General features: G+C 44.7%; 55 protein-coding genes (2 of these 55 cut by a window edge). 24 read left to right on the forward strand and 31 right to left on the reverse strand.

Going from position 1 to position 57,671, the window contains the following annotated elements:
* From AB4484_RS03130 to AB4484_RS03140, 3 genes are all read left to right on the forward strand, one after another.
* On the forward strand, positions 1-73 hold the 3' end of the coding sequence (locus AB4484_RS03130) for a Gfo/Idh/MocA family protein (RefSeq protein WP_372076382.1). Its footprint begins 902 nt before the window's first position; 73 of the gene's 975 nt are visible here — the last part of the coding sequence; its start codon lies beyond the left edge, outside the window; the stop codon is at positions 71-73.
* A 198-nt stretch (positions 74-271) separates the two neighbouring features.
* Positions 272-610, forward strand: coding sequence for a hypothetical protein (locus tag AB4484_RS03135; RefSeq protein ID WP_048610494.1), 339 nt, complete (start codon positions 272-274; stop codon positions 608-610).
* A gap of 442 nt (positions 611-1,052) precedes the next feature.
* Positions 1,053-3,284 carry a hypothetical protein gene (locus AB4484_RS03140; RefSeq protein WP_372076384.1) on the forward strand — a complete coding sequence of 744 codons (2,232 nt, stop codon included), beginning with the start codon at positions 1,053-1,055 and terminating at the stop codon, positions 3,282-3,284.
* A gap of 43 nt (positions 3,285-3,327) precedes the next feature.
* On the opposite strand, the gene AB4484_RS03145 is transcribed toward AB4484_RS03140, so the two are convergent.
* From AB4484_RS03145 to ulaR, 4 genes are all read right to left on the reverse strand, one after another.
* The gene (locus AB4484_RS03145; protein WP_333912156.1) at positions 3,328-3,789 is read right to left on the reverse strand and encodes a hypothetical protein; all 462 of its coding nucleotides are present in this window, start codon (positions 3,787-3,789) and stop codon (positions 3,328-3,330) included.
* Positions 3,790-3,984: 195 nt separating this feature from the next.
* Positions 3,985-4,227: a hypothetical protein gene (locus tag AB4484_RS03150; protein ID WP_050647726.1), complete on the reverse strand. Its 243-nt coding sequence runs from the start codon at positions 4,225-4,227 to the stop codon at positions 3,985-3,987.
* 68 nt (positions 4,228-4,295) lie between these two features.
* On the reverse strand, positions 4,296-5,363 hold the full coding sequence (ulaG, locus tag AB4484_RS03155; RefSeq protein ID WP_048609867.1) for an L-ascorbate 6-phosphate lactonase: 1,068 nt from the start codon (positions 5,361-5,363) through the stop codon (positions 4,296-4,298).
* Positions 5,364-5,482: 119 nt separating this feature from the next.
* Complete coding sequence (gene ulaR / locus AB4484_RS03160) at positions 5,483-6,238, reverse strand: HTH-type transcriptional regulator UlaR (protein WP_017064005.1); 756 nt, start codon at positions 6,236-6,238, stop codon at positions 5,483-5,485.
* A gap of 339 nt (positions 6,239-6,577) precedes the next feature.
* Between ulaR and AB4484_RS03165 the strand changes: the two genes are divergently transcribed.
* The 6 genes from AB4484_RS03165 (at position 6,578) to AB4484_RS03190 (ending at position 12,110) form a co-directional block, all read left to right on the forward strand.
* Complete coding sequence (locus tag AB4484_RS03165) at positions 6,578-8,416, forward strand: PTS ascorbate-specific subunit IIBC (protein ID WP_372076387.1); 1,839 nt, start codon at positions 6,578-6,580, stop codon at positions 8,414-8,416.
* 66 nt (positions 8,417-8,482) lie between these two features.
* Positions 8,483-8,950: a PTS sugar transporter subunit IIA gene (locus AB4484_RS03170; protein WP_017069724.1), complete on the forward strand. Its 468-nt coding sequence runs from the start codon at positions 8,483-8,485 to the stop codon at positions 8,948-8,950.
* 9 nt (positions 8,951-8,959) lie between these two features.
* Positions 8,960-9,658, forward strand: coding sequence for an L-ribulose-5-phosphate 4-epimerase (locus AB4484_RS03175; RefSeq protein WP_048609864.1), 699 nt, complete (start codon positions 8,960-8,962; stop codon positions 9,656-9,658).
* 88 nt (positions 9,659-9,746) lie between these two features.
* Complete coding sequence (locus tag AB4484_RS03180; protein WP_372076390.1) at positions 9,747-10,568, forward strand: pyridoxal phosphatase; 822 nt, start codon at positions 9,747-9,749, stop codon at positions 10,566-10,568.
* Between the two features lie 4 nt (positions 10,569-10,572).
* The gene (locus tag AB4484_RS03185; RefSeq protein WP_009845897.1) at positions 10,573-11,220 is read left to right on the forward strand and encodes a 3-keto-L-gulonate-6-phosphate decarboxylase UlaD; all 648 of its coding nucleotides are present in this window, start codon (positions 10,573-10,575) and stop codon (positions 11,218-11,220) included.
* 8 nt (positions 11,221-11,228) lie between these two features.
* Positions 11,229-12,110 (forward strand): L-ribulose-5-phosphate 3-epimerase, encoded by an 882-nt coding sequence (locus tag AB4484_RS03190; protein WP_372076392.1) that lies wholly within the window; start codon positions 11,229-11,231, stop codon positions 12,108-12,110.
* Positions 12,111-12,272: 162 nt separating this feature from the next.
* Here AB4484_RS03190 and AB4484_RS03195 read toward each other — a convergent pair whose 3' ends face one another.
* Positions 12,273-12,482, reverse strand: a complete 210-nt coding sequence (locus tag AB4484_RS03195) for a hypothetical protein (protein ID WP_009845895.1) — start codon at positions 12,480-12,482, stop codon at positions 12,273-12,275.
* A 246-nt stretch (positions 12,483-12,728) separates the two neighbouring features.
* Between AB4484_RS03195 and AB4484_RS03200 the strand changes: the two genes are divergently transcribed.
* From AB4484_RS03200 to AB4484_RS03210, 3 genes are all read left to right on the forward strand, one after another.
* Positions 12,729-13,328 (forward strand): HAD family hydrolase, encoded by a 600-nt coding sequence (locus AB4484_RS03200; RefSeq protein WP_372076394.1) that lies wholly within the window; start codon positions 12,729-12,731, stop codon positions 13,326-13,328.
* 36 nt (positions 13,329-13,364) lie between these two features.
* A complete protein-coding gene (gene rpe / locus AB4484_RS03205) occupies positions 13,365-14,036 on the forward strand; it encodes a ribulose-phosphate 3-epimerase (protein WP_372076395.1) in 672 nt (223 codons plus the stop codon).
* A gap of 238 nt (positions 14,037-14,274) precedes the next feature.
* Positions 14,275-14,412 (forward strand): hypothetical protein, encoded by a 138-nt coding sequence (locus tag AB4484_RS03210; RefSeq protein WP_248402117.1) that lies wholly within the window; start codon positions 14,275-14,277, stop codon positions 14,410-14,412.
* Positions 14,413-14,611: 199 nt separating this feature from the next.
* Here the strand turns inward: AB4484_RS03210 and AB4484_RS03215 are convergent, their stop codons facing one another.
* The 13 genes from AB4484_RS03215 to yiaK form a co-directional block, all read right to left on the reverse strand.
* Positions 14,612-15,811, reverse strand: coding sequence for an MFS transporter (locus tag AB4484_RS03215; RefSeq protein ID WP_372076397.1), 1,200 nt, complete (start codon positions 15,809-15,811; stop codon positions 14,612-14,614).
* An 89-nt stretch (positions 15,812-15,900) separates the two neighbouring features.
* Positions 15,901-16,224 carry a hypothetical protein gene (locus AB4484_RS03220; RefSeq protein WP_009845890.1) on the reverse strand — a complete coding sequence of 108 codons (324 nt, stop codon included), beginning with the start codon at positions 16,222-16,224 and terminating at the stop codon, positions 15,901-15,903.
* Between the two features lie 10 nt (positions 16,225-16,234).
* Complete coding sequence (locus tag AB4484_RS03225) at positions 16,235-17,104, reverse strand: L-ribulose-5-phosphate 3-epimerase (RefSeq protein WP_372076399.1); 870 nt, start codon at positions 17,102-17,104, stop codon at positions 16,235-16,237.
* Between the two features lie 9 nt (positions 17,105-17,113).
* Complete coding sequence (locus AB4484_RS03230) at positions 17,114-17,872, reverse strand: IclR family transcriptional regulator (protein ID WP_048614519.1); 759 nt, start codon at positions 17,870-17,872, stop codon at positions 17,114-17,116.
* A gap of 7 nt (positions 17,873-17,879) precedes the next feature.
* On the reverse strand, positions 17,880-18,524 hold the full coding sequence (locus tag AB4484_RS03235; protein ID WP_372076401.1) for a 3-keto-L-gulonate-6-phosphate decarboxylase UlaD: 645 nt from the start codon (positions 18,522-18,524) through the stop codon (positions 17,880-17,882).
* Positions 18,517-20,010, reverse strand: a complete 1,494-nt coding sequence (locus tag AB4484_RS03240) for an FGGY-family carbohydrate kinase (protein WP_372076403.1) — start codon at positions 20,008-20,010, stop codon at positions 18,517-18,519. The genes AB4484_RS03235 and AB4484_RS03240 overlap by 8 nt, the downstream gene beginning before the upstream one ends.
* Positions 20,010-20,498, reverse strand: coding sequence for a YhcH/YjgK/YiaL family protein (locus tag AB4484_RS03245; protein ID WP_372076405.1), 489 nt, complete (start codon positions 20,496-20,498; stop codon positions 20,010-20,012). Before AB4484_RS03245 ends, AB4484_RS03240 begins: the two co-directional genes overlap by 1 nt.
* A gap of 47 nt (positions 20,499-20,545) precedes the next feature.
* Positions 20,546-21,394 (reverse strand): Cof-type HAD-IIB family hydrolase, encoded by an 849-nt coding sequence (locus tag AB4484_RS03250; protein ID WP_372076407.1) that lies wholly within the window; start codon positions 21,392-21,394, stop codon positions 20,546-20,548.
* Between the two features lie 9 nt (positions 21,395-21,403).
* Complete coding sequence (locus AB4484_RS03255; protein ID WP_372076409.1) at positions 21,404-22,114, reverse strand: L-ribulose-5-phosphate 4-epimerase; 711 nt, start codon at positions 22,112-22,114, stop codon at positions 21,404-21,406.
* A gap of 96 nt (positions 22,115-22,210) precedes the next feature.
* Positions 22,211-23,185: a DctP family TRAP transporter solute-binding subunit gene (locus tag AB4484_RS03260; RefSeq protein ID WP_048614530.1), complete on the reverse strand. Its 975-nt coding sequence runs from the start codon at positions 23,183-23,185 to the stop codon at positions 22,211-22,213.
* Between the two features lie 20 nt (positions 23,186-23,205).
* Complete coding sequence (locus AB4484_RS03265) at positions 23,206-24,486, reverse strand: TRAP transporter large permease subunit (RefSeq protein ID WP_017058865.1); 1,281 nt, start codon at positions 24,484-24,486, stop codon at positions 23,206-23,208.
* Entirely contained in the window at positions 24,486-24,974 is a 489-nt protein-coding gene (locus AB4484_RS03270; RefSeq protein WP_017058864.1) for a TRAP transporter small permease, read from the reverse strand. Before AB4484_RS03270 ends, AB4484_RS03265 begins: the two co-directional genes overlap by 1 nt.
* Before the next feature lie 24 nt (positions 24,975-24,998).
* Positions 24,999-26,000 (reverse strand): 3-dehydro-L-gulonate 2-dehydrogenase, encoded by a 1,002-nt coding sequence (gene yiaK / locus AB4484_RS03275; protein ID WP_017058863.1) that lies wholly within the window; start codon positions 25,998-26,000, stop codon positions 24,999-25,001.
* Between the two features lie 427 nt (positions 26,001-26,427).
* On the opposite strand from yiaK, the gene AB4484_RS03280 reads away from it, so the two are divergent.
* From AB4484_RS03280 to AB4484_RS03290, 3 genes are all read left to right on the forward strand, one after another.
* Positions 26,428-27,600 carry a glycerate kinase gene (locus AB4484_RS03280; protein WP_372076411.1) on the forward strand — a complete coding sequence of 391 codons (1,173 nt, stop codon included), beginning with the start codon at positions 26,428-26,430 and terminating at the stop codon, positions 27,598-27,600.
* Between the two features lie 287 nt (positions 27,601-27,887).
* Positions 27,888-29,339, forward strand: a complete 1,452-nt coding sequence (locus tag AB4484_RS03285) for a catalase (protein ID WP_048609850.1) — start codon at positions 27,888-27,890, stop codon at positions 29,337-29,339.
* A gap of 217 nt (positions 29,340-29,556) precedes the next feature.
* Positions 29,557-30,429: a patatin family protein gene (locus tag AB4484_RS03290; protein WP_050647742.1), complete on the forward strand. Its 873-nt coding sequence runs from the start codon at positions 29,557-29,559 to the stop codon at positions 30,427-30,429.
* 104 nt (positions 30,430-30,533) lie between these two features.
* Here AB4484_RS03290 and AB4484_RS03295 read toward each other — a convergent pair whose 3' ends face one another.
* From AB4484_RS03295 to AB4484_RS03305, 3 genes are all read right to left on the reverse strand, one after another.
* Positions 30,534-31,526, reverse strand: a complete 993-nt coding sequence (locus AB4484_RS03295; RefSeq protein ID WP_372076414.1) for a 2-hydroxyacid dehydrogenase — start codon at positions 31,524-31,526, stop codon at positions 30,534-30,536.
* Positions 31,527-31,748: 222 nt separating this feature from the next.
* A complete protein-coding gene (locus AB4484_RS03300; RefSeq protein ID WP_048660978.1) occupies positions 31,749-32,081 on the reverse strand; it encodes a DUF1971 domain-containing protein in 333 nt (110 codons plus the stop codon).
* Positions 32,082-32,146: 65 nt separating this feature from the next.
* On the reverse strand, positions 32,147-32,950 hold the full coding sequence (locus AB4484_RS03305) for a ferredoxin--NADP reductase (RefSeq protein ID WP_052879195.1): 804 nt from the start codon (positions 32,948-32,950) through the stop codon (positions 32,147-32,149).
* A gap of 341 nt (positions 32,951-33,291) precedes the next feature.
* Here AB4484_RS03305 and AB4484_RS03310 point away from each other — a divergent pair, with 341 nt between their 5' ends.
* Positions 33,292-34,236 carry an acyltransferase gene (locus tag AB4484_RS03310; RefSeq protein WP_372076417.1) on the forward strand — a complete coding sequence of 315 codons (945 nt, stop codon included), beginning with the start codon at positions 33,292-33,294 and terminating at the stop codon, positions 34,234-34,236.
* A 110-nt stretch (positions 34,237-34,346) separates the two neighbouring features.
* Here the strand turns inward: AB4484_RS03310 and AB4484_RS03315 are convergent, their stop codons facing one another.
* From AB4484_RS03315 to glgX, 3 genes are all read right to left on the reverse strand, one after another.
* Positions 34,347-35,069, reverse strand: a complete 723-nt coding sequence (locus AB4484_RS03315; RefSeq protein ID WP_372076419.1) for a tRNA (adenine(22)-N(1))-methyltransferase TrmK — start codon at positions 35,067-35,069, stop codon at positions 34,347-34,349.
* A gap of 138 nt (positions 35,070-35,207) precedes the next feature.
* Positions 35,208-36,950, reverse strand: a complete 1,743-nt coding sequence (locus AB4484_RS03320; protein ID WP_372076421.1) for a diguanylate cyclase — start codon at positions 36,948-36,950, stop codon at positions 35,208-35,210.
* Positions 36,951-37,181: 231 nt separating this feature from the next.
* The gene (glgX, locus tag AB4484_RS03325) at positions 37,182-39,176 is read right to left on the reverse strand and encodes a glycogen debranching protein GlgX (RefSeq protein WP_372076423.1); all 1,995 of its coding nucleotides are present in this window, start codon (positions 39,174-39,176) and stop codon (positions 37,182-37,184) included.
* Between the two features lie 434 nt (positions 39,177-39,610).
* On the opposite strand from glgX, the gene lamB reads away from it, so the two are divergent.
* The gene (gene lamB, locus AB4484_RS03330) at positions 39,611-40,975 is read left to right on the forward strand and encodes a maltoporin LamB (RefSeq protein WP_372076425.1); all 1,365 of its coding nucleotides are present in this window, start codon (positions 39,611-39,613) and stop codon (positions 40,973-40,975) included.
* 165 nt (positions 40,976-41,140) lie between these two features.
* Positions 41,141-41,968, forward strand: coding sequence for a MalM family protein (locus tag AB4484_RS03335; protein WP_372076427.1), 828 nt, complete (start codon positions 41,141-41,143; stop codon positions 41,966-41,968).
* A gap of 73 nt (positions 41,969-42,041) precedes the next feature.
* Here the strand turns inward: AB4484_RS03335 and AB4484_RS03340 are convergent, their stop codons facing one another.
* The gene (locus AB4484_RS03340) at positions 42,042-43,808 is read right to left on the reverse strand and encodes an alpha-amylase family protein (RefSeq protein WP_372076429.1); all 1,767 of its coding nucleotides are present in this window, start codon (positions 43,806-43,808) and stop codon (positions 42,042-42,044) included.
* 154 nt (positions 43,809-43,962) lie between these two features.
* Here AB4484_RS03340 and AB4484_RS03345 point away from each other — a divergent pair, with 154 nt between their 5' ends.
* Positions 43,963-44,352: a DUF1294 domain-containing protein gene (locus AB4484_RS03345; RefSeq protein WP_372076431.1), complete on the forward strand. Its 390-nt coding sequence runs from the start codon at positions 43,963-43,965 to the stop codon at positions 44,350-44,352.
* A gap of 52 nt (positions 44,353-44,404) precedes the next feature.
* On the opposite strand, the gene AB4484_RS03350 is transcribed toward AB4484_RS03345, so the two are convergent.
* The gene (locus AB4484_RS03350) at positions 44,405-44,989 is read right to left on the reverse strand and encodes a LysE family translocator (RefSeq protein WP_017058847.1); all 585 of its coding nucleotides are present in this window, start codon (positions 44,987-44,989) and stop codon (positions 44,405-44,407) included.
* Between the two features lie 141 nt (positions 44,990-45,130).
* On the opposite strand from AB4484_RS03350, the gene AB4484_RS03355 reads away from it, so the two are divergent.
* Both AB4484_RS03355 and AB4484_RS03360 read left to right on the forward strand, forming a co-directional pair.
* The gene (locus AB4484_RS03355) at positions 45,131-45,571 is read left to right on the forward strand and encodes an Lrp/AsnC family transcriptional regulator (protein ID WP_372076433.1); all 441 of its coding nucleotides are present in this window, start codon (positions 45,131-45,133) and stop codon (positions 45,569-45,571) included.
* Between the two features lie 26 nt (positions 45,572-45,597).
* Positions 45,598-46,527 carry a LysR family transcriptional regulator gene (locus AB4484_RS03360; RefSeq protein WP_059017577.1) on the forward strand — a complete coding sequence of 310 codons (930 nt, stop codon included), beginning with the start codon at positions 45,598-45,600 and terminating at the stop codon, positions 46,525-46,527.
* Between the two features lie 142 nt (positions 46,528-46,669).
* On the opposite strand, the gene AB4484_RS03365 is transcribed toward AB4484_RS03360, so the two are convergent.
* The 5 genes from AB4484_RS03365 to dsrO form a co-directional block, all read right to left on the reverse strand.
* Positions 46,670-47,731, reverse strand: a complete 1,062-nt coding sequence (locus AB4484_RS03365) for a c-type cytochrome (RefSeq protein ID WP_372076435.1) — start codon at positions 47,729-47,731, stop codon at positions 46,670-46,672.
* Between the two features lie 9 nt (positions 47,732-47,740).
* The gene (locus tag AB4484_RS03370) at positions 47,741-48,382 is read right to left on the reverse strand and encodes a cytochrome c (protein ID WP_372076437.1); all 642 of its coding nucleotides are present in this window, start codon (positions 48,380-48,382) and stop codon (positions 47,741-47,743) included.
* A 410-nt stretch (positions 48,383-48,792) separates the two neighbouring features.
* Positions 48,793-51,885 (reverse strand): tetrathionate reductase subunit A, encoded by a 3,093-nt coding sequence (locus AB4484_RS03375; RefSeq protein ID WP_372076439.1) that lies wholly within the window; start codon positions 51,883-51,885, stop codon positions 48,793-48,795.
* A 14-nt stretch (positions 51,886-51,899) separates the two neighbouring features.
* Positions 51,900-53,030: an NrfD/PsrC family molybdoenzyme membrane anchor subunit gene (nrfD, locus tag AB4484_RS03380; protein WP_372076441.1), complete on the reverse strand. Its 1,131-nt coding sequence runs from the start codon at positions 53,028-53,030 to the stop codon at positions 51,900-51,902.
* Complete coding sequence (dsrO, locus tag AB4484_RS03385) at positions 53,027-53,863, reverse strand: sulfate reduction electron transfer complex DsrMKJOP subunit DsrO (RefSeq protein WP_372076443.1); 837 nt, start codon at positions 53,861-53,863, stop codon at positions 53,027-53,029. The genes nrfD and dsrO overlap by 4 nt, the downstream gene beginning before the upstream one ends.
* Positions 53,864-54,084: 221 nt before the next feature.
* Here dsrO and AB4484_RS03390 point away from each other — a divergent pair, with 221 nt between their 5' ends.
* From AB4484_RS03390 to AB4484_RS03400, 3 genes are all read left to right on the forward strand, one after another.
* The gene (locus tag AB4484_RS03390) at positions 54,085-55,956 is read left to right on the forward strand and encodes a PhnD/SsuA/transferrin family substrate-binding protein (protein ID WP_372076445.1); all 1,872 of its coding nucleotides are present in this window, start codon (positions 54,085-54,087) and stop codon (positions 55,954-55,956) included.
* A gap of 11 nt (positions 55,957-55,967) precedes the next feature.
* Complete coding sequence (locus tag AB4484_RS03395; protein ID WP_372076447.1) at positions 55,968-56,570, forward strand: response regulator transcription factor; 603 nt, start codon at positions 55,968-55,970, stop codon at positions 56,568-56,570.
* A 297-nt stretch (positions 56,571-56,867) separates the two neighbouring features.
* A protein-coding gene (locus AB4484_RS03400) for a tetratricopeptide repeat protein (protein ID WP_372076449.1) crosses the window boundary here: on the forward strand, positions 56,868-57,671 show its 5' portion. 405 nt of this gene lie beyond the right edge of the window; 804 of the gene's 1,209 nt are visible here — the first part of the coding sequence; its start codon is at positions 56,868-56,870; its stop codon lies off the right edge, out of view.

Raw genomic sequence — 57,671 nt, forward strand, 5'->3', positions numbered from 1 at the left:
GCCAATGGCAACCCACCAAGACTCTCGCACAATCATGAAGTTACTGACTGATTGGGAACAAGCGGCGAGCTAGTGTATTAGTAAATTCTATATTCGCCTCATGTTTGATCGCCTCGTAATCTATCAAACATGAGGTGTTTTCCTATATCTTCCAGTCGACTCTCCCCAATAAATACTTTGCATTTGAAACCGCCACAGTGTCCAATATCAGGTAGTACTAAACTGACCGAAAAACCTTATTTTTTAAGGTGTTAAATAGGAACTTTGCCGCATGCGTAAATCAGATAAGAAAATCGAGAATCAAATCAGAGACGTGTTAACTGACGTTTGTGAAGACACGCTGAAAGGCTTCGATGGTTTTTTATGGGTGACTCACTCGGTCAACTTCTCCTCTTTTCCGCAAAGTTTGAAAATTGTCTGTGTATTCGATACCAATCAGGATAGAACGAACTTCTTAAGTGGCGAAGGCAAGCAAAGTGTTTCAGGGGCTATTCAACAAGCGTTCAATCAAGTTGGAATTCAACTGAAGAATATCGATAAGCATGTGAGCTACGATACGCAAGAAAACTGCGACCGTGACCATCAAGGGAAGTGGAACAAGAGGCTTTAAGGCGCGTTATCATCGTTCTTGTTTAGATTAACAAACCCTATTCTATCCAAATTGAGTTTCAACATTGTGGCGCTCAAACTGAGATTCGATACAGCAAATCCAAGTCATGCTCTGAGCTCTAGGCTCTGATAACCTTCCGTCTTCTAAACTGCGTTATTCTCATTTTGAGAAAATCTGAGCTGATTTCTCGTTAGCCGGAGATACTTGGTTTCCAAATAAAATTAAAATCATAAAAATTTATCTTTTCCTTAATGCATTGATTTTGAATCGGCATTTGCTCGTCTTCCTTGTCATGGATGAAACAATACAGACGAGCACTTGAACAATAGAGCCATGTAGTCGATACTTTTTTCGTATTTTGATTCCTAAATTGACACGTAAGTTGGCTGACTTTTCGTCTTGTGATTTAAGGCATGACAGTATCGATTAGGAAATTTGAATCATGAAAACCTACATTTCTGGGCTGCTCGCACTCATACCGTCATGTTTAATCACTGGCTACGCTTTTGCTGTTGGTACAGCAGTTGTGCTGCCAGGGCAACATGAAGCGGGTGTTGATCTTTCGGGCTCCCCACTATCTGCGGATGCCGTCATTGATTGGGAAATGTCCAACAGTGATATTGTGTTCGGAGCTTATGCCGACAAAGCCGACAATGAGCGGGCCACGACAATTGGTTATATGTACAACCAAGTCATGGCGATGAACTTGGGTTGGTTGGAGAACGATCTCCGTAACCAAGCTGAGTTAGAAGGCCTCAATTTCGAAGACTATTTCCTGCACTTTTCTGAAGATACTGTCATTGCCGAAGTTAATAAAACTCACGGCGAAAAGACCCTTTTAAACCGAAAACCTATGATCTTGGGTTATACAGCCAGTGAAGACCATGCTGGCTTTTGGCTATATCAAGAGCCTCCGTGGGATGCCGATGTGTTTGAGAATTTCGAACAGGGTGGGGCTTTGTATGTCTATCATGCTGAGCAGTTCGAACGGTTGACCTTTAAGTTCTCACAGTTTGCTGGCAGCGGCGAATTTTGGATTGAATACCCAACGGCTATTGATTCTCAGGGAAGGATTTCACAGTGGGAAAGGCTCGACGTAAAGAAAGACAAAACGCTCAGCATGACCAAAAACCAATCGGTGAGCTGGAACCTTCCTAATGATTGGGTAAGAGCCACAACTCATGATGGCAGTGGTGCGAGCTATGGTGGCGGCCAGTATTTTGGCTCCACGTTTTTGAGAGATGGTGGGCGCTTATACGTTGTGAGAGTTCGTTGGCAAAGTGAGAACGCCGACGACAGGCCGCGTTTAAAAGAAGTCAAACTCAAAAACAGTTTTCCAACCGTCAAGTTAACCGACGCTCCGACTACAACACCGGACGGCAATGCTATCAGCCAATGGCGAAAAATCCGCGGCTTTGATGTGTCTGCAGACCTAGATGGCGATAACTACTTGTCGCCAAACGAGTATCGAAATCGAACCAATAAGAACGCAACAGCGCGTTTTCGTTGGGAATCAAGAGTGGTGCCATTTGGTCGAATGTGGAGCGCTAGCTCATCTTGGTCGCTAACGAACGTCGCAAACGCGGATTATCTATCTGCTATTCATCGCTACTACAAGCAAAGCTGGGCAAGCCAAGGTTTGAATGGTGCGTACAACGACGACACAAATAAACTCATTGGTTCGAACCAGTTCTATGTTCATTCTGGTGGGCATGTTCAAGAGTTAGGAGCCGTTGCGGGTTCGAATCAAGCGGATGATCTCTATAAACAACAATTTTCAGCGTTTCTGAAAAATCTATCTGCTTTAGAAAGTGATGCGTCGATTGGGTTGAACATCGGAACCGCGAACTTGCTGGGTCGAAATGGACAGGCTCATCTTAGCGAGGCGGGATCTCTGTATTTACGCGAGCACTACATTTTTCCGTCTACTGGGTTTAGTGGTTACTCGGGGATCTCTAAATTCTGGGATAATTCTGCGCTCGCCTACAATGGACAAAGTGTTATTTTTCAAGCGACAACGCGTTATGGGCGAGTTCAGTATCTTGGAAATAGTGAAGAGAATTGGAAGCAAGACCAATACTCGACCCTAGCGATCTACCACCTCAATCGACACGCTCAACATAGCTACTTTAATCAGTGGAACAATGGTTACGTCTATGGAAGTGGCAACACGACGGCTGACACTTTCTGGCAAAGTGGTGTCCCTAAAAACATCGCCTACCAACCAAGTTCGTTATTGGCCGTTGATTTGGGAGAGCCGAGTCATCAGATCCCACAAGGCTTTGAACCGATTCCTTTGATGCTATCAACAACGACACCTCAACCCGCGGACTACACCATCGTTGGCGATTCCTCGATGAACGAAATGGTGCATGCTGATCTGCCCAATGGTATGACTCACGTTCTACCGACGTTCACGTACTTTATGTATCAATCTGAAAATCAGGTGGTTGCTGGTGGTTCTGAGGACATGGTATTAGCGAGAGAGTTCAGCAATGGTCGTGTGTTGTATCGCACGGATTTCCACGGTAAGAATCCGAGCTTTTATGAAACGTCAAAACTCACCATCGCGCTGGATGTTCCAATGAAACCTGTTGATGCTAACGGTAACGTTGGTGACTATGTGAGTGAAATAGAAATTGGCGGTTATGAAGGGCTGTTCTTACTTTATTAGAACCAATGCGAGCGAGTACTCTCGAACCAGAGCAGATTAGAGCTTAGGTGCGGGATATCAGCTTATTCTTTTTACACTGCTTAAACTCTTTGGCGATCCACGATTGTTCGTTTAACCCATTGTCGATTAGAGCAAAAAGGTAGCCATCGACTTTGCTTGAAGCCGCAAGGTACTCCTGAAACGCGTGCTTAGGGTAGCCGGGGTAATCTGTCTCGTATTGAGCGTCTAACTGCTTACCGAGTTGACGCCATTTTACGAATAACTCAGAAGAAGATGTCTCAACCTTATATTGGCCCAAAATGCGTTGGTGATGAGTTAACGCCACTTTAGCGCAGTGGTTGGTCTGTACGACTTTTTGTATCAACTCAACTTGTTCTTCACTCATGGTTTTCGCCAGTACATTCTCTTGTTCGATACGCGCCATTCGCTCACCAAACGTTTCAGCATGGATGGGAAACACAAAAGTAAGCGGTAAAGCCAATACCAAAAGACGCTTGTAGAACATAACCAAACTCGTTAAAAGGATTCGCGGCTATTATGCCGCCCGCCGCCAATATTATTAATGAATATAAACGCTTAATTGTAAGAATTATTTTTTTCGAGTAGATAAACAGATGGCTTTGCAGTTGTGTCATTCAGGCTCTGAATGTTGGGTTGTTTTACGAAGCGACACCGATAACCCAATATCTGACCGTTGTGATCATAAATGTTGGATATCAATCGAGTGGTAGGAAAAACCGATCGCTTTAGCGGCGTTCAACAAAGCGTGTTGAGTCTTGAATACTCTAGGTTGCATTTTTCTGTCGGATTCAAGAAAGCTGTTTACTCCCCACTTATGACTTTTCACCATTAAGTAATAACCATTGGCGCCGGGCGATACAACACCAATTGCTGCTTTCAGATCGCCACGACTGAAATGCTTTTTGAACTCACGTAATACCATATCAACATCCTTATTCGATGATAAAAAAAGGGAGCGCATTGCTCCCTAGTTAGTGCTTTTCTTAATCTTTATAAGAATGCGCGGTATGGCAGTTCTGGGTCATTTGTGAAGATGTCTGCAAAGCCACGGAAGTGCTGGTAGTGCATGCGGCCTTTATCTGTTGGGTATGTGTATTTACCACCAACTTGCCAGAAGAAAGGTGCGAAGCCGTATTGAAGACGTTCTTTCTTCATGTTCCACAGCATTTCGATTTCACGCGGGTCATTTTGGAAGTTAGCCCAAATGTCGTGGTGGAACGGAACAACCACTTCACAGTTCAAAGACTCAGCAGCACGAAGAATGTCTGAAGATGTCATTTTGTCTGTTACGCCACGTGGGTTCTCACCGTAAGAAAGCAGTGCAACGTCGATCTTGTGGTCATTACCGTGTTTAGCGTAGTAGTTTGAGTAGTGAGAATCACCCGAGTGGTAAACTGAACCGCCTGTTGTTTCTACTAGGTAGTTCACTGCACGGTCGTCCATTCCGTCTAGAATTTCTTTGTCTAGGGAAGATGTACCTTCAGGAAGTGTGACTAGAGCTGTACGGTCGAATGCGTCAAGAACCTTGATGTTGACGTCTTTGATCTTAATTTCGTCGCCAACTTTCGCGATAACACAACGATCTTCTGGTACACCCCATTTCATCCATAGATCAACACATGCTTTAGGACCGATGAATTTAACGTGCTCACCACAGTTTTGAAGAACCGCTGCTGCAACGTTGATGTCAATATGGTCGCCGTGATCGTGAGATGCCATCACTGCATCGATCTCTTTGATAGCGAAAGGGTCCAATGGGAAGATTGCAGTACGTAGGTTTGGTTGAAGTGCTTCTACACCACCCATACGCATCATTTGGTGCTGGTTTTTCATTTTTTGAACAGCTTGTGTTTTTTTACCAGTACCACACCAGAAGTCCATTGATAGGTTTGCACCCTCTTCTGATTTTAGCCAAATACCTGTACAGCCAAGCCACCACATAGAAAATGTACCTGGTTGAACAACAGTTTGCTCTATCTCTTCATTTAACCATGTGCCCCACTCAGGGAATGTATTTAGGATCCAAGACTCGCGAGTGATTTCGTTTACATTGCTCATGATAATACCTTTATTTCAACAATTTGATTAATTTTGGATGTAGGGAGCCGAGCGCCTTAATTTGGATTAAGGCACTGAGCTAAATTTATTATTATTGGTGGGCTAGTTAGCCCTGCGATTTAAACTAGGATGACTTGCGTCCCTTGAGCTTCAATCAGTTTTACGACTTCGGGATTGGCGTCTTTACCGGTGATGACTATGTCTATCTGCTTGGTGCTGCAAAAGAGCATTCCGGTACGTTGTCCAACTTTTGAACTATCGACCACGACGACAAGCTTATCGACCTGTTCGAGCATTTGTTGTTCGGCTACGGCCGTTAACATGTCGGCTTTGTACAGCCCGGCATCCGTTAAGCCTTTACCTGAAGTGAACATCCAATTTCCCGCATAACCGCCTAATGAATTAGGGGCAGGGTTTAGAAAGATGTTCTGCGCTTTGTTGTATTGACCACCAATGATGATGACATCGTCATGATCTTCGTTGATCAAGTAGCTTGCGAGTGGAAAGTAGTTCGTTACGATTTGAACGTCATCGCCACATAATTGCTGACCGAGTAGGAAAGCCGTCGAACCACAGTTGATCACGACTGTATCGCCAGCCTGACAAAGTCCTGCAGCTGCTTGAGCAATCTCTGATTTCTCTTCATAGAACTCAGTGCTGTTGATATTCAGTGGTGACCACTTTCTCTTCTGAGTTTCTACTCGTTCCGCACCATTTCGAATTTTTCGAAGTCGGCCAACTTCATCTAACTTAGCGATATCGCGCCTAGCAGTAGCAGGAGAAACGCTAAATTTATCAATAATATGAGAGACGTTGATTGTCTGCATATCTTCTAACAGCGACAAGATGCCGTTATGTCTTTGTACTTCATTCATATTTATCACTCTTTTTGTCGTTGTGACAATTTAATGATTACTTTTGATTTGTTTTGATTCTAATAATCACCATCATGATTGTCAAACCACATCACTATAAAAACCAGACTTTAATCACAATGATTTATAAGCTGTTGATTTTATTGTGTTTGTTGTTTTTGCGTGTGATCTGAAGCTCAATTAGACACATTCTGAGTGTGGTTAATTGATATAAATCAAAGTAATCACAAGTGAGCATTGAATGATTACTTTTGATTGGTAAAGTCTAGTTCGTGAGCAAAACTAGAATCATCACATCCTATAAATCAATGAAATTAAAAATCAATCAGGGGTAAAGATATGGAATTCTTATACGATATTTTCTATATTTTTTACAGTCAGGTAATGACCAAAGCACCGTTGCTACTCGGTCTTGTTACTTGTCTCGGCTACATCCTTCTAAAACGTGACGCAACAACTGTTATCTCCGGCTCTATTAAAACCATCGTTGGTTTCATGATAGTGCAGGTAGGTGCAGGAACATTGGTAGCGGGTTTTAAACCGGTTATTGAAAAAATGAGTGAAATACATGGATTAACGGGTTCGGTAATTGACCCGTACACCTCCATGATGTCCACCATGGAAACCATGGGCGACAATTACTCTTGGGTTGGGTATGCAGTATTACTGGCTCTTGGGCTAAACATTCTACTTGTTGCCTTCCGACGTATTACGGGTATCAGAACCATCATGCTGACTGGGCATATCATGTTCCAGCAAGCTGGCCTCATTGCTGTTTTCTACTTCGTGCTTGGTGCAGGTATGTGGGAAACCATTATTTATTCAGCAATATTGATGGCGTTGTACTGGGGTATCTCCTCAAACATCATGTTCAAGCCGACTCAAGAAGTGACTGGCGGTGCGGGTTTCTCAATTGGTCACCAGCAACAGTTTGCGTCATGGGTTGCGACCAAAGTTGCACCGAAACTTGGCGACAAGAATGACAGTGTTGACCACATCAAACTGCCTAAATGGCTACACATTTTCCACGACAGCATTGCAGCGACCACACTTGTAATGACTGCGTTCTTCGGCATCATCCTTCTTTCATTTGGTCTTGATAACCTTCAAGACATGGCAGGTAAAACGCACTGGTTCATCTACATTTTTGAAACTGGTTTGAAATTCGCTGTTGCCATTCAAGTCATCGTTACTGGTGTTCGTATGTTCGTTGCGGAACTGTCCGAGGCATTTAACGGTATTTCTCAACGCCTTATTCCTAACGCTGTTTTAGCAATCGATTGTGCGGCTATTTACGCCTACTCTCCGAACGCAATGGTATTTGGTTTCATGTGGGGCGCAGTGGGTCAATTCACCGCTGTTCTTGCAATGCTAGCGTTTGACGCTCCAATCATGATTATTCCTGGCTTTATCCCAATGTTCTTCTCGAACGCAACTATCGGTGTGTTTGCTAACCACTTTGGTGGTTGGAAAGCGGTGATGAAGATCTGTTTCGTGATGGGCATCATCGAAGTGGTTGGTTCGGCTTGGGCAATTCATATCTTTGCTCAATCTGGTACTGAGTTTAACGGCTGGATGGGTATGGCTGACTGGGCGCTTGTGTTCCCGCCAATCATGCAAGGTATCTCTAGCTCTAGCATGTTCTTCTTTGTGATTTTGGCTCTGGCTGGCGTTTACATGTTCTTCGCTTCTAAGCAACTACGAGCTGAAGAAGACGCAGAAGCTGCTGCTGAAACAATGACCGCAGTAACACCTGAAGGCATTGAGGTTGAAGTCGCGGTTCCACAACAATCGACAGCAAACGCTGAAGCACCATCTGCTTCAACAACGACAGCTTCTACAACATCAGAAACTCGAATCTCACCAGCCGCTGACCAAAAACCGGTTCGTGTCTTAGTGTGCTGTGGCTCAGGACAAGGTTCTTCAATGATGTGCTCTAAGAAAATCAAAGAGTACTTAGACAAGAAAGGCATCCCAAGCTCGACCTTTAACAGCGCCATCACCGATTACAAATCACACCTTGGTTCATTCGACATCATCGTTACTTCGGTTGCTCTTGCAGCGAAGATCACGGGCCTGCCGGAAGGTAAGCAACAGTTAGCGGTTAAGAACATGATTATGGTGAAAACTTTCGGCGACGAACTTGTTTCCATCATCGAGACCAACTTCCATAAATAATTAAAAACGGCTCAGTGGTGTCGCACTGCTGAGCCAATAAAAACAATTATATAAGTGAGCAATAACATGAACTTAAAAGAATCTCTTATCAAGAATAACTCTATCCTACTGAATGCAAAAGCAGCTGACTGGAAAGCGGCGATCAAGCTAGGTACTGACGCATTGGTGAAAGCGGGCGTGGCTGAAGAGCGTTACTACGACGCGATTACTAAAGCGATTGGTGAAGAAGGCCCATATATCTGTATCCACGATGCGTTCGCTCTGCCTCATTGCCGCCCTGAAGATGGTGTTATTCGCACCGGATTTGCATTAACTGTGCTTGAAACGCCAATCACTTTTGAAGGTGTTGATGAGCCTGTTGATGTGTTGATCACACTAGCGGGTAAGGATTCAGAAGAGCACATCGAGGGGACGATGCAAGTCGCGAACTTGATTGAATTTGACGAAGACTTCTCAAAACTTCGTGCATGTAAAAGCCCAGAAGAAGTCGCGCGTTTAATTGATGCTGCTTTGTTGCAAGCGGAAGCGGCTTAAGGAGTCGATATGTCTAAATATAGCCAATTGAAACAACGTGTCTTAGAAGCGAATTTGCAGCTTCCTAAATACGGTTTGGTGACATTCACTTGGGGTAATGTCTCTGAGTTTGACCGTGTTAACGGAGTGATAGCGATTAAACCATCAGGTGTCGAATACAGTGATATGACGGCTGAAGACATGGTGGTCGTCGATCTAGAAGGCAACATTGTTGAAGGGAAACTCAATCCTTCAAGTGATACTGCTACACACTTAGAGCTTTATAAAGCATTCCCTGAAGTGAGTGGCATTGTTCATACGCATTCACGCAGTGCCACAATTTGGGCACAAGCCGGTATCGACATCCCAGCCTTAGGCACCACTCACGCTGATTATTTCTACGGTGACATCCCATGTACACGTCGATTGTCTCACTCTGAGATTTCTGAAGAGTACGAGAAAAACACTGGCTTGGTGATCATTGAAGAGTTCAAGCAACGTCGAATCGATCCAATGGCCGTTCCAAGTGTGATTGTTGCAGGACATGCGCCGTTCTCTTGGGGCAAAGATGCCAACGACGCCGTTCATAACGCGGTGGTATTAGAAGAAGTTTCGGCGATGGCGTTAGCAACGCGCACATTGAATAGCGGCATCAAAATTCAACCAGAACTATCCGACAAACACTACTTACGTAAGCATGGTGAAAATGCTTATTACGGCCAACAGTAGATCGGCTTTCGTTTAAGTAAGTCGTTTCTATTCGAAGTAGCTTCAATATTGATTAGGCCCGACTTCAGGGAATAAGTGAGAGGACTCTATGTATAAAGTGCTGGCGTTAGATCTCGATGGAACCGTGTTAAAGGATGATCACACGATTCATCCAGAAGTAAAAAAGGCGATTCAAGAAGCCAAACAAAGTTGTCACGTCGTGATTGTTACTGGCCGACACCACACAGCAGCACGACCTTACTATTACGAATTGGGGCTAGATACTCCAATCATCTGCTGTAACGGTACTTATGTTTATGACTATCAAACTGAAACGGTATTGACTCAAAACGCCATAGAGAAAGATAAGGCACTTACTTTCATTGATATGGCTGACGAGTTTCAGCTCAAGATGGTGATGTATATAACTCATGCCATGACGTACTCACAGTACAACCCATTTGCCTACATGTTGGCATTGGAAAGCTGGGCTGAAACGGCACCAGAGCAACATCGCCCTCAAATCTACCAAGTGGAATCATTCATAGAAACAGCTCAACAAGCTGAACACGTTTGGAAGTTTGTGGTGGAGGGGAGTCAAGATTCCGTCGACCGTTTAATGCAGCACCCATGGATTGAAGAGAACTTCAACGGTGAGCGTTCTTGGTCAAACCGAATCGACTTTGCAGCGCAAGGCAACAGCAAGGGCCTACGCCTTGCTGAATATGTATCAGAACTTGGTTACCAACCGACGGACGTGATTGCCGTCGGCGATAACCATAACGATATTTCCATGCTTAAGTACGCCGGATTCGGTGTAGCGATGCTCAATGCTGATGACATCGTCAAGTCACACATTCAATGCGTGTGCTCAACAGATAACAACCATGATGGCTTAGCCCGTCTAATACGTGAACAAATTAAAGGATAACAACATGACTAAACCAATGATTCAGATCGCCCTAGACCAAACAAACCTTCCTGCTGCAATTGAAGTGGCAAACAACGTTGAAAGCTTTGTTGATGTGATTGAAGTGGGCACTATTTTGGCTTTTGCAGAAGGTATGACGGCGGTTTCTACGCTGCGTAAGAACCACCCAGACCATATCCTTGTGTGCGATATGAAAACCACCGATGGCGGCGCAATTTTGGCTCGAATGGCATTTGAAGCGGGTGCTGATTGGATTACCGTTTCTGCAGCCGCACACATTGCGACTATTGGAGCATGTAAGAAAGTTGCTGATGAATTTAATGGTGAAATCCAAATCGAAATCTACGGTAACTGGACCATGGACGATGCTCAATCTTGGGTCGACTTAGGCATTTCACAAGCGATTTACCACCGTTCTCGTGACGCTGAATTAGCTGGTGTGGGTTGGACGGAAGAAGATCTAGTGAAAATGCGTGCATTGTCTGAAATGGGCATCGAGCTTTCTATCACAGGTGGCATCGTGCCGGAAGACCTTTACCTATTTGAAGGCATTAAAGCGAAAACCTTTATCGCGGGCCGAGCACTTGCGGGTGACAAAGGTAAAGAGACAGCAGAAGCGCTAAAAGCGCAGATCGACCGTTACTGGAACTAGGAGGCGCTATGTATCAAAATTTGTTACGCCACCGTGTAGGGCTTTATGAGAAGGCTCTACCTAACGAACTCAGTTGGGAAGATAAACTTAAGCAAACCAAAGAACTCGGCTTTGATTTTCTTGAGATATCGGTAGACGAATCAGATGAGCGTCGTAGCCGACTGGATTGGAATGACGAGGAAGTGTATGCCTTGCGCCGCCTTTGTGAAAAGTATGGTATCCCGCTGCAGTCCATGTGTTTGAGCGCGCATCGCAAGTTCCCATTTGGATCTGCTGATCCGGCGATTCGTGAACAAGCTGTCATCCATATGGAGAAAGCGATATCACTCGCTTATAAATTGGGTATTCGTACCATCCAACTCGCTGGATATGACGTCTACTATGAGCCAGCCGATAAAGTGACTCACCAGAGGTTCATTGAAGGCATGAAGCTTTCGGCGCAGTTGGCGGAAAGGTCGGGCGTTATGCTTGCTGTCGAGATCATGGATACCGATTACTTGAACTCTTTGAGCAAGTTTGAAGTACTGAGTCGTGAAGTCAATTCACCGTATTTTACGGCGTATCCAGATGTAGGCAATATCTCTGGCTGGAATTACGACATAGTGACGGAACTGAAGTTGAGCAAGCCTCATATCACTCAGATCCACCTCAAAGACACTTATAAAGTGACTGACAAATACAAAGGTCAATTCCGAGACCTAGTAATTGGTGATGGTGAAGTTGACTTCAACGCTATTTTTGAAACGTTGAAAGAGACTGAGTGCGTCGTACCTCTCGTGATCGAGATGTGGGCTCAAGATGAACGTTGGAAAGAGAACATTCTCACGGCACAAAAACGACTGAATGATGTTTGTGTGCAAACGGGTGTTCCGAGATTGTTTGACCACTAACTCTACCTAGAATGATTAATCCGTTTCTCTTTGCGTTCTCGATGCTCCTAACGAAAAGAGAAAATGCAGCATATTGCCCCCAATATGCTGCATTTTTATATCAACATGTCGCTCTAAACTTTTGAAGCTGAGGTTATGTCAATTTCGAAGTTGTGGCTGTTCTTAAACAGCGATCGTCACATGATCACGACCCACTTCAGCCATTTGAATCAGGTAGTCCGTGTGGTACTTCTTCTTGATGACGATTTGGCTACCGATTTCAGCAACAATCTTTACCACTTCTAACGCATCAGAAGGATGTAATGAAGAGTCTTTTGAAATTTCGATATTAACGCCTAAATTTGCCAATTTGATGATGTCGCTAGAATGCATGATGATGTCCAAGATGTTTGATTTTCGTGGACTATACCATCTTCAATTTATGCAACTCTACTTGGTTTGAGCAAAAATGGGTGAGATGTACACAAAATTTGATTGCAATAGTAAAACAACGGCTTTTATTGCATCACTTAGTTTAATTGTCGGATTGTTGAATAAGATCATATTAAGGCGATCATGAATAGGTTTTATATATGGTGATTAGTAGTATGAGTCTCAAAACAATATGAGAGATTGACGATGCCAAAGTTAGATAAATATAAAGGAATTATTTTTGATCTCGATGGGACTCTGGTCAATTCTATGGTGGCACATGCTCATGCATGGCAGCAAACTTGTGAGAAGTTCGGCATTCCCTTCGACAAAGAATGGTTAGATCAACTTGGTGGGATGCCATCGCGAAAAGTGACTCAAGAAATCCTTAAGCGTTACGGCTTAACTCTTGATGCTCAACAAATTACTTCGGACAAAATCGCCAACTTTGAAGCCATTGAGCACAAAGGTGATGTTATCCCAGAGACATACGCACTTTTACAGCAACAGTATCAGTTGAAAAAGATAGGCATAGGGACTGGGGCTCAGGCCAAGCATGCAAGAGCGATTCTAAAGACGACCGATATCCTATCAATGATACGTACCCTTGTGACTTCCGATGACGTAGAAAATCACAAACCTAACCCAGATACTTTTCTGAAAGTCGCTAACCAGTTAGAGCTTGCTCCGACGGATTGTGTGGTCTTTGAAGATACGATTATTGGGCAATACGCTGCAACGGCTGCAGGAATGGATTGTTACATGGTCGAGGATGGGCGCATAACCAAGTTTGTTCCAGCGAGCTAAACAGAATTTAACGATACAAGAATAACTAGGAAACAAATGACAAAATATCTTATCGCACCTTCGATTCTTTCTGCTGATTTGGCGCGTCTTGGTGAGGACGTAGAATGTGTTCTTGCTGCAGGGGCTGATGTTATTCATTTCGATGTTATGGATAACCACTATGTGCCTAACCTGACTTTTGGTGCGCCAGTATTAAAAGCACTACGAGATTATGGAATCACAGCGCCGATCGATGTGCATTTAATGGCGAAGCCTGTTGATCAGCTAGTCCCTCAATTTGCTGAGGCGGGTGCGACAATGATTACGTTTCATGTAGAAGCCTCTGAGCATATTGACCGTACTTTACAGTTAATCAAAGAGCACGGTTGCCAAGCCGGAGTAGTATTAAACCCTGCAACGCCATTGAGTCATCTTGATTACATTATGGATAAGGTCGATCTGATATTAGTGATGTCGGTGAACCCTGGTTTTGGTGGGCAATCTTTCATCCCAGTTACGCTTGATAAGCTACGTTCAATCAAGGCTCGCATTAATGAATCTGGGCGTGATATTCGCTTAGAAGTCGATGGTGGTGTGAAAGTTAACAACATAAAAGAGATTGCTGAAGCAGGTGCCGATATGTTTGTTGCGGGCTCTGCTATTTTTGATAGTGAAGATTACCAGCAAGCTATAGATTCAATGCGAGCTGAATTGGCTCAATTGAATTAGGTTATGTATCGACTGCTGTATAAAGGCTCGAATTATTCTGTAGATCAGGCTTCGAGCTTTTTTGCATCTAATGACAAGGGATTAAATGGAAATATCTATAGAAGGAAAGTAGGGCTTTATCGTGATCTTTCGTTGGTCTGCACTTGAATTGTTGTGTAATAAAACTACAGTTATTATTGACTCTGGTCACATAATGGCGCAAAATTGACCTCAGATCACATAACGATGAGAACACAGTATGAACGCTACAGTAATCACAAATGAAAACAATGTATCACTAGCAAAACCTTCATTAATGAATGAAGTTCTATTTTTTGCTAAGTCTACCGTTATCATGGGTGCAATTATCCTACTTGTTGCTTCTGCTTGGGTTTAATTTTTTAATAACCCGTGTTAAGTGTGATCAGTGGTGGTGATTAGCCACTCACTGATTCAAACTAACGCCAGAAGCATCAAATTAATTTCCTTATCATTATTTCTCCCACTCATCTTTACTCTACCTTCTAGGTCAGTCACGCCAAATTTTTAGTCATTGAATTACTTACTTAATAAAGTGACTTATCTAAACCAACGGTTTAAACACGATGTTTTAGACTAGACCAGTACAAAAATATCATTAATACATACGCTAATCCGGGCGCAATATAACTCGTGCTCAGCGAAAGCTCATCAATCAAACTCGCTTGTACGAATGGTAAAACAACACCTCCAATTGAACACATAATTAGAATTGCTGCTCCTTGTGAGTTTTGCTTACCTGATGCATGTAGCGCTTGTGCGTAAATGATGGGGTAGAGCGTAGAATTACATAGCCCCACGACAAGCATAAAATAACCGACCCAGACATGATTTTGATAGATCGCTATGGCACTAATCAAAGCGGCAACCACGCAAGACAGTGAGAAGAGAGCGTGTTTGTTAATTGTATTTCCGAATTTGGCGAACAGCAGCCTTCCCACAAACATGAATACCCAATAAAGCGCGATAATTTGTGTTGCGGATACTAACCCAAGGTCGCCATATTGCTGGTCAGCAAGGTAAGTAATAGTAAACGTGCCAAAACTGACTTCCACACCGATATACAGCAGCAGTACCAACGCTAACTTCATGAACTGCCGATTTTTAACAAGAAGAGTTAGTCCTCGCCAAAATCCAGTCATTTGTTTCGGTTTGATATCTGGGAGAGATATTTTGCTAAAAAATACCAGCAATCCGAAAAAGAACAGGGCGATGAGCAAGAACAGAAACGAAACTTGATCAGCGGTTTTGTCGACGTTAAAGCTTGCTGCCACAAGAATGACAGCGGTAAGCACCAGCGGGCCAAGCACAGTGCCGACAGAGTTCGATGCTGTCGCCACACTTTGACGTATAACGCTCTTATCAGGTGTCGAGAGTAGTGATACGTAAGGTGAACTCACAACTTGAATGGCCGATACTCCTGAAGCCATCAACAAGATACCAAGCAGGGTTGCAACCAGTTGTTCTCCTCGGACCAAATATGCCATGGCTAGGCAGCCGAAAAGGCACCACATCAAGCAGAATTTCAATGTACTTCTATAACCCACTTTCGCCATCACAAATGACGTTGGAAGCGACACTGTTATTCGCGTTATAAAAAAGGCCATGGGGAAGAGCATCGCCATTTTATAATCGAGAGAGAAAGCTTCTTTGTAATAGGGAATTAGGGAATTACTTGAAACGGTAATGAGGCCCCAAATAAAAAATATCAGAGACAGTAAGACCAGTGGGGCATCTTTTAACGGGAATACTCTCATAGTGATTCCTTATCAATAGCGATAAAAAAAGCAGAAGATGATCTTCTGCTTTTCGATTGAGACTTTACGGTGTATTGCCTATTGAGCCGTTAATCACGTACAAAATTGATGTGATGAACATGAATGTTGTATTTTTCAATAATCACTTTGGTCGCATGCATACTTTTGATTCGTTGCTCAGAATCCAAAGCGGCAGCCATTGCTGACTCGTTCTCGTAACTGTGTTGCATCATAAGCAGCAGATTCTTATGGCTTTCAGCTTCAATCGCTTCTGGCTTATTTAGCGTTAACCCTTGGTTATTCGGAAATGTGCGAATAATAGGCGCGACTTCGTTTTCCATGTATTGGTAGAAGTCTTGTTTTTGTTCTTCAGTTAAATCAGCTTCAAAAAAAGCGGTGCGAAAAATAGTCATGGTCGTTTCCTTATAGTTCAAAGCCAGATTGGTTTGCGATAGATTTCAATGTTGCTTTCGCTTGTTTGATATCTTCCAACCAGTCGTCATTTTGAGCCCACATTTCAATCACTAATGGTGCGCTGTAGTCAATTTCAGCGAGTGTTTTGAAAATAGCAGGGAAGTCGACTTGGCCTTCACCAATAACCAGATCTCGGAACTGACCTTTACAGGTTTCTGAAACTCGTAGTGTGTCTTTAAGATGGACTTGCACTAGGTGGTCACGGCTCAGTTTTAACTCGGTACACACATCGTAGTTCCAACCTGAGATGTTACCCACATCTGGGTAAGCCATGAAGTAAGGCGATGGGATCTCACGCTTTAACACTTCAAACTTGCTCAGTGAGTTCAGGTAAGGTGTATCCATAATCTCAACACCTAGCATGATGCCTGCGCGCTCTGCCATTTTGGTAGCTTGCTGCATACCTTCAATGAAGCGAGCGTGAGTTTCAGCTGATTGTGGCTCGTAGTAAACGTCATAGCCTGCCATTTGAATACAGCGAATGCCAAGCTTGTACGCTAACGAAATCGCTTTTTCCATGATGATCAGAGATTCAGTGCGAATAGCGTCATCCACTGAGCCAAACGGAAACTTACGGTGTGCACTCAAACACATCGATTGGAAAGGCATTTGATGCTTTTCACACAGACGGCGAAGTTCATAAATCTCTTCGTCTGACCAATCTAAACGAGCGCGTCGCTCGTCGGTCTCATCGACTGAAATTTCTACAAAGTCAAAGCCCGCTTCTTTCGCGTGAATCAAGCGCTCTTCCCATGTTAGGGAGGTTGGCATCGCTTTTTCGTAAATACCTAATCTGAATTTGTTTTTAGAATCAAACATTCTTTTTCCTTAAAAGAGTTGTTGTTCTATACGCGTTGTTATGTCTTGAATTCTGCTAGCGATCTCTTCGTAGCCAAGTGCTTTCATTTTTGGCGTAAGCGAAGAAACGCTAACCGCGTATACAGGAGATTTGTTCTTGTCAAAAATAGGGACAGCAACACAAGAAATACCCGCCTCGTTCTCTTCATCATCCAGCGCATAGCCACGCGCTTTGATTTTATCGAGAACATCAAAAAACTGAGACTTATCGAGAATCGTGTTTTCAGTTAACGGTTTCATGGTGCTGACATTGCGTTGCCAGTAGGTCTCTCGAACGCTCTCTGAGCTGAATGCGAGGTAGCATTTGCCTGCCGCAGAGCAATACATTGGAGAATGTAACCCTACGTAAGTTCGAGTTCTAAAGGCTGAATTAGCGGGTTCAAACTTATCTTTAAAAATGATGTTGTCAGCATCAAAAGAGAGAAAGTTAACTGTTTCATTCACATCGTCGAGCAGTTCAGATAGATATGGCTTAACTGTGCCTGTGACATCAGAGTTGATAGCAGCATGTCCTAGCTGAACCAACTTCATTGTTAAGCGATATTCTTTACCTGAACACATTTGAGCAACATAACCAGAGGCTTCAAACGTTGCTAAAATGCGGTGGACAGAAGACTTATTGAAGCCTGTCCCTTCAGACACTTTTTGTAGCGAAACGCCATTCGGGTAATTCCCAAGGAATTCCAATACGGTCAGTGCTTTAGACAACGATTTAATTTGCTCACTCATATATGTGCTACCAGTGTTTACCTATTTCAGTATGGAAGTTTTCTGCGATGTCACGGCCATTGCTACCGGCTAATGCACGACCAGCAATAAATGACTTTGCAGACAGATTCTTAAACAAATGCAGATCGTCTGGCACAATACCACCAGTTATGGATAGTTCAATTCCAATATCCGATAATTTCTGCATTTTTATCAAATCTTCTTCGGTCCAGCTCACACCTGCGAGTTCAGCGTCACGAGAACGGTGATAAATTGCTTGCTTTATACCCATATCGACCCATGCTCTTGCGTCGTCTAGAGTCCAGTGTCCATAGAGCTCGATTTGTACTTCGCCACTAAATTCGTCAGTCACTTTTTTGGCCGAACGTATTGTTTCGATATGAGCCGCTGCACTGACGGTTACCCAGTTAGCACCAGCTTCCATTGCTAGACGCGTTAAAATAGCGCTGGCATCAGTGATTTTCATATCACACACAATGATGTGGCTTGGGTATTTTTCTCGTAGGATTCTTACGCTATCTACGCCGTGGGCGAAGGCTAAAATCGTCCCGATTTCAATCACATCTAACTTATCTGCAACATGCTCTATCGAGGCTAATGCAGTGTCGATATCAGTGGCATCAAGTGCCATTTGTAATAAGGGCTTAGGCATCCATCTCATCCTCAAATTGTTTAAACAACTGCACCAGTCTTTGATAGTGCTTATATTTTGTTTGGTATAGGTCGTAGTATTCAGGGTTTGGTTCGACACGTGATGCAGAATTGGTAATGGCTTGCGTGCATTCTGCTAGTGATGCGAATTCGCCTGCGCCCACCATTGCCATCATGGCTGCGCCTAATGAGCCAGTTTCATCAACGTCTGATATCTCAACCGTCATACCGGTTAGGTCAGCCAGCATTTGCATCCATACAGGGCTAGACGCAGGGCCTCCTGTCACTTTCAATACGTTAGCTTTCGGAAAACGCTGACGCATACGTTCTAGGTGAATGTTGTGACAGAATAAAATGCCTTCCCAAATTGCTTGAATCAGGTGACCTTTTGTATGGTGCGATTGCAGCCCATAGAAGCCTGATTTCAAACCGAGACCTTGGTTAGAACCGTAAAGAAATGGCACGAAATAGAGACTGCTTGATGCCGTGGCTAATGCTTCAACTAATGCTTGGTTTTGCTGGTGGTCGAGTTGACCATTATCACCAAGGTAGTCAGCAAACCATTCGTAATTGCCCGCAGAAGTAGGGCTCGCTTCATGAATGATGTATTCACCATCGACAGCGTAATGGCCATAGACAAAGTTGTGCGCTTCTTGAGTCACTTGCTTTGAGATACCAGAGGTGACCGCCCAAGTACCCATTACGTAGTTCAGAGTGTCTTCAGAAGAGTTGATTCCAGAACAGATTGCGGTTGATACCACATCAAACAACCCACCAAATACAGGTGTTCCAAGTGCAAGGCCTGTCTCTGTTGCGACTGCCTCGGTGATTTTCCCTGCTTGTTGCTGAGGTTTAACAACTGGAGGGAGCGCATCCCATATCTCTTCAATATCAAATGTTTTTAGAAGTGCTTTGTCATACTCACCAGTGATCGAGTTGAAAAAGTTACTCTCTGAAATATTGGTCAGTTCTGCTGCTACTTCGCCCGTTAAGCGATAGCGAAGGTAGTCGTGAGACATCATCACTGCACCAATATTGTTGTATCGGTCGGCATCGTTTTCTTTGATCCAACGAATAATCGATACAGGATGGCCTGTCCAAAGCGTTTGCAGTGTGGTTGGGTAAATCTTTTGTGCTTTACTCTGTTCTAGCCATTCTTTAACAATGGGTAATGAACGCGAGTCTGAAGACATAATGCCGTGACCAAGGTTTTGTCCTTTTTTATCTAGAAGGTAAACGCCTTTGCCTTGGGCTGAAATGCTTAAGCCTTTAATGTCTAATGGGTCGACTTTTGTGGCATTTAGAAGCTGTTTAACAACATCGACCGCGTTGCCCCATAAAGCATCAAGATCGCGTTCTACCCAACCTTGCTTCTCATTGATGACACTCGCCGATACACGAGCAAGGCCTTGTTGTTCACCTTTTGCGTTAAACAACGCGGCTTTCATAAAAGTGCCGCCAGAATCAATTCCAATGTAGTAATTCATTATTTGGCTTCCAAAAGGTCATTGTGAATTTTCACCACCAGTTTTCGTACTGGTTGGCTGTCATCATTTTCAATGTTGGTTATGTGCACTGTGTTTGGCGTGAACAAATAAAACTGATTGCGTTTTGCATGGATGAAATTGAGTTCTACTCCCGCGTATTCATAGAATTGAAGGTCACGCTCTTGGTTATAAGGTCCCGCGTCCGTATGAGTGCCAGTATCTAAAGACCAAGCCATTACTTCAGAACCTTCTAAGACGATCTGAAGATCTGAATGGTACTTATGTACCTCTGGTTTAAAGTTGCCCAGTGGTTCTTTGTTGTATTCCAATACAACAAACCATGCTTGTTTTGAATCAAAACCAGGAAGTTCGTGACGACCTAATGTGAGTTTTTCTTGGTCGATGCTGTTTAAGTACTCAAGCACGTTTTGAATAACGACAGGGTACGACTTGCTGGTCTGCGTAGGTTGAGTATTTCCGACTAACATAAAATTCTCGTCAAATATGAATGACTTAATAAAGCCAATGCTATAAGTTAATGGGCACTAAATAGGTCTTGTAAAAGCGTCGCTAACCCTGTCTTATCATCATTGTTTTTAGGCGTGATCAGGTTGGCTGAGCTTTTTACAGTGTCATCTGCGTTTTGCATTGCGATGCCAAGCCCTGCTGCTTTAAGCATCGAAATGTCATTGTGGTTATCACCAATCGCGACACACTGCTCTAGGCTGATACCGAGCGGCTCAATGTAGCAAGTCAATGCATTACCTTTGCTATTACCTGTTGCTGCGAAATCGACACGATCAATCCAAGATCGCTCGCCGTTGAAGCTCTCTTTAACGAAAGGAAGTTCGGCAAATGTGTCGACTTCACCTTCAACGACAAACTTCCACACATACTCTGAAATTTGTGCTTCATGTTGGAAGTCGTCGACCTTTTGAATGTTTGGTCGCTGGCTTTCTGGAAAGGTTTGAGACCATGTCAGTAACGCTTCCATGTATTCAATTGGACGAGCTCTTGAATAGAGCATTGCATCACGCACATACATCACCATCTTCAGATCATGAGCTTGAGATAGGGTGATAAACTCAGCAGCAATTTCTTTGTCGATGGCGTTTTCTTGAATGACCGTATCGTTCTGGTAATCAAAGATGTAAGTGCCGTTGCAACAAATTATTGGAGTCGATAAACCAAGCTGATCGTAATAAGGTTTTGCCGCGACATGATGACGCCCCGTAACGATAACGACATGAGTGTGCTGAGCGATCTGTTTGATCGTCTCGATTAACTCTTGGCTAATCGTGTGCTGTGAGTTGAGAACGGTACCATCGAGATCTAATGCCAATAACTTGTGCTTAGACGACTTATTCGTGAACAGCTTGTGCATACTGAAACCTTACTTCTGTCCGTAGTATGAGTTCTTACCGTGCTTACGGTTGTAGTGCTTGTCTAGTAGCTCTGGCTGAATGGCTACTTCTGGACTAATAGCACGAGTAGCGGTTGCCATGGCTGCAATCTCTTCCATTACGACAGCATTGTGCACTGCGTCAGAACCATCTTTGCCCCATGTGAATGGCGCATGGCCCGCTATGATCACGCCTGGCATTGCCTGTGGATCGATATCGCGTTGGTTGAACTCTTCGATAATCACTAAACCTGTGTTCTTCTCGTAATCTGACTCGATCTCAGCTTTTGTTAGTAGGCGAGTACAAGGTACATCACCGTAGAAGTAATCGGCGTGTGTCGTGCCGAGCGCCGGAATATCGCGGCCTGCTTGCGCCCAAATAGTGGCGTTACGAGAGTGTGTATGAACGATACCGCCAATGTTTGGGAAGGCTTTGTAAAGCTCAACGTGTGTGGCGGTGTCGCTTGAAGGGTTCAATTTACCTTCAATACGGTTGCCTTCTAAATCGAGAACAACGATGTCATCAGCCGTCATTACGTCGTATTCCACGCCTGATGGTTTGATTGCAATCACACCGCGCTCGCGATCGATTTCAGAAACATTGCCCCAAGTGAAAGTCACTAAGCCATATTTAGGAAGTTGTAAGTTTGCAGCGAACACGCGTTCTTTTAATTCTTGGTATGTATGTCGTTCTTGAGACATGGTATTTGCCCTTTTGATATTGAGGGAAATTACGAGTGGATTGCCTAGCTAAATTTCCTAGCCAAAAAGAGGACTAGGCAATCGCACTCAATCGCGTTACTTAGCGGCTAGCTTGATCTTGTTGATCATGACATCGCCATTTTTCTCGATGTAAGCGCTCCATACCGGCTGAATCGCTTGTTGGAAAGCTGCACCATCAACATCACGGTTTACTTGCATACCGTTCGCTTCTAGCTGAGCGATCATCTTGTCTTCTTTCTGGATGCTTAGCTCACGCTGCATTGCCACTGCTTCAGCTGAAACCTCTTCGATGATTTTTTGCTCTTCCTCAGTTAGCTTGTCGAACTTACGTAGGTTCATTGTTAGAACTAATGGTGAGTAGGCATGCTGAGTAAGGCTCAGGTACTTTTGTACTTCATCAAACTTGAAAGACAGCGTTACAGAAATTGGGTGGTCTTGAGAGTCAACAACGCCTGTTTCAAGTGCAGTATAAAGTTCAGATACTGGAAGTTGCTGCGGGTTAGCCCCTAGCTCATTGAACATATCATTCAGTGCTTTCGATCCATTAACACGCATTTGTAGGCCTTTGACATCTGAAGGTAGACGAATCGGCTTCTCGTTATTGGTCATGTTGCGGTAACCATTTTCTGGGAACCCAAGACCTTTAAGGCCGAACTTCTCGAAGTTCGCTAACACTTCTTTACCCGGTTCGCCGTCTAGAACTTTGTATGCAGTTTGACGATCTGGAAACATGAATGGCAGAGTGAATGCTGCTGATTCAGGCATTAAACCGTTGTAGTTGTTTAGGCCAACCATCGCTAAGTCAACGATGCCAGCGCGTGAGCCATCGATCATCTGCTTATCACTGCCCAATTGACCTTGTGGGTAGACATTTACTTTGATTTCGCCGTTTGAACGAGCTTCTACTTCTTTTTTAAAGAACAAAGATAGGTCTTGTTGCAGATCCGACTCTGGTGCGGCGTGAGCCAGTTTTAGAGTTGTAGCAGCAAGAACGTTAGAGCTCATTGCGATAGTTGAAGCGAGTAGAGTAAGTTTTAGTAGGGTTTTCATTATTATTTCTCCGTCGAGGATTAACCAATGACAAACGACATTGGCACAGTGATAATGCTTGGGAAGATGACAAACAGTGTGAGCAGAGCCATGTACGCTGCGATGAAGGGTAATACACCTTTCACAGCGGTCGACATTGGGACTCTAGCTACACCACACACTACGTTCAGTACGGTGCCTACAGGAGGCGTAATCAGACCAATTGAACAGTTAATAACGAACAACAGTCCGAAGTACGTTGGGTCAATCCCAGCCATCTTGATGACAGGCATTAATAGAGGTACAAGAATCAGAATTGTTGGGCTTAAGTCCATAACCATGCCAACACACAGCACAAGCAACATAATTACTGCCATGAGTAGACGGGGGCTATCCACTAGTGGACCTAACATTTCTGCGAGTTGTTGAGGAAGTTGAGCAACAGTAATTAGCCAAGCTGCAACCATTGCACAGCCTACTAAGAACATTACCATTGCGGTCGAACGACCTGCGTTCAGTACGATGTGATAGAACTTCTTAATGGTGAGTTCTTTGTACACAAACGTAGAGATAAAGATTGCGTATGCCGCCGCAACGACTGCCGCTTCTGTTGGCGTGAAAATACCAAAGCGAATACCAACAATGATGATGACTGGTAGCATCAAAGCCCAAACACCATCTTTCAGTGCTGCGCGCTTTTCTGCTTTTGTCGCTTTTTCTGATGTCGCTAGATTTTCTTTACGAACCGTCCAACGCCAAACAAACATCAATGTCATACCCATCAGCAGGCCAGGAACAATGCCGCCTAGGAATAGGTTTTTAATTGAGATACCGCCAGCAACACCAACCAAAATCAGAGGGATTGAAGGTGGAATGACAGGTGCGATGATACCGCCGGATGCCAATAGACCCATTGAAGGTGCTTCTGGGTATTTCGCTGCTTTCATCATTGGGTAAAGAATACTTACCAAGGCTGCGGCATCTGCTACAGCGGAACCTGAAAGGCCAGCAAGTAATACCGAAGTCATGATTGCGACGTAACCTAAACCACCTTGACGATGCCCAACGTAAGTGGTCGCTAAGCGGACAATACGCTGTGACAAACCACCCGATGCCATTACTTCTCCTGCAATAAGGAAGAATGGGATGGCAAGCAAAGTAAAGCTGTCGACACCATTAATTAAAGACTGCGCAAGAATGTCTGCACTAAAGAAGTCCATATGAAGCATCAACGCCATTGAAGACAACAACAGTGCAAATGCGACAGGAAGACCAAGTAGGATTGAGACAATCAATACCGATAAGAAAATGGCTAACGTCATTATTCTTTCTCCTCTTCTAAGCTATCTAGCTGCCAGTCTGGTTTGAAGATTCGTACAAAGGCAATCACACCCATTAACGCGCCTGACACCACGCCAGCTAAGTAAAATAATGCTGAAGGAAGCCCTGTTAGTTGAGAAATATCTGACCAGTTGGACATCATTTGACGGTATGAACCGACGTAAAGCATGCCAACTGATATCAATACAATTACCCAACAAATTCGTCTTAGTACGGGTACTGCTTTAGGGAATAGTCGTTCAGAGAATTCCGAAACCGCGAGGTGCTCACCTCGGCGCAGCACAACGGCTGCACCGAGCATGACAATCCATACAAGACCAAGGCGAGATAGTTCTACAGAGGGACGAAGACCAGAAGAAAAGCCGTAGCGTAAAACTACGTTTGTAAATACGAGAATAATCATACAAGTCAGAATGACCGCCATGATGACATCGATACTTTTCCAAATACTCTTAAATACACTTTGCATAAAGCTTTCCCTACCTTTGGCAAATTACAGAGATGTAATCTGTTCCCAAATTCCATCATTGATTTCAATGCCGCCAGCTGCTTCGTGTTTCTTGATGAAGTTTTCAATTTCAGAACCAGCAATCATCACTGAGCCAGTTTCTGCAGGCTCTGATTCAAGTACGTAGTCACGAATGCGCTTCATCTCTTGTGCGTAAGTGCTTTGGTCCATTGTCTTGCTTAGGTCGATAGCGATAAGGAATTGAGATACACCAAACTCACCACCCATATCTTCAGTTAGTGCGGGTACTGAGTGGCCGCCAGTGATGGCAGTTAGCATCATGTCTAGCACGATTGCCATTGATGAACCTTTCCAAAAGCCCATTGGAAGTAGACGTTTATTTTCCCAAAGTACATGTGGGTCTTTGGTTAGTTCGCCGTTATCATCGAAGCCGCCGACGACAGGCAGTTCTTTGTCAGCAAGGACGAAATTTTGAAGTTGGCCGTAAGAGAATTGAGTCATTGAGCAATCAACAACAACGGGTGGATCGCCAGCTACTGCCATGATTAGAGGGTTTGAACCGACACGGTGATCTTTACCACCCCATGCTGGCATTACTGCGATTGAGTTTGTCGATGCAATCCCTGCGAAACCTTCACGAGCCATTTTTAATACATAAGCTCCGCCGCGCATCCAGTGGTTCGAATTACGCATACCGACCATGCCGATACCGTAGTCACGCGCTAATTCCATTGCACGTTCTGCACAGATAAGACCATTAAGAACGCCAGGTCCGTAGTTACAATCCCATTGCTCTAGTGCTCCCATGCTGTTAACACATTCTGGCTCGGCATTTAATTTGATTTGACCTTTATCTACTTGGTCAATGAACACCGGAAAACGGTTGATGCCATGTGAGTAAGTGCCTTCGTTTGCCATTTCAACAAAACCTGCTGCAAGCTTGCTTGCCATCTCTGGTTTCATGTCTCTAGCCAAAAGGATTCGTTCATATTCTTGTTGTAGTTTCTCTGTAGATACTAAAGGCATCAGTGCTCTCCGATAAGTTAAATTCCATAATGCGGAATCAATTATTGTTGTTATTCCGAAAATATTCTGTGAGCAAAGTTGCGAAATATTTCCTTATTAAGTTTTTCTCTAATAACTGTTAACTGGTTAAAAAGTGAAACAAAAAGATTCCATGATTCCGTAATGCGAAACAAAAAGCGTGTTCAGGATCTGGTTTCTAAGACTAAATCGAATGAAATTCGATAATTTCGGCGGAATAAACTTGTCAAATTATGGAATTCGAGCAAACAGTAACTTTACTGAATATAAAATAGTGGCGTTGAAATCTGAGCGAGGGGTCAAATTTGGAGAGGGAAATCCTTACAGTTGAGCAGTTTTCTATATAGTGGTTTTGTTGTTTTGGAATTATTTCTTGGTCGATATTCGTTAAGCATTGGAGCTTACTTCTATGAAAATTGTTATTGCACCAGACTCGTTTAAAGAATCTTTATCGGCTGTATCGGTGGCGGCGTGCATTGAAAAGGGCTTTCGTGAAATCTTCCCTGATGCTGAATACGTGACCTTGCCTTTAGCCGATGGCGGCGAAGGGACTGTGGATGTGTTACTGCAAGGATTAGCGGGGCAAAAGCGAACACATCAAGTCGAAGGGCCGTTGGGCGCATTAGTTAATGCTGAATGGGCGATGCTTGAGTCATCCGATAGCAACCCGAACAAAACTGCACTTGTTGAAATAGCTGCGGCATCAGGTTTGGATTTGTTAGCGCCAGAGCAGCGTGATCCATTGGTTGCTTCTTCATTCGGTACTGGGCAACTGATTTTGGAAGCGATAGAGCAGGGCGCTCAAACGATTATTCTTGGATTGGGTGGCAGTGCGACTAATGATGGTGGTGCGGGTATTGTTCAAGCGTTAGGCGGGACATTGTTAGATAATGCAGGGCAAGAGCTTAACCGAGGAGGCGCTGCACTAGCGGATTTAGCATCTATTGATCTTACTGGTTTAGATTCCCGCCGTGCTGATATCGAGTTAATTGTGGCGTGCGATGTCGATAATCCGCTGTGTGGTGATAACGGTGCCAGCCATATATTCGGCCCACAAAAAGGGGCGACACCGGAACAAGTCTTGATGCTTGATAAGGCGCTTGAGAACTTTGCTCTAGTTGCTGAATCTCAAGGTTGTGTTGGTGGTGATGACCCCGTTCGCAATCGCACTGGTTATGGCGCGGCTGGTGGTGCTCCAATGGGACTTGGTTTGTTGTTTAACATGCAGATTAAACCGGGTATCGAGATGGTGCTTGATGTTTTACAAGCCGATGAAGTATTGAAAGGCGCAGACCTTGTGATTACCGGCGAAGGTCAAATGGACAATCAAACTCTGCAAGGAAAAACGCCTTATGGGATTGCTAAACGTGCGAGCTTACAGGGCATTCCAACCATAGGGATTGCCGGATCTTTAGGCACCGAAGTAGAAGCACTTTACGGCGAAATGAGCAGCTTGTTCGGGACGGTAAGATCACCTCAAACCTTAGAAAAAGTACTACAAGAGGCTGATATCAACTTGACGAGAACGGCAAGAAATATTGCAGCGACTTTACGGTTAGGTCACAAAATATCGCAAAAATAGTGGGCATCTACAAGATGGGGTAAACCGATGTTTGGTTTGCTGTGTTTCGTAAGTTCATGATTATTATATTGTAAATATTCTTATCAATATGAAATGATTATGATTTAGATCATTAACTTGATAGGTTTTGTCCATGATAACGATAATTACAAACGATTATATTTTACTTTGATTCAAGCTTATTCTATATCCTTAGTTACTGCGTGGTTTTGTGTGATGAATAACTACCATACAGAAGTGGCGGTGCAACAAAGATGCTGCACCTAAAAGGTAATAAGGAATTGATGATGAGTAAAAAACTAACTACAGCTGCGGGTTGTCCTGTTGCTCATAACCAGAATGTTCAAACTGCGGGCAAACGTGGTCCTCAACTTCTTCAAGACGTTTGGTTCTTGGAGAAATTGGCCCATTTTGATCGTGAAGTGATTCCAGAGCGTCGTATGCACGCGAAAGGCTCAGGTGCTTACGGCACATTTACCGTTACACACGACATCACAAAATACACCAAGGCAAAACTGTTCTCTGAAGTCGGTAAAAAAACCGACTTGTTTGCCCGTTTCACAACAGTAGCCGGTGAGCGCGGTGCTGCCGATGCTGAGCGTGATATCCGTGGCTTTGCATTGAAGTTTTACACTGAAGAAGGCAACTGGGATATGGTGGGCAACAACACGCCAGTATTCTTCCTTCGTGATCCTCTTAAGTTCCCTGACTTAAACCATGCGGTGAAACGTGACCCACGCACCAACATGCGTAGCGCGAAAAACAACTGGGATTTCTGGACTTCTCTTCCGGAAGCTCTACACCAAATTACTATCGTAATGAGTGACCGTGGCATCCCTGCGACTTACCGTCACATGCACGGCTTTGGTAGCCACACGTTCAGCTTCATCAATGCTGATAACGAACGTTTCTGGGTTAAATTCCACTTCAAATCTCAGCAAGGTATTAAGAACCTTTCTGATGCAGAAGCGGCACAAGTGATCGGTGATGATCGCGAAAGCCATCAACGTGATTTGCTAGACAGCATCGATAACCAAGACTTCCCGAAATGGACGTTGAAAGTACAAGTGATGCCAGAAGCGGATGCAGCGAAGGTTCCATACAACCCGTTCGATTTGACTAAGATCTGGCCTCATGCAGATTACCCGTTGATCGAAGTGGGTGAATTCGAGCTAAACCGTAACCCACAAAACTTCTTCGCAGAAGTAGAGCAGTCAGCATTCAATCCGGCGAACGTGGTTCCAGGTATCAGCTTCTCGCCAGACAAGATGCTTCAAGGCCGTCTGTTTGCTTACGGTGATGCGCAACGTTACCGATTGGGTGTTAACCATCAGCACATCCCAGTGAACGCACCTCGTTGCCCAGTACACAGCTACCACCGTGATGGTGCGATGCGTGTTGATGGTAACTTCGGTGGCACACTAGGCTATGAGCCAAACAACGAAGGTCAGTGGGCAGAGCAGCCAGACTTCGCTGAACCAGCACTGAACCTAGATGGCGCAGCAGCACACTGGGATCACCGCGAAGATGAAGATTACTTCTCGCAACCGGGTGACTTGTTCCGCCTAATGACACCAGAGAAGCAGGCGATTCTGTTTGATAACACTGCTCGTAACCTAGGCGGCGTACCAAAAGAGATTCAATTGCGTCACCTAAGACACTGTTACAAAGCCGACCCTGCATACGGTGAAGGCATTGGTAAACTGCTTGAAATCGATGTGAGTGAATTTAAGTCGTAATCAATCATCTTGATTCGTTAATTGAAAGGCCGTTGAGTGAATCACTCGATGGCCTTTTTTGATCTCGCCGTTTATTAAGCAACCCTAAATTATTGAAAAATTTAATAATCCTCATTGATAGTTTTTACCTATCGAATTGATAAATCTATCCCATTATCTTTGTAAGAGTGATGGGATTATTCTACGACTATCAGTTTATAAAGTAGAAGAGTTTGAGATGAATAAGAGCGCATTAATCGTTGAAGGTGGAGCAATGAGAGGTATTTTTGCTGCTGGAGTTTTAGACGCCTTTATGCAAGACGATTTCCGTCCTTATGACTTTGCCATCGGCGTATCTGCAGGTGTGTCGAATCTGGTTGGCTACTTATCTCATGCACCAAAACGTAGTTATGATGTGATCACCACGATGGCGACGGATAAGACCTTCTTTAACCCTGCTCGCTTTGCTAAAGGCGGTAACTTAGTGGACGTGAAATGGTTATGGAACGAATCCAATCAACGTTATCCTCTAGATTGTGGTGAGCTGTTTTCAAGTATCCCACTCATTGCTGCTGTCACAAATGTCGATACGGGCAGTGCAGACTACTACCATATTAAGCCAGAAAACCTCTCTAACGTGGTGGAAGCAACCACCGCTTTACCTATTGCTTACCGAGAAACACCGTGCTTCTCTGGTGGCTGTTATACCGATGGTGGTGTCGCGGATTCGATTCCGGTGCGTGAAGCATACCGTCGTGGTGCACGAGACATTACGGTGATTCTTTCTCATCCTTTGAGTTACCGAATGAAACCTCAAAAGCACCAATGGATGCTGAAAAAGCTACTAAAGAAATTCCCAAATATTGCTGAGTCGATGGCGGTGCGTGCCGACAACTACAATCAGTCTCTGGAGTTCATTCGTAACCCACCCAAAGATGCGACAATTAAAGTGATAGCGCCGCCAGAAGCGTTCGCAGTAAAGCGTTTGACTATGGATCAAAGCACTCTTAATGCAGGTTATGAGATGGGCATTAAAGCGGGTGAAGAGCACCTTGCCATTCGAAAAGGCGTGTATGGTTTAGACACCGAAGATTGTCATTTCTGCGTCTAGGAACGGTTTTAGAATACTGAATAAACGAAAAAGCCACGCTGTTCACTTCAGAATAGCGTGGCTTTGTATTTGTAGAGCTAGTTTGTTTTTAACTCAGTCTGCTATTAAACGAGTTCGTTGCCGTTGGTGTTTCCAGTAAAGAAGGCATCAACACTGGTGAGCGTTGTATTGGCGATGTTGAACAAAGCATCTTTAGTCAAGAAGGCTTGGTGACCAGTGAACAATACGTTGTGACAAGCGGATAGGCGACGGAATACGTCATCGACAATCACGTCGTTAGATTTGTCTTGGAAGAACAACTCTTTCTCATTGTCGTAAACATCAAGACCAAGCGCGCCGATTTTGCTTTGTTTGAGTGCTTCAATTGCAGCAGTCGAATCCAGCAGTTCACCACGACTGGTGTTGACGATCATCACGCCATCTTTCATTTTGCCAAATGCCGTTGCATCCAACAGGTGGTAGTTCTCTTTACTCATTGGGCAATGCAGAGAAATCACGTCAGATTCTTGGTAAAGCTCGTCGAGCTCTACGTATTTAGCACCCAGTTCTTTTGCCAATGAGTTCGGGTACGGATCGTAGCACAAGATGTTCATGCCTAAACCTTTCAGAATACGCATCGTCGCTAAGCCAATCTTTCCTGAACCAATTACACCAACGGTTTTACCGTGGAAGTTGAAGCCAACTAGTCCCTCAAGAGAGAAGTTCGCATCACGAGTGCGTTGGTATGCCTTGTGTAGTTTACGGTTCAAACACATCATCATGCCGACCGTGTGTTCTGCTACCGATTCTGGTGAATAAGCAGGAACGCGAACCACTTGCAGACCAAACTCTTTGGCTGCGTCTAAGTCGACTTTATCAAAGCCCGCGCAGCGCATCGCAATCAGCTTAGTGCCGCCTTTTGCTAGAATCTCTAGCACATCTCGCGATAGGTCATCGTTTACAAACGCACAAACGACTTCGTTGTCGTGCGCCATTTTTGCTGTTGTTGTAGTGAGTCGAAAATCGTGAAAATGGAACTCGGCGTTGAGTTCGCCTTTTGCAAGTTCAAATGATTTTTCGTCGTATGATTTTGAGCTAAAAAAAGCAATGTTGAGCATGGCTTCCTCTCTTACCTAAAATATAAATAACCCACTAATTCATTCTCTGAAACGGGATTAAAACTAATAACTCTGTTCAGTGTGCTAGAGTTTTTTTCTCTTGTCTATCACCATTAGTCATTGTAATTACTATGGTTATTTGGTCTTTTTCTTCAGTTCTTGAACATTAAAAATCACAGTACGAGGCAGCTTGCTTATAAGTTCATCAATATTGAATGGATCTTATTTTCGGGTGTTGAACATCTTCTTGGTCTCTTTCTCAGACCAGAAGTTAATGTTGAATTGTGCGTCGTCGCTAAGCTCTACTCTATGCCAATATTGAGGCGGGCTTGTGGCAAATTGCCCAGCTTCGATTGTGATAACATTTTCTGGTTCTGTCGCTTCTGCATCGGCAAAACCGTAGAAGGTGACCGTGCCTTCCATTACGCAGATCTGGCCGAATACGCCCTCAGCGGTATTGTGATGATTGAGAAGCGCTGCCGGTATGTTGTCCTTGGTGAAAAATGGAGTGGAACGTTGAATTTTCCAGTGTGACGGAATACGTAAATGACTCATATAAAACCTCTTCTCTAACTGTTCTTTGAAAGTTGTGCTTCTGTCTAACGGGTGGCGGTTGTTATTTACCAGTAGTTCTCACTACTGAATTGACCGGGTTTTCTGCGTAAGTGCTTTTCGAAACCTAAGCTGGTTAGTGCTTCACTTGTGTCGCGAACCATTTGCGGATTGCCACAAAGGTAGAAAAAACTGCGGGTTTGATTGAAAGCGACAGACGCGGTTTGCTCAAGGTCGCCTCCAAGTAACAAGCTTGGGATTCGTCCGCGCAAAGTTCCGGTGACTGATTCTCTAGAAATAATTGGCACATATTGTAGTTTCCCTTGGAAGTGATGAACGAGTTGAGCGATACGGTCTCGATAAGTCAGGTCTTGTTCTGTTCTTACGGCATGAACCAGTACAAGGTTTTTGAACGAGGCGACTTTTTCAGATTCGGAGCCGTTTTGCTGTTGTATCTGCATGCTTTCGAGCATTGAGATAAAAGGCCCAACCGCGGTTCCGGTCGAAAGCATCCATAGATCGTCGGCGATCTCTGGGATCTCATCTAAGGTCATAAAGCCACTTGGGTCTTTGCCGACAAAGATGTCATCGCCCACCTTCAACTCATGAAGTTGAGGTGAAAGCTGGCCGTTCTGATCCTTAATAATCAAGAATTCCAGATGTTGATGACCTTGTTCGTGCTCTGGCGCGTTCACCATCGAATAGGCGCGCCTTACGAACTCATCCTCACTGTTAAGCAAGCCAAGTTTCGTGAACTGACCCGCCTGATAGGGAGAGACCGGAGCACTGACTTGAAGTGAGAACAGTTGATCTGTCCATTCCGTCTTGTTTAAGACTTTACCGGTTACCAAACCATGAGGAATATCTGTCATATCATCACCTTTACGTAGAGAAGTTATCTCATTAAGGATACTCAACTATTTACATTTTGGAGTTGCATGTACCATGCCAATAATGAGAATGCTTATCAATACTAGGTTTGTGGCAAAAATAATTTGGAATTGTGTTAAATAGACTCATTTAAATTCGGGTCTAAATGACTCTAATATTGTTTTTAATACTGATATTGTTGATTCAGAACGATGAATTGGTCTTTTGATACAAGCAAAATTAGTACAGTGGTTTGACCCCTAGGGTATTCAACCAATTACTGAAGAGAATATTTTGCAGATGAGTATAATGGCGGCTTTCGATCTCAATATAGCCGTGTTTTATGCTTGATAATCTTCGTATGGCCTTGAACGTATTGTTCGTGACCATCAATACCGCAATGACTGCGTTTACCGTGAGCTTCTTTGGCCTCATCAAACTGATTCTGCCAATCTCTGTTGTGCAGAAGTCGTGTACTCGTTTAGCTAACTTCACATTTTGGTGCTGGGCTTCGCTCAACCTTTGGATGTTGAACGTGAACAACGACATAGAGTGGCAAGTCGAAGGCGGGGAAGATATCTCGACTAAACAGTGGTACTTGATGATGTCGAATCATCTGAGCTGGGCGGATATCGTTATTCTGTCTTCTATCTTGAAAGATAAGATGCCGATGACTAAGTTCTTCCTTAAGCATGAATTACTGTATGTCCCTTTTGTTGGGTTGGCATGTTGGGGGCTAGATATGCCCTTCATGAGACGTCACTCTCGTGAGTTCTTGCTGCGTAACCCAGAGCGTCGTAATGATGACTTCGATGCAATCAACAAAGCGTGTACTAAGTTCAAGCTAGCGCCGACAACCTTGGTTAACTTCGTTGAAGGGACGCGTGCCAATCACGAGAAACTGGCGACCGCGAAAACACCTTACCGACACCTATTGAAGCCTAAAACCGGCGGTGTAGCATTTGCACTATCGGCAATGGGCCCAATCTTAGATGGTATTGTTGATGTCACTCTGGCTTATCCAGAAAACCAGACTTCTCCGTTTGAAGATATGCTAAAAGGCAAAATGACCAAGGTCGTGGTGCGTATTAAACTGCATCCGATGGATGAGAACGTGAACGGTAATTACTTTGAAGACAAAGCGTTTAAGCGCCGTTTCCACAGTTGGTTGAATAACACTTGGAAAGAGAAAGACGACTATCTTGATACAGTTTATGGGGTTGATACGCTCTGTGAGGCTGAAACGATTGATGGGCTTGGTACGATTAATAAGAAGCAAGAGCAGTAAGATCAAACCAAACAGATAGCATAAAAAAAGCCGATAGTTCATTGAACTGTCGGCTTTTTTATTGAATTGGCGGTATTAAAGGTAAGCGATAAAGTTAGTGCTTACTACCGTTAAATAGCTTGGTATGCTTCAATGATATGCTTGACTTGGCTCGGTTTGCCTTGTTTCTCTTGTCCTTGATGGATACGTAAGTAGTGCTGTAATGTTTTGGCTTTGTATTGCTGTGATACCTTCACTTGTTCATCACAACTTGGTGTCCAGATCTTGTCTCCGACGTTTGATATCTCGCTAATGGTTTGGTTCTTTTTAGCATCACCTTGGTTATTACTCACCAATAAAATCTCGTAATAACGACGGTTCTCTTCAATCAACACTTCATCAATAAGACCAAAATTGAGCGCCTTTAAATGACTTCTTAGCTCGAATTGCTGATGCACCGGACAAAGCAAGAAATCGAGCGCTTTTTCTGGGTGTTGACGATGAATATCATCGACGAGTTTCTGAGTGAGATCGCCGCCGACGCCCGCAATAATCACCAGGTGTTTGCCAGTATGTTTCTCAATCGGGATAGCGGCGACATCCATGCAGTAGACTTGCCATTGGCTGGTAACCATTTGTTCGGCTTTATTATCTTGTGGAAAGTAGCGCGCTAGCTTGCCTTCAAGCTCACTCATCAGAGACGGGACAATGTCGACAAAGTGAATCTGAGGCGCTTTATTATCCGATAACAGTTGAACACCCAAAAAGCCATGATCACAGCAACAGTCCCAAATATGTTGGTAGTCATTGCTGACAAGGGAGTGGAGAGTTTGCAGTCGGTTACTTAGCTTCATAAGGTTCGCGTCGTTAGAAAAGGGATGTTGTCTTATCGAAGGCGCATTGTAATGACTTTCTAGAAAAACAAAAGCACCTAGGGTGTGAATCCTAGGTGCTTGTGGTGTGTGATGGCCTACAAGCTTGTTGGAATGCGTTTACGATGCTTTGGCAACGGCTCTGATATGGCCTTCCACTCGGTTCTTACCAAGCTGTTGTGCGATAAGTTTCGCTTGTTCCGCCAGCGCTAAAGCTGAGTCTGTTTCGCCTTCTATTTGCGAGTATCCCACGCTAACCCCTAGTGATAAGGTGATATCTGGAGTGACGATGGTTTTCTCTGCGATTCCGACTCTGCACTGGTCTAGCTGGAATTTGGCATCTTTCACATCATTGGCTTTGAACAATACTGCGAACTCCTTTCCTCCAACACGCGCCAAGCAAAGTCCTTTCGGCTTCGGGAAGTAATAACGTATCGATTCTGCAGTCAGCTTGATCATCTTGTCACCGACTGCTTCACCGTAGGCACGGTTTACGTGGTCGAAGTTATCGATATCAAGCAGTGCGACATAGGTGTCGGGCTCGCTCACGTAGTTTTCGATGGCGATGCTGAAACTGCTTTTATTGTCTAACTGTGTCATCAGGTCTTTGCTACTCAATTGATGTTGAAGCAGTAAGTTAGACAAAGAGACCTCAGTGTAATCACGGATCATTCGCAGAATACTCTGGCTGATCGGTAAGTTTGCGTTCACATAGAGCACTGCGATCAACTGCTTGCGAGAGTGCAAAGGAATACAATAATGACGTTGGTGTATTTTGAGTTTACACGCCAGTGGGTCGGCGTACTTACCACTTCGGTAAGCCATGGTGTCCGGTGTGAATCGCTCTGCAAGGGCTTTGTCACAATGTACCGTTGATTTGTTTCCGTGATAGTCGATGGTACTGAATGAGTGGTTCTCAGGCTGATAGAGACAGAATTGAATGCCTTTTTGGTAGGTGAAGCTATCCAGTATGGATTTTAACTCTCGCTTAAAGCTTACAAGGTCATCGACTTTATTCAGTTGCGACAAGGACACGTTCAAACGATAAGCCAAATAGTTTGCGCCAATCCACAATAGAAGCAGTGAACCAAGCACCAAGCCAGTTAAAGTAAACTGGTGTGAGCTGGTTAAGATATCATGGCGATCAGTGCCTGCAATGAATACCCAATTCAAGCTGTTGTCAGCGTCAAACACCGATATTTTGAAGTTATCTTGATAGTAGTATTCGTGCTTACCGACGGTTTCACCTTGTGAGAGTTGATGGCTGATACCTGCGTGATAGCTGACTGATTTAGTTCCGATACGTTTTGGATCTGGGTGGAAGACCAGTCGTTCTGTTGCTCGGTCAACCACAAACACATAGCCATGGTTAAGTGTTTTTAAGTCTCTTAATCCTTGTGTGGTGTGTAGAAGGTCAAACTCAATCCATATTTCTTCATTCAATCTTTCCGCCGTGTGTTTAACTGCGAATACCCAACGACCATCTGCTTTTTGGTAAATCGAAGAGATGTAGAAATCCTCAACCACACTGTCTATTGAGTTCCATTTTATGGAGTCGATTTGTTCATGGGAAAGAGGTAATCCACGACTTGATATATATTGTTGGGATTGTGGTTGGTATCGAACGATATCGGAGAAGTTTGGTGTTCTTTTTAGAATATTATCACTCAATTCTCTGAATTTTTCATCACCGATCGGAGCCGTTTTAGGTAAGCCTAGACTGGTTTCTAAAAAATAGAGTTTGCCGAATGTGGCTTCGATGTTGGAACGAATGGTAGAGCTTGCGATACGAATGTTTGTTGATGATTGTTCTGTTGCTGCTGTTTCTACTTTTTCAAGCTGAGCCACAGCAAGATAGAGCATCCCTCCAGTTAATAAAATAATGTATGGTTTAAAAAGCCGAATTAATGTTTTAGGTAAAGCCATGATATCCAAAGACGTTATAGATTCATTTTTATAGTACGGCAATACTAAACAGTTTCATTAACCACATCAATGCAAATGATTCCATATGGATAAATGAGTTTTGTGATATTCAGCTAACAAAAAAGCCAGCTATAAATATAACTGGCTTCTATGGTTTTCGGTGTTTTATTAAGCTGACTTAGCTTTTGCTTTAATCAAATCAGTCTTATCTGGCGAGTAGTGCAAAATTGCCATCGAAGTTGGCGACAACAACATTTCACCTTCTGCATGACCTGGTTTAACGTTTCGCGAGTTGGTATCACAGATGGTTACCCAGTTTTGTTCACGATCATTAGGTAACGAGAAACGTGCTGGCGCATTGGTTTGGTTGATAAGGTAAATCAACTCGTCGCCATCTTTACCAATACCTAAATGCAAAGCTACTGAGCTTAAGCGGTTCCAGTCGTCATGCTCCATAAGTGTGCCATCTACGCGGCTCCAGAAGATGCGGTTAGAGTTGCGCTTTTCGCCACTGAATGCCTTAATAAACGGCACCATGTATTGCTGACGAGCAGAGATCATTTCAGATAACCAAGTCTTGAAGTAAGTCTTGCGCTCTGAATCTTCCCAGTTAAGCCAGCTGGTCACGCCATCTTGGCAGTAAGCGTTGTTGTTACCTTTTTGAGTATGAGATAACACATCGGCCGTCAAAATATGAGGAATACCAAAAGCAAACAGCAGGCTCGCCATGAAGTTGCGCTTCTGCTTTTCACGTGTCGCGATCACTAACAGGTTTTCGGTTTCACCTTCAACACCGTAGTTTTCAGAGCGGTTGTCGCCGTGTCCATCGCGGTTGTTCTCACCATTCTCTTCATTATGCTTGTGCTTGTAAGAAACAAGATCCTGCATGGTGAAGCCATCATGGTAAGTGATGTAGTTGACGGTTAATTTGTAAGGCCAGTGCGCTGCACTGTAGATATCGCGTGACCCCATCAAACGGGTTGCAAACTCTTTCAGATAGCCTTGATCACCGCGCCAGAAGCTACGTGTGATGTCTCGTAGTTTGTCGTTACACTCATTCCAGCCTAGCGGGAAATTACCCACTTGGTAGCCATTCGGACCGATGTCCCAAGGTTCTGCAATGAGCTTGGTTTCTTTAAGTACAGGGTCTTGAGCCACAGCTTTAAAGAATGCAGCCTCAGGGTTGTAGTTGTCACCTTCGCGCCCCAGTGTTGCAGCCAAATCAAAACGGAAGCCGTCGACTTGGAATTCACTCACCCAGTAGCGAAGCGTATCCATCACTAAGTTGAGTGCAGGCTGGTGGGTGAGATCAACGGTGTTACCACAACCCGTAAAGTTCGCGTAATGGCAGCCATGTTTAATGTAGTAGCGGCTATCTAGCGCTTTGAGGTTGAAGGTTGTACCACCTTCGCCACCTTCTGCCGTGTGGTTGTACACTACGTCTAGAATAACTTCGATACCATTGCGGTGAAGTTCACGAATTGCGGTTTTGAGTTCATTAACGGCGTCTTTTTCTGCGTAGCGTGGATCTGGCACCATGAACAAGTATGGGTTGTAACCCCAATAGTTCACTTTATCCATGTCCAAGAGATGAGGTTCATGCATACACGCAGCAACGGGTAGAAGCTGTAGAGAGTTGATATTTTGTTGTTTGTAGAACGCTAGCATTTCAGGGCTCACTAACCCTAAGTAACGACCTTTAGTATTGGCTGCCACTTCTGGGTGCAGTTGAGATAGACCTTTTACATGCGTTTCAAAAAGAACGGTATCTTCGCGACTAATGCGTGGCTTTTCTACATCTTGCCAATCGAAGGTGTCATCAACAACGACACATTTCGCCATCGCAAAGCTTTTTTCATTGGTATATGGCGTGACGTAATTGAGCGGTTCGCTTATTGCTTTGGCATATGGGTCTGAAAGCAGGATAGGGCCATTGTCCGTTTCTGCAATGAAACCGTATTTTTGTCCCGCTTTAATACCATCAATAAAGACATATCTGATATCAGCGTATTCATTTTCTAATTTATAAGTGGTGAATTCGTCGTTCTCGTCAAAAAGAGCGAGAGAGAGTGATTTACAGTCAGGAGAATAAATTGAAAAGTTACAGCCAGTGTTACCTAGCGTTGCGCCTAGTGGATAAGGGCGAGCGAGCGTTCTAGTCATTGCTTGATTTCTTGTTCGTTTATCGACATCAGTGAACTATAAGTAAAAAGCTTTGTCACAGTAAGGTCAAGCAACTTCACAGAATAATTACGGTTAAAAAAATAATTCATCGATGAAGTTCAAATTATATATTTGAAGTAGATCTCACTTATGTTGAATAATTAGATCTGTGTGCTGTCTACTCCTCCTAGATTAAGTGATCTACCTCTTTAAAACACCGTTCCGTATATTTTCTACTCCCCTCTAGTCCCCCTTAATTAACTTAGGGGTGGAGGAAGTCAAACTTGTCATCCCCTCTTAATATTGACCCCGTTGAAACGAATCAGGGGAAACCCTAAACCTCTCTATCTTACGACTACCATTACTGCCTTTGGTTGCCGCAAGAGAGCAAAAATATAAAAACCTAAAATAAATCGTCCTTAATGGAGTTAAGAATGAAAAAAGTAAGTTTGATTGCTGCTGCAGTGGCAACTACATTAGCTGCTGGCTCTGCGTTCGCTGTAGATTTTAATGGTTACATGCGTGCTGGTACTGGTATTAGCGGAAATTCTGGCGGTGACGTATCTGTAAACAAAAATGGTATTGGTCGTCTAGGTAACGAAAATGACAACTACTCTGAGTTTGGTTTTGCAGAAGAACTAAAAACTGGTGAGCAAACGTGGCGTCTAGAGTCAATGATTGCTTCTGGTGCAGACGGCGCAAATGGTTGGGAAGACGGCGACTTCAACGTTGCACAATTTGCTGTTAAAGCTAAAGGTGTGATCGCTTCAGATAAAGAAGCAACGCTTTGGGCTGGTAAAACATACTACCAACGTAAAGATATCCACATCACTGACTTCTATTTCCTGAACACATCAGGTACTGGTGGTGGTATTGAAAACCTATCTATTGGCGACCAAAAGCTTTCTGTTGCGTTAATTCAAGATAATGGTTCACAAAATGTTGGTGATGGACAGCAAAGCCAAATGACATCTGATGCATCTAAAGCATATGCTGCGTGTAAAGGTGACAAGGCATGTGAGCTAGCTATCGAGAATGATCCTAATAACTTTGAAACTGTTGATAAGTATAAAGGTGAAAGCGTTAACGGTTATATTGCAGATGTTCGCTTGGCAAACATTGGCCTGTGGTCTGATGCGTCTCTAGAAGTTGCATTAGCTTACAACTTTGCGACTGAATCAAGTGGTCAAGATGTTCAAGCTGATGATGGCTTGATGGTTACTGGTATCATTCACCAAGGTATGGACAATGGTTTTAACCAAACTGTTCTTCAATACGGTACTAACGGTTACGGTGCTCAAATGTCTAGCTTCGGTGGTTCAGGCGCATGGTATGACCGCTCTGGCGCTCAAAATGACGCAACTGGTTACCGCTTGATCAACTGGGGTGTAATGAACCTTGGCGAATCTTGGGAAATGGGTCACCAACTAGCTTACCTAGCGGGTAGTGACATCGGCGGTAAAGATAGCAGTGGTAACTACAGTGGCCAAAACTTTGATATTGACCAGTACTCTGTTGTAGTTCGTCCAATGTACAAGTGGAACGACACAATGCGCACAGTATTTGAAGCTGGCTACAATGCTGGTGAGAAAATTTCTGATGGCGGCCTAGCGAAAGAAGATTTCGGTAACGCTAAATTCACGGTAGCTCAAGCTTGGGCTATGGGTGACAGCTTCTGGGCTCGTCCTGAAATCCGTGTTTACGGTTCTTACATCCTAGACACTGAAAATGACGATGCATTTGGTACAAGTGAAGATACTGAATACGTATTCGGTATTCAAGCAGAAGCTTGGTGGTAAACACTTAGCTTAACCAATCCTAAACTGTCCTAATTCATAGCCGGCTCGCGTCGGCTATTTTTTTAAGGAATGTACGATTAAGTGGATCGTTCCCTAGGTGAATAGTTTTCTTTGTGGTAATTAAAGTTAGTAAATTTCTTAAAAAAATAACAAAAAGGAAGGGTTATGTATTTTAAAGCTCTAATGTTGAGTGGCTGTGTTGCGTTGGCCGGTTGTCAATCTGCACAAGTAGTCGAGCAAGTGCAAGTGGCGCAGGCTGAACAAGTTAACTCTATTGCTGGACTTCAGTTTGCAGCAATGAAATTACCGAGTTCTGTAATTTTTGATGTTACGCCAGAAAGCCAATACCTGAACTACCAGTCGATTAATAGCCCTGTGGTTGCAGTTGAGCTTCCAGCGAATCGCGGCGAGTATTCATTAACAATTTCAAGTTTGATTGGAGATACAGCATTTGTCCCACGTGCAGTAATCTACGATAAAAATGGTAAAGAGTTAGAAAGCTACGGCCAAAGCGACTTTGAATATAAGAAGCCTAGAATGCACTTGGGTAATAGACTTGTTGCCGAAAAAGAGTTTTTCCCACCACGTACAGAAGACTCTGTTTTCTTAGTGGTTTACACTGATCAGCAAGAGATTGGTGGCTTTACTGATGTGATTCACCCAGCTCGTTTAGATGCGGAAGGCCGGGGTAATTATTTACCTGAGGTCAAAGATATTCCAATTCCAAATGCTAACGTTGGTAAGATAGAAGTTACTATTGATAAAGCGAGCTTCTTCTCGTTTGGTTCAAGCAGCGAATCTAACGCTAAACCAGCCGCTGCGACTAAGATCGATACGATTCAACCAGAAACACAAACTTACTACCATAATGCCATTCAAGCAGCAGTAGACGCAGACAATATTCCAAAAGCACTTAGCTTATTAGATGAAGCAAAAGCATTGGGTATTGAAGGCGCACAAGAAGCCTTTGTAAAAGCCGTCAATAAAAAATAGCTATAGACCCCCAACACTCGAAGCAGTTCTATATTATTACTAACTGCTTCGGGTGTTTACTCTTTCTATCTTATTAAATATTTAACACCCAAGCCAAAGACGCCAGCGGTTTCAATTCAATATTAAAATTGCCAACACTGTTCTTAATGTCCAACACTTGTTGCGCTATGCCTTCAATGTGTTCATTGAGTATGTAACGCCCATCAACTAATTTGAGTTTTTGAATGACGTCATGTGAAATCTCTAGGTGAATATTCTCGGTGGCATGTTGGTTGAAATTTGCAGCAACGATGGTCAGCTCTTGTTCGTTATAGCGCAGAAATGCGTAAACCGAATCACTCAAATTATTGCTCTGGTGTAAGTCTAGGTACAGCCCCATCATTGAAGAGTGCTCTAGCGAGAAGTTCATTACCTTTTGATAGAAGTGACGCAGTTGCTTTTCGTTATTGGTTAGTAACTCACCATCGAACGCACCATTATTCATCCACTTTTGGTGTTGTGGGACTCCGATGTAGTCAAATATGGAAGTTCGTGAGGGCTGTCCAAAGCCTGAATTCTCTGCACCGGGTTCTCCGACTTCTTGCCCAAAGTAGATCATGGTTGGAGAACTACTCAATAACGCGCTGACTAGCATCGCAGGCTTTGCGACATGTGGATTGCCAACGAACTCGGGAGAAGCGATGCGTTGCTCATCGTGATTGTCCAAGAAGTGCAGCATGTGATGTTCAATATCCATCATTTGATGTTGGATTTCAGGGATGATTGCCGTTGAAGCCTTGCCTTGCATGATGGCTTTGAGACCATCGTATAGGTCAACTTTGTCGTATAGATAGTCCATTTTGCCTAAGTGAATGTATTCGCGGTACAAGTCCGGCTGATACACCTCTGCCATCAGAAAGGCATCGTGGTTTTTCATCTTTATTGATGAGTTGAGGTAGCTCCAAAACTCAACAGGCACCATTTCAGCCATGTCGTAACGGAATCCATCAATGCCTTTGGCTAACCAAAACAATGTTATATCTCGAAATTTCACCCAAGAGCTAGGCACAGCGACCGATTCCCAGAATTGGTGATGCTCTCGGTAATCGCGTTGGGCATAGTCTTTGGGTAGCTCAGGGAAATCTTTTGAACCGTCAGGTCGCACACCGTAATTGATCTTCACGGTTTCATACCAATCGTCGAAATTAGGTTTAGCTAAGCGTGATCCATTGCCCGTCCATTTGGCTGGCGTTTCGATAAATGGGGAGCTTAGGCTAGGGTGCTGTTCACCACCTAGCGGCGTAAAGGCGGGCTTTATGTCTGGCAATTCAAAGGTGCTGTTGGGAATGTAGTAGAAGTTATTGTCTCTATGGTATTCCAGCGTTGTGTCATCTTGAGCGCCGAAGTCACTGACATCTTCTGGGTTGTTTAAGCCTTTATAATGACGCGCAACGTGATTCGGTACGATATCGATAATCACTTTTAAACCATTGTCGTGACTTCTTTTGATTAGTGCTTCGAACTCTTCCAAACGGCGATCAGGATTCTCAGCGAGGTCTGGATTGACTGAGTAGTAATCTTTTACCGCATAAGGTGATCCTGCACGGCCTTTTACCACGCTCGGGTGATCGTCTGAAATCCCGATGTGTTTGTAATCATTGATGATGGCGTGATGTGGCACTCCGGTATACCAAATATGAGTCATACCGAGTTTGCGGATTTCAGACAGCGCTTTGTCGGTAAAATCACTGAACTTACCGACGCCATTTTGCTCGATTGTGCCCCATGGAACATGTTGGGTGTTTTTATTGCCAAATAAACGCGTAAAAACTTGGTAGATGGCGTACTTTTGGTTGTACATATATAATTCCTTTAACTTCCATCATGTTATGTAGGGATGAAAGGGCTTGTTTATTCTTTGCAGGCTAACCGAATTACAATATGCCTTACTCATCCTTATCAAAATCTACAGGGCGTAACTGCCACAGTATGTGAGCTGTTGCCCAAAAGGAGTCATGTTGTCTTCATCTATTCAAATCGTTATCACCTATTTGGTTCTGGTGGCGGTATCTGTGTTGTTTGCGGAAAGTTCTAAAGCGCTGTTGGTGTGGTATTTGGTTATCGGTGTGGTGACGTTTTTTGTGTACGCGAAGGACAAGCGAGCAGCGACCAATGGCAATTGGCGTGTGCCAGAGAAAACCTTACACATCTTTTCAGTTGCTGGTGGCTGGTTAGGGGCGTTGATTGCTCAAGATAAGCTGCGTCATAAAACGCAAAAGCAGCCGTTCAGATCTATTTATTGGCTGACAGTGGCAATGAATGTTGCGGCGTTTGTGTGGACGTTAACCCCGAGCGGGCAGGCGATATTTGGGCGTTGGCTTAACGAGGTTATTGGATACTTGTAACGAAATTGATGGCTAGTAATCACTTACTAACCATCTTGGGGCAGCTATCTAGTTACAACATCGGAATCGTCGATGCTAGAAGCAAGCCCGCCATACCGTAGTTAAAGCTTTTGATACGGACGGGCGTTGTTAACCAGTGTTGCAGTTGCTTGCCTGCCGCTGTCCAGAAGGTCACAGAAGGCAAGTTGGCTAGCGTGAAGATACCTGCGATGATCGCAAGCTCCCACCATGAACTGCCGCTGCTATAGACTGAAATCGCCGTCAGTGCCATCGACCAACCTTTAGGGTTCACCCACTGAAAACTTGCCGCGCCGATGAAGGTCATTGGCTTATAAGCCTCGGTGCTTTTGGCTTTGCCGCTCAGTGCTATCTTAATTGCAAGGTACACGAGGTAAGCAAGGCTTAGGTATTTCAATATTTGGTGAGTAACCGGATAAGCGTTGAAAATGCCCATCAAGCCGAAACCAACCAGCAGCAACATGGCAGCAAACCCTAGAGCAATGCCAAGCATGTGCGGAATAGTGCGGGCAAAGCCAACATTTGCTCCTGATGTCATGAGCATGATGTTATTTGGACCTGGTGTGAAGGTCGAGACAAACGCAAACAAGGCAAGTGCGCTAAGTTGTTCCAAAGGCATTGTGATTCTCCAGCAGTAAAATGAACGAAGTGACTGACCGGTCATGACTTTCACGTGTTGAGAAACATAGTAGGTGGAAAGTGGGGCAATTATGTGCTTTTATTTCCTCTATTATCACTAAATGCACAATAATAAGTAGTTATGGATAGATTTGACGAAAGGATATTGCAAGAGCTTAAATTGGACGGCAGAATCTCCAACATTGAGCTTTCAGAACGGATTGGCTTGTCGGCTTCTGCGACCTTAAGACGCGTCCAGGATCTTGAGCGTAAAGGTATCATTCAAGGTTACCGAGCGGTTCTGGATAATGGGCTGATGGGGGGCGGTTTTATTGCTTATGTTTCGATTGGTTTATCAAGCCACAGCAAAGCGGCTCAGCTGGAGTTTGAACAGCACGTCAGTATGGAAAAAGAGGTGGTGGAGTGTCACAACATTACCGGTGCCAACGAGTATTTGCTAAGGGTAGAAACCAAAGACCTACCGGGCTATAAGAAGTTTCATGCCGATGTGCTTGGGGAATGTGCTCAGGTGCAATCTATTACGACTATGGTTGTGATGGACACCCCTAAAGACGAACGCTAGTCGAGTTTTATTTCAGGAGAGGCGCAGTGCCAAATACCAATCAGTTGTTATTGTTCTTAGATGTGGTTCAACAAGGGTCGTTTACCAAAGCGGCAACCTTGCACGATATGGACAACTCATCACTCTCTAAACAGATCAAAAAGCTCGAGCAAGATTTAGGTGTTCAGCTACTCAACCGCTCTACACGCTCGTTTTCGTTGACGTCGGCGGGAGAGGATATTCTCGCACAAACCTATGTGCTGAAAGACACCATCAATCAGATACAAGGCATTGCAGATTCATACCAGTCTGAACCCAAAGGTGTGCTACGAATTACTTCACCGATCTATTTTGGGCAGCAATACTTGCAACCTATCATCACTCAGTTCATGAGGAAGTACCCTGATGTTCAGATCGTTCTTTCTCTAGATGACAAAATCGCCAACATCATTGCCGGGCAGTTTGATATCGCGTTTCGTTTCAGTAAGCTCGTTGAATCGAACTTGATCGCGAAGAAGATTGCCGACAGTAACTTCATGTTGGTCGCATCAAACGATTTTGTGAAGGAGCACGGTGAACCGAAAACGCCACAAGATTTGCTCGCGCTACCTGCTGTGATTTATACCAATGGAGATATGACGGTTGATCATCTGCGTATCAGTGAAGAGCCGCATGGCGACACTTTTCAAAGCCTGACGATTCGTGGTAACTATAAGGTGAGTGATGTTCGCACCATGGTCTCTTGTGTGAAAGATGGCTTAGGATATGGCTTCCTTGATCAATCAAACCTGTATGCCTCAATGAAAGAGCTCGGCTTAGTCACTTTACTTCCTGATTACCCGATTTCGACGATTGATACTGCAATCTACGCTGTGTATCCGCATCGTAAACAGACCAAACTGGTCAAAGAGTTCATTACCACGGTTCAAGACTATATCGGCTCTCCGACGATTTGGGAAAAGATGCAGCAAGGTTAGCTGGATTGCTAATCGTTCAAACATAAAAAAGGAGCCAGAACGTCGAACGATCTGGCTCCTTTTTATTCCTCTGACTATAGCTGATTTACAATGTAAAGCTTAGCTATAGCTGGCGTGAACGGCTCATGCTCACTAATACCTATCAATGCTCATGAATCGCTTCTTTACCACTCGGATAGGCTTTGGTGCCCAGCACATGTCCATCAACTTCTTTGCCATAGTAGCCTTGGTGATTGTGGTATCGCTTAGCATTGCCAGCAACATCACCCTTGTATCTAGGATCTTGTGGGCGTTCATGACTATTCACAAATGCAGCCACATCCCAAGCATCTTGAATCGAAAGCTGCTGGCTCTTTCCAAGCGGCATGTTTTCATAGATAAAGTAGGCAGCGGTGTTCACGCGGTGCATACCCGCGCCCCAGTTATACGCGTTTTCGCCCCACAGTGGTGGGAAGTATGAACGGCCGTCTGATCCTTTAATACCTTCACCATTTTGACCATGGCAGGTTTGGCAGCTGGTTTGGTAAACCTTTTCACCACGCGCTATTGACGGCTCTTGTTCAGGGTTATCAATCTTAGGGTAGCCACGCCCTGCCAACTTACTACGATCATCGATTGGGTATTTGCTTAACAGCTCTTCAGGAAGAGGGAAGCTTTCTGCTTTACCACCGACTTGTAAGTCAGCATCGCTGATCTCAGGAACGGGTGTATCTTGCATGTCGTTCTTGTCTAAGATGCCGCCCATTGCCAGCCAGTATGAATAAGCCGTCAGTGCGACCATCTCTTTTGAACCCTCAGCCGGTGGCAGACCATTCATTGAGTAGGTGAAGCAACCTTGGATACGTTCTGCGTAGCTGTTTACCTTGTCATTCTTGGAACGATACGCAGGGTAGGCCATGTACGCACCCCAAAGAGGGGCAGCGTTAGGCTTCATGCCCGCTTGCATGTGGCAGTTGACACAGTTTTGCTCGTTGCCGACGAATGTACCACGCATCTGTTGTGAATCGACAAACAGGGAATAGCCCAGTTTTACTTTGTCACCAAATTCCCCATCAGGAATATCAACCAAGTCGCGTGGCACCAGATATTTGTTATCTTGAGGTTTCTCTACTGCTGGCAGTTCGGTTTGGCGATCGGGCAACTCAGCTTCGGCATAAGCGATTCCAGAGGAAAGGGTTGCGGTAATTAGAAGTAATGTTTTCATGCGAGCCCTTTAGTATCGGAAAGATGCGAAGTAGTAAGAGAGGTTTTTGATCTCATCGTCGGTCAACTTGCCGGCGATATTGCCCATCATGTTTAAATCATCACCCTTACGAGTGCCGTTTTTCCAAGCGTTGAGCTGAGTCTGAATGTAGTCGGCATGCTGGCTCGCTAGGCGTGGGAACTTGTCGACACCCATACCACTTGGCCCATGACAGGTTGCACAAGCTGGAATGTTTCGATTCCAATCGCCTTGGAATACAAGTTTACGATAGGGATTGTCGATATCGGCTTGTGAGCCGCGTTGTTCTAAATCGGTGAAGTCGTATGAAGATAATGAAGCGAAGTATTCTGCAACTTCACGACGAATCGCAGGATCAGAGACACCATCAGCCATGCCTTTCATGATCGCGCTTTGACGCTCACCACTTGAGAACAGAACAAGCTGATGTTCGAGGTAATCAGCATTGAGCCCTGCAAGCATCGGTGCGATGTTGGGCATGCCTTTCCCGTCGGCTTGGTGGCAACCGCTACAGGTTTCTGCGGCTTCTGGCATTGGATTAGGCGCTGCTTGTGCAAAACCGGATAAAGAAAGGCTTCCTAGAGCAGCGATGCAAAGCGTTAGAGTTTGAGTTTTTATGTTCAGCTTAATCATGAGGCGTCGCTATTGGTTGTAATGCACGCATTTTCGACATAATTGGTTGTTCGCGCTATTGTGGATTTCCACATTAATTCACTGGGAACTTGAGGTAAGTCTCACATTAATAACCTCAATCACCACAATGGTATTAGTGTGGATTTCGATAGGCGAATCCAACTACCGTTAACGAAGTGCAAGGGAACTGCCATGTTCGCCTCGGTGTGACTGCTTGTTAAGGCTCTTTTATGGCACCGATTGTATAAGCATAGACGCTTGATGGGGCTAGGAGAGAAACTTGCAGGGAAGTGATGTAAAGAATTGATGGTTGGGCGTTGAATAGCTTAAAAAGAAGAGCAACCTCGAATGGCGAAGTTGCTCTACTGTGCTCAGTCTTGATTTGACTGAAATAGGGGAGGTTTGAACGTCTAGACTTTGTAGATTTTAGCCGGAAGCGCTTGTCTTGCTGCTGCGCCCACAACCCAATCCAACATCACGCCTTTGCCTTCTCTGGTCGGGTCAATTAAGCCAATATCATTGATGTTAACGCCATCGTTCGACTTCATCTTCACAGGTTGTTGTGTATCACCGATCCAGTGCGCACGCTCACCGAGTTCTTTATGACCAAAGCCGTGTTCAAAGCCTAATGTACCGGGTTTGATGCCATCAATCACCATCGCCAACGCATGTGTGGTTGAGCTCGGTGTTTCAATAGCAAACACGTCACCGGTTTTGATACCCGCAGAAGAAGCGTCTTGCGGGTGGATGTAAACCGGATTTACTCCTTTAATCGATTCCAAGCGTGGTGACAAATTAGAGACCGCACTGTGAATATTGGACTTAAAGTTGGTTAGCGTAAATGGCCACTCTTTTGCTGGGAACTGCTCTGCCAAAGGTGTGCCATCTGCCAGCTTTTGTGGATACCATGTCGGGCAACCCATGTACTGCTCACCACTGATGGTGTTGCGAGAAGTACCGAGCTTTTCATTCCAAATAGCCAGTGGTTTGGTCCATTTGTACTTCATGGTTTCATTGGTGTAGGCATTAGTGGCGTCTTCAAAACGACCGCCACGCGCAAAGATATACGCTACTTTGAGCATCTCTTCGGGCTTGAGCGTTTTGTTCATCACAGGCACTAGGCGTTCTAGACCAGACCAAACAATATCTTCCGCGTCTACATTCGGCACGCCACCTTTTACGAACGCTAAGTTAGCAGCCGAGCGCAGGTAGAAGTCTTCAGCGCTATGAATACCGTGCCAGTTACCTTGATTGTCTTTGATTACGTTGTCGCCGAAGCCACCTAGGCCAAGCGTTTTCGCTAGATCAATAAAGAAGTTCTCTAGGTTGATGGCACGTCCGTCTTGAGTGCGTGAGGTTTTAGGTTCGACAATCGGCCAGCGAGCGGTGATCGCTTTAGTTGCAACGCCATGCCAAGGTGTTGCCATGCCCCAGCTTTCGTAGGTCACTGTGTCTGGCACGAGGTAATCCGATAACGCTGTGGTCTCATTGATGAAGGCATCGATAGACACGATCAAACCAAGCTGTTTTGGATCCTTAAGCTTTTCACCCAGCAAGTTGTCTAAACCCGGAACACCATAAAGTGGGTTCGCCATGTGGTTGATCCATGCCTTTGCTCGGTAAGGGTAGCCATCAATTGCAGCTGATAAGTGCTCAGTTAAAAGCGGTGCTGAGATTGGGTACCACGGCGCGCGCGTTGGGTAAGGTGATTCACCTGCGGCAACGCGACGCTTGTATTCGCTGGTTTTTTGATACGGGAACTTGCTGCGGGACAAGAACACACCTTGAGGCTTAGTCTTACCTTTAAACTTGGTAAAGTCGTAACGTGGGCCTGCAACCGAAGTTGGGTAGCCGCCCGCTTTCGCCATCGCACCGCCTTTCGCGTTGATGTTACCGATCAGCGCGTTCAGCATCAGAATAGAGAACGAGTTGTAGAAGCCGTTGGTGTGCATGTTGCCACCGTGAGTATCCACGACTGCTTTCGTACCGTAGCTGGTAAAGCGTTTTGCTAGCGCAATAATCTGGTCTTGTGGGATTTCACACTGCTCGCTGTAGTAAGCAAGGTCATATTTGAAGGCTTCTTCTTTCAATCTTTGTAGAGAAGATTTAACGCGAACAGTCTGACCATCGATTTCTACATCTTGATCGACGAACAGAGCCGCTTCATTCACCTGAATATGTGATGCCAAAAGTGACGTTGTCACATCTAGTGTGATAAATGCATCATCGTCAGATAGCGGTTCGCCCGTTTCTAGTAAACCCATATCCGATGCGCGAAGCATGCGTCCGTTTTGTGGGTGCGATTCATCACTGATCACAAGGTGTGAAGCATTACACCAGTGTGTGGTGCCTGCTTTTTTCATCGCTTGCGCACTTGGGCGAGACAAGAAGTCGTGATTGTAGCGTTGGTTTTCGATGATCCATTGGATCATGCCAAGAACTAATGCTGAATCGGTGCCCGGTTTGATCGGTAGCCAGTTATTGCGATCGCCCGCCGCAAGGCTTGACGATCCTGCTGGAAGGCTTGGTGTCACTATGGTGTAGCTGAGTTTTCCGTTGGTACGAGCCTCAGCCAATTGTCTTGCTTGACGCTTGAACGGGTTACCCGCTTGAGCCGGAGACATACCGATGAAAAGAATGAACTCTGCGTTGTTGAAATCTGGTTTTAAGTGCGAGAACTTGTCTAGATCGTTCATGATCGCACCTGAACCCGCACGGAACGCGTAACCACAGTAAGAGCCGTGGTGACCAAAGTTGCGTGTGCCGTAGCTGTTAAATGCAAAGCGCTTCAAGATGTCGTCACGGCCTTCATTTCCGGCATTAGTCACCAATAACTGGTTCGCTTTAGGACCATATTCAGGGTTGTTCGGATCAAGTAGTGTTTCGATATCGCGAATCGATCGTAAGCCTTCAACTTCGCCTTCACCGAACAAGTTACCACCCTCGGTGATCTCAGATATTAGCTGTTCGTAGCTGATCGGTTCCCACTTGCCTTCACCGCGTTTACCGACACGTTTCAGCGGTTGAGTGATTCGGTAAGGGCTGTTTTGAATCTCTAACATGCCGTTACCACGAGCGCAGGCTGTCGAGCGGTTATTGATTCCTGATTCACCAGACAAGCCAATATAGGCGTCTTTTACGGGGGTTTTGAACGGGATTTGCTGATCACTTGATAGCGGGTGGTATGGGTTACCTGAGATACGCAAGATCTCGTCGTTGCGATTATCGATACGTACACGCAAGCCACACAGTGTCCAGCAACCGAAACACATTGATGGTGCTACGCGTTGGTTTGGATTCGGCGAGATCTTACCTTGCTCATCGACACTGTATTCTGTCTCTAACGAATTACCGTGGTGGATGTGGTTGGTTTTCTTACCCGCGGTGCCATCGATAGCACCGTGAACCATGTGCTTTGTGGTTGTCGCATAACCAGCAGCAAAAGCTCCAACACCACCGGCAGCAAGGCCTGTTTTCAAAAATTGACGACGTTTGTTATCCATGATGATTCCTCAGACTACAAGCTATGTGAGCGGTTAAGTGGTGAAGGTGTATTTTGGTTTGGCTTCGATGTTGTCTTTGGTGCAGAACCAGTAGACACGATCTCAGAGGCGAACAACGCAAGTGCTAGCCAAAGGCCACAGATACCAACAATGCCGAGTAATCCTGCGCTACCCATCGGCAGTTCATAAGGGAATGCACCCACATCAAAACGGGGAATGGTTTGAACTTCCATCATGGTGACCCAACGTACCGCCCATGCTGAAACGATGGTCGCAAGCGCAACACAGATAATTCCTAGCTTACTTTGCGATAGGCGTTGTAGTGGCAGCACTAAGATCATGCACAGCAAAATGCTGGTGGTCATGATGCCTAAATTGATGCCCCAACCGTCGTTCTCATATAGGTTGAAGTGACCATGGTTAGATGCCCAAATCGATGTAAGAATGATGGCAAGACCACCCGTTAACGTAATGGTTCTTTGTACTAGAGCGAGGTCTGTTGGTTTTAAGTTTGGCTTGGCAGATGGCAACAAAGCCCAAATCAACAGCGTTAAGCCCGTTGCAGCAAAGAATGCGGTCGTAAACCAAAGCAGCGGAGAAGCCGGTTGATGCCAAAGCGGGCGGCTCGCCAAAATTGCAATCTCGGCACCTGTGTAAAGCGCGATACTTAAGCCTGATAACGCAGTTGCAGCGGCTAATGCAATCATCACTTTTTTCGATACCTGCCATTGGCCCAGTGTTAACCAAGACAGACGCTTTAGAAGTGGGTTTTCACTCTCTTTAAGCTGTGCGATGTCATCACGCAGGTAAACCCAAGCAGTCGCAACAGCCAGACCAGAAAACAAAGGTAGAAACAGAGAGCCTAATGACATCCATGACCAAGGTGTGATGTGAGCGTAGAAGTGCCACGCACGTCCGGGTTGGTGTAAGTCACCAGTGAGGGCTAATGGTCCAACAATCGCGCCAATGGCCATCACAAGCACAAGCGCTGAACGGAATTGGTGACTGGTAGAATTTTTGAATATCAGTGCAATCAAAAACAGAATAGCCGCCGCGTAAGCTGAACCTATGTAGAAGAAATACTGAACCGCCCACGGTAGCCAAGCGATCTCTTGAGCGGGAACTAACACCTCGGTGATATTCATGCTGTCTCTCCTTGTTTGCCTTGTGTCGCGATTGCCAAGTCTTGTTTGCTAGAGGATGAGTTATCAATGGCGGCTGGATCATAAATCGCAGGCTGACCTTCGATATGACTAACGAAACGCTCGTTCATGCCGATATAGAAAACATGAGGGTTGGTATTCTGCTCTGGCTTAAGCACCTTGATGTCGTCTTGGTTTTCATTGAGCAGACGGTTGATCTCGCTGTTTGGATCTTTAAGGTCGCCAATGACACGCGCGCCACCGACACAGGTTTCTACACAAGCAGGCAGTAAGCCGTCTTCAAGGCGGTGTGCACAGAAAGTACATTTGTCAGCGGTAAGGGTGTCGTTATTAATGAAGCGAGCATCGTAAGGGCAGGCTTGAACACAATAAGCACAGGCTACGCAGCGTTCGTTGTCGACCATCACTATCCCATCTTCACGCTGGAAGGTCGCTTGAACAGGACAAACCTTGATGCAGGGGGCGTTGTCACAGTGATTACATAGGCGAGGTAACATGAATGATTTCACGTCTTGCTGAGCAGTCGAACCATCATCAAGTGAGACTTCATACTGTTTTACTGTGGTTCTGAATTGGCCAATTGGTGCTTGGTTTTCAACGCTACAGCCAACAGTGCACGCCTGACAGCCAACGCACTTACGTAAATCAATCGCCATGGCGTAGCGTTTACCTATTTCGCCTTTGCGGTCAGGTTGGTTGTTATTGCGAATGACTGTGCTTGCGACTGCGGTGTTGATTCCGGCAATGGGAATGAGCGCAGCACCAGCGGAAACCTTACCGAATTGGCTGAGAAACCGTCTTTTCAATGAGTCCATGTTGGTACCTATAAATGGGTATTCTATCTGTTGGGATCATTGTCAGATTTTGGGCGTACGCGGGGTATTGTGGATTTCCACATACCCAGATCAAAGTTGATCTAGAACAAATGTGGTTTTACCAATCTAGCTGTTATGCTTTGTTTAAAGGCTCTATTTAACGTGTCTTCAATGCGTTATTTGAGTGTGAACATGCCGTCAGTGTGGAGAAAGAGATTTTAGTGACAGTCCGAAACCTAATATCAATCGTTAGCCTTTGTTGGTTGAGCCTAACTGCAGGAATGTGTTTAGCCGCTCAAACGGAGCAAGAGATTACAACGACAAGCACTGTTGAGTCAGAACAGGTTATTGAGGTCGGTGTGCTGGCTATCCGAGGCAAGCTTTCTGCGCAGCAGCGCTGGCAGCCGACGATGGATTGGTTGTCGGAGCGCATTCCCGGCAAACACTTTGTTCTCAAGCCTTTCAACTTAGAAGAGATGGCTGATGCGGTAAAAGGTGTTGAGGTCGACTTTGTCATCACCAACCCGGGTCAGGCGGTACGATTGGGTCGTCAATATGACCTCTCTTGGATGGCGACTATGACCAGCCATAACTTCGAAGATCGAAGCATCAGCAATACTCGAAGTATTGGTTCTGCCTTGGTAGTGAGAAGAATGTCACCTTATATCTCTCTAGAACAATTGAGCGGTAAGCCGATTGCGGCAGTATCTGAAAATGCATTTGGCGGCTATCTAACAATGCGTTATCAAGTGATGCAACAAGGGCTTAATCCCAACCATTTTTTCTCTAACACCCAATTTTTAGGTTTCCCGATCGACGCCAGTTTGTATCAACTGCGTGAAGGACATATTGAAGCGGCTGTCGTACCAAGCTGTTTAGTTGAGAACATGATCAGTGAAGGTTTGCTGGTGGCGGGGCAATATCGAATTATCGAGAATCAAGCGCCAGAAGGATTCCGATGCCAAGTGTCTACGCCGTTATACCCCAACTGGTCGTTCGCCAAAACAGAGCGGGCTTCTTCGGCACTGGCCAAACAGATGAGTCAGGTGTTATTTGCGATGCCTAAGAGCAGTGCACCGGCAATTGCAGCGAATGCATCGGGTTGGACGTCACCGACAAGTTTGCTCTCGATAGACAAGCTTTATCAACAACTCGACATGCACCCACTGCAACAACCTTGGTGGAAAGAAGCGTTAATCTGGCTCAAGTACAATCAACAGTGGGCATGGGCGTTCTTTATTCTTGTGGTGTTACTGAATGCTTACCACTTTTGGCTGGAATACAAATTCAGCCGCAGCAAAAAGCAGTTAGAAGCGACGTTGCACAAGCTGAAAAGCAAGAGTGAACAGCTAGAACATTCACAACGTATCGCAGTGGTTGGTGAACTTGGAAGCAGCTTAGCACACGAGATCAATCAGCCTTTGGCAGCGATTCGTAACTATAGCGAAGGTGGTTTACTGCGGATTTCGAAGAACAAACCGCTCACTGATATAGAGCCTGTATTTGAGAAGATCCAGTCTCAAGTGGATCGTGCAGATGCAATCATCCAGCGCTTGAGAAACATGATCAAAAAACGCTCATCAGAGAAATCTCAGACCGATATCGAGCAGCTGCTTACAGACACCATTGAGTTACTGCAATTTCGATTACACAAGCACAAGATAACCATTGAACGTTATGCTGTGGGCAAACCTATCAAGTTAAATGTTGACCCTGTGGGTTTGCAACAGGTGATTGTAAACCTGATCAACAATGCAACGGACGCGTGTAGTGCACAGCTGCATCGCGAACAAAGCGCTACGTCTGATATTGATAACAAAAACAGTGAGCCGGCGACAATTAAAGTGATTACCGAGTATCAACCGGATAAAATAATGTTGTCGATTATCGATAACGGAACGGGCTTAGATTTCACTGAACAAGAAGTGACTCAAGCCTTTGTGAGCAGCAAAGAAAACGGCTTGGGGTTAGGGCTCGCGATTTGCCAAGATGTTATTGAAGATCACAGTGGTCAAATGACGATCACGTCACTTACTCCACATGGGTGTCATGTTGCGGTGACACTGCCTTTCTCTCTTTCAAATGATTCATAAGGAATCTTGTTATGTCTGAACTTCATCAAAGGCTTCCTGTCTATGTGGTTGATGACGATGAGTCGATGCGCGACTCGTTGGTGTTCCTATTAGAAGAGCATGATTTCACTGTGTCAGCTTTTGAAGATGGGCCCAGCTTTTTGGACTCGGTGGATTTGAGTGCACCGGGTTGTGTGGTATTAGACAGCCGAATGCCAGAGATGAGAGGGCAGCAAGTTCATGAGTTGATGGTGAAAGCGCAGAGTCCACTGTCGGTGATTTATCTGACGGGTCACGGTGATGTGCCAATGGCGGTTGAAGCCTTACAAGCCGGCGCGGTGAATTTCTTTCAAAAGCCTGTTAAAGGTAATGAGTTAGCTGAGGCGATCAAACAAGGTTTGGACGCTTCTGAAAAGCACTTACACCTGAACGTGTATCGCCAAGCGTACGCGTCGTTAACCGAGCGTGAGATAGACATCCTCAAACAAATTATCGACGGTAAGCGTAACCAGAAAATAGCCGATGAATTGTGCATTGCAATGAGAACTGTGGAAGTACACCGAGCGAGTTTGATGAAGAAGTTTTCTGCGAAAACGGTCGCTGAGTTGGCATACATTTATGGGCAGCTTACCTAACCATAAATGTAAGAGATAGAGAGTGGAAAATCATTCCCTTTACTACTGATTTTCTAATGAGTGGTGGTCTTCATAAGTCATCGATATTGAAGCAAGATCACATCATTTATGGCGTGCATACGGATAGGTCTAAGTAGACTTTTTATCGTTATGTATTCCTGAGATACTGAACTGAGTTCATTTTAGGGCGGAACGTTTTAATAACGGCGCTTTTCCCTTTAATTCGAAACATTCACTATAGGTTGATAACTCCTCGATACTGAGGCTGATATCAGCCGAGTTAGGTTAAAATATTTTATGAGTACAATGGGAATCGCAATTGGTGCGACGGCTCTTTCGTTAATACTTGTCGCCGTGTGGCTGATCTCTTTATCGCTAAGAAAGCAGCGCTTGGAACAAGAACGTAAGGCTCGTGCTGTCGCTTACCGAAAAGCGATTGAAAAAGCGCGCATACAAGAGCAGAAAGAGCGTCACTTCAAAGCCGAAACCGGTCATGTACCGTCGATTCTGTATTTGGCAAAAGAAGCAGAACGTAACAATATTAAGGAAGCTCTGTATTGGTACGACAAAGCGGCGCAACTCGATAATGTCAATGGCATGTACGGCATTGTACGCCTAAGCATGAAGCGCAAAGAAGACCTCATTTTAAGAGAGAAAGCCAACTTTTGGCAGTTAGCAATCTCTGCTTTAGACAATGACGTATCGGCGAAATTCGAGATGGGCAAAGCGCTCGTCTTTGGTCGTGGAACCGATAAGAACATCCCTAAGGGTTATACCTATATTGAAGAGTCTGCGGCTGGTGGTAATACCGAAGCGATGCTGTTTATCGGTGACTGGTGTCTCGATAAAGAAAACCCAGACTACTCAGCTGAGAGTTCTGTCGAGTGGTACCAAAAGGCCGCTGAAAAAAACAACCTAGACGGCAAGATCAAACTCGGTATGAGTTACTTGAACGGTGTGGGTGTTGAGCCTAACCATGGTGAGGCTGTTTACTGGTTTGAGACAGCCGCAGAAAAGAACAGTGCAGAAGCGATGTTTAGAGCAGGCGAAGCTTGGATCGACCATGGTGAACACGGCAACGCCATCGCGTATATCTGGTTA

It is taken from the genome of Vibrio sp. 10N.261.46.A3 (assembly GCF_041472995.1).
In the GTDB taxonomy this organism is placed as follows: Bacteria; Pseudomonadota; Gammaproteobacteria; order Enterobacterales; family Vibrionaceae; genus Vibrio; species Vibrio coralliirubri.

Bases quoted from the DNA above. Each gene is read 5' to 3' on its own strand.
- AB4484_RS03355 (WP_372076433.1), top strand. From the start codon at position 45,131: ATGGATAGATTTGACGAAAGGATATTGCAAGAGCTTAAATTGGACGGC.
- AB4484_RS03285 (WP_048609850.1), top strand. From the start codon at position 27,888: ATGAGTAAAAAACTAACTACAGCTGCGGGTTGTCCTGTTGCTCATAAC.
- lamB (WP_372076425.1), top strand. From the start codon at position 39,611: ATGAAAAAAGTAAGTTTGATTGCTGCTGCAGTGGCAACTACATTAGCT.
- AB4484_RS03215 (WP_372076397.1), bottom strand. From the start codon at position 15,811: ATGAGAGTATTCCCGTTAAAAGATGCCCCACTGGTCTTACTGTCTCTG.
- AB4484_RS03235 (WP_372076401.1), bottom strand. From the start codon at position 18,524: ATGCCTAAGCCCTTATTACAAATGGCACTTGATGCCACTGATATCGAC.
- AB4484_RS03315 (WP_372076419.1), bottom strand. From the start codon at position 35,069: ATGAAGCTAAGTAACCGACTGCAAACTCTCCACTCCCTTGTCAGCAAT.
- AB4484_RS03245 (WP_372076405.1), bottom strand. From the start codon at position 20,498: ATGTTAGTCGGAAATACTCAACCTACGCAGACCAGCAAGTCGTACCCT.
- AB4484_RS03265 (WP_017058865.1), bottom strand. From the start codon at position 24,486: ATGACGTTAGCCATTTTCTTATCGGTATTGATTGTCTCAATCCTACTT.
- AB4484_RS03165 (WP_372076387.1), top strand. From the start codon at position 6,578: ATGGAATTCTTATACGATATTTTCTATATTTTTTACAGTCAGGTAATG.
- AB4484_RS03230 (WP_048614519.1), bottom strand. From the start codon at position 17,872: ATGAGTGAGCAAATTAAATCGTTGTCTAAAGCACTGACCGTATTGGAA.
- AB4484_RS03340 (WP_372076429.1), bottom strand. From the start codon at position 43,808: ATGTACAACCAAAAGTACGCCATCTACCAAGTTTTTACGCGTTTATTT.
- AB4484_RS03220 (WP_009845890.1), bottom strand. From the start codon at position 16,224: ATGACTATTTTTCGCACCGCTTTTTTTGAAGCTGATTTAACTGAAGAA.
- AB4484_RS03240 (WP_372076403.1), bottom strand. From the start codon at position 20,010: ATGAATTACTACATTGGAATTGATTCTGGCGGCACTTTTATGAAAGCC.
- AB4484_RS03150 (WP_050647726.1), bottom strand. From the start codon at position 4,227: ATGGTATTACGTGAGTTCAAAAAGCATTTCAGTCGTGGCGATCTGAAA.
- glgX (WP_372076423.1), bottom strand. From the start codon at position 39,176: ATGACTAGAACGCTCGCTCGCCCTTATCCACTAGGCGCAACGCTAGGT.
- AB4484_RS03375 (WP_372076439.1), bottom strand. From the start codon at position 51,885: ATGGATAACAAACGTCGTCAATTTTTGAAAACAGGCCTTGCTGCCGGT.
- yiaK (WP_017058863.1), bottom strand. From the start codon at position 26,000: ATGCCTTTAGTATCTACAGAGAAACTACAACAAGAATATGAACGAATC.
- dsrO (WP_372076443.1), bottom strand. From the start codon at position 53,863: ATGGACTCATTGAAAAGACGGTTTCTCAGCCAATTCGGTAAGGTTTCC.
- AB4484_RS03335 (WP_372076427.1), top strand. From the start codon at position 41,141: ATGTATTTTAAAGCTCTAATGTTGAGTGGCTGTGTTGCGTTGGCCGGT.
- AB4484_RS03190 (WP_372076392.1), top strand. From the start codon at position 11,229: ATGTATCAAAATTTGTTACGCCACCGTGTAGGGCTTTATGAGAAGGCT.
- AB4484_RS03210 (WP_248402117.1), top strand. From the start codon at position 14,275: ATGAACGCTACAGTAATCACAAATGAAAACAATGTATCACTAGCAAAA.
- AB4484_RS03270 (WP_017058864.1), bottom strand. From the start codon at position 24,974: ATGCAAAGTGTATTTAAGAGTATTTGGAAAAGTATCGATGTCATCATG.
- AB4484_RS03320 (WP_372076421.1), bottom strand. From the start codon at position 36,950: ATGCTCTATCTTGCTGTGGCTCAGCTTGAAAAAGTAGAAACAGCAGCA.
- AB4484_RS03135 (WP_048610494.1), top strand. From the start codon at position 272: ATGCGTAAATCAGATAAGAAAATCGAGAATCAAATCAGAGACGTGTTA.
- AB4484_RS03195 (WP_009845895.1), bottom strand. From the start codon at position 12,482: ATGCATTCTAGCGACATCATCAAATTGGCAAATTTAGGCGTTAATATC.
- AB4484_RS03145 (WP_333912156.1), bottom strand. From the start codon at position 3,789: ATGTTCTACAAGCGTCTTTTGGTATTGGCTTTACCGCTTACTTTTGTG.
- AB4484_RS03310 (WP_372076417.1), top strand. From the start codon at position 33,292: ATGCTTGATAATCTTCGTATGGCCTTGAACGTATTGTTCGTGACCATC.
- rpe (WP_372076395.1), top strand. From the start codon at position 13,365: ATGACAAAATATCTTATCGCACCTTCGATTCTTTCTGCTGATTTGGCG.
- AB4484_RS03250 (WP_372076407.1), bottom strand. From the start codon at position 21,394: ATGCACAAGCTGTTCACGAATAAGTCGTCTAAGCACAAGTTATTGGCA.
- AB4484_RS03225 (WP_372076399.1), bottom strand. From the start codon at position 17,104: ATGTTTGATTCTAAAAACAAATTCAGATTAGGTATTTACGAAAAAGCG.
- AB4484_RS03180 (WP_372076390.1), top strand. From the start codon at position 9,747: ATGTATAAAGTGCTGGCGTTAGATCTCGATGGAACCGTGTTAAAGGAT.
- AB4484_RS03185 (WP_009845897.1), top strand. From the start codon at position 10,573: ATGACTAAACCAATGATTCAGATCGCCCTAGACCAAACAAACCTTCCT.
- AB4484_RS03345 (WP_372076431.1), top strand. From the start codon at position 43,963: ATGTTGTCTTCATCTATTCAAATCGTTATCACCTATTTGGTTCTGGTG.
- ulaG (WP_048609867.1), bottom strand. From the start codon at position 5,363: ATGAGCAATGTAAACGAAATCACTCGCGAGTCTTGGATCCTAAATACA.
- AB4484_RS03280 (WP_372076411.1), top strand. From the start codon at position 26,428: ATGAAAATTGTTATTGCACCAGACTCGTTTAAAGAATCTTTATCGGCT.
- AB4484_RS03365 (WP_372076435.1), bottom strand. From the start codon at position 47,731: ATGAAAACATTACTTCTAATTACCGCAACCCTTTCCTCTGGAATCGCT.
- AB4484_RS03175 (WP_048609864.1), top strand. From the start codon at position 8,960: ATGTCTAAATATAGCCAATTGAAACAACGTGTCTTAGAAGCGAATTTG.
- ulaR (WP_017064005.1), bottom strand. From the start codon at position 6,238: ATGAATGAAGTACAAAGACATAACGGCATCTTGTCGCTGTTAGAAGAT.
- AB4484_RS03140 (WP_372076384.1), top strand. From the start codon at position 1,053: ATGAAAACCTACATTTCTGGGCTGCTCGCACTCATACCGTCATGTTTA.
- AB4484_RS03200 (WP_372076394.1), top strand. From the start codon at position 12,729: ATGCCAAAGTTAGATAAATATAAAGGAATTATTTTTGATCTCGATGGG.
- AB4484_RS03305 (WP_052879195.1), bottom strand. From the start codon at position 32,950: ATGACAGATATTCCTCATGGTTTGGTAACCGGTAAAGTCTTAAACAAG.
- AB4484_RS03295 (WP_372076414.1), bottom strand. From the start codon at position 31,526: ATGCTCAACATTGCTTTTTTTAGCTCAAAATCATACGACGAAAAATCA.
- AB4484_RS03255 (WP_372076409.1), bottom strand. From the start codon at position 22,114: ATGTCTCAAGAACGACATACATACCAAGAATTAAAAGAACGCGTGTTC.
- AB4484_RS03350 (WP_017058847.1), bottom strand. From the start codon at position 44,989: ATGCCTTTGGAACAACTTAGCGCACTTGCCTTGTTTGCGTTTGTCTCG.
- AB4484_RS03290 (WP_050647742.1), top strand. From the start codon at position 29,557: ATGAATAAGAGCGCATTAATCGTTGAAGGTGGAGCAATGAGAGGTATT.
- AB4484_RS03170 (WP_017069724.1), top strand. From the start codon at position 8,483: ATGAACTTAAAAGAATCTCTTATCAAGAATAACTCTATCCTACTGAAT.
- AB4484_RS03395 (WP_372076447.1), top strand. From the start codon at position 55,968: ATGTCTGAACTTCATCAAAGGCTTCCTGTCTATGTGGTTGATGACGAT.
- AB4484_RS03260 (WP_048614530.1), bottom strand. From the start codon at position 23,185: ATGAAAACCCTACTAAAACTTACTCTACTCGCTTCAACTATCGCAATG.
- nrfD (WP_372076441.1), bottom strand. From the start codon at position 53,030: ATGAATATCACCGAGGTGTTAGTTCCCGCTCAAGAGATCGCTTGGCTA.
- AB4484_RS03300 (WP_048660978.1), bottom strand. From the start codon at position 32,081: ATGAGTCATTTACGTATTCCGTCACACTGGAAAATTCAACGTTCCACT.
- AB4484_RS03370 (WP_372076437.1), bottom strand. From the start codon at position 48,382: ATGATTAAGCTGAACATAAAAACTCAAACTCTAACGCTTTGCATCGCT.